This window comes from Acinetobacter sp. ANC 4805 (genome assembly GCF_022549495.1).
Lineage (GTDB): Bacteria > Pseudomonadota > Gammaproteobacteria > Pseudomonadales > Moraxellaceae > Acinetobacter.
In genome coordinates this window covers 1-57,671 of sequence record NZ_JAKZGD010000009.1, presented here as the reverse complement: position 1 = coordinate 57,671, position 57,671 = coordinate 1, and the positions used below count along the sequence as shown (strand labels likewise).

Annotated in this window: 56 protein-coding genes and 7 pseudogenes (1 of these 63 running past the window's edge); 23 read left to right on the top strand and 40 right to left on the bottom strand. The window is 37.6% G+C overall.

Going from position 1 to position 57,671, the window contains the following annotated elements; genetic code table 11:
• Positions 1 to 1,036, top strand: the 3' portion of a protein-coding gene (locus MMP60_RS12680) for a TonB-dependent siderophore receptor (protein WP_241336679.1). The gene continues 1,049 nt to the left of window position 1, outside the view; the window shows 1,036 of its 2,085 coding nt (coding positions 1,050–2,085); the start codon falls outside the window, past its left edge; it ends in the stop codon at positions 1,034 to 1,036.
• A gap of 104 nt (positions 1,037 to 1,140) precedes the next feature.
• Here the strand turns inward: MMP60_RS12680 and MMP60_RS12675 are convergent, their stop codons facing one another.
• From MMP60_RS12675 to MMP60_RS12665, 3 genes are all read right to left on the bottom strand, one after another.
• Positions 1,141 to 2,772, bottom strand: coding sequence for an iron ABC transporter permease (locus MMP60_RS12675; RefSeq protein ID WP_241336678.1), 1,632 nt, complete (start codon positions 2,770 to 2,772; stop codon positions 1,141 to 1,143).
• Positions 2,773 to 2,859: 87 nt separating this feature from the next.
• The gene (locus MMP60_RS12670) at positions 2,860 to 3,876 is read right to left on the bottom strand and encodes an extracellular solute-binding protein (protein ID WP_151769156.1); all 1,017 of its coding nucleotides are present in this window, start codon (positions 3,874 to 3,876) and stop codon (positions 2,860 to 2,862) included.
• A 42-nt stretch (positions 3,877 to 3,918) separates the two neighbouring features.
• Positions 3,919 to 5,019, bottom strand: coding sequence for an ABC transporter ATP-binding protein (locus MMP60_RS12665; RefSeq protein ID WP_241336677.1), 1,101 nt, complete (start codon positions 5,017 to 5,019; stop codon positions 3,919 to 3,921).
• Positions 5,020 to 5,187: 168 nt separating this feature from the next.
• Between MMP60_RS12665 and MMP60_RS12660 the strand changes: the two are divergent.
• A pseudogene (locus tag MMP60_RS12660) lies at positions 5,188 to 5,286 on the top strand (IS5/IS1182 family transposase); the annotation flags it as partial.
• Positions 5,287 to 5,386: 100 nt separating this feature from the next.
• Here MMP60_RS12660 and MMP60_RS12655 read toward each other — a convergent pair.
• From MMP60_RS12655 to MMP60_RS12645, 3 genes and pseudogenes are all read right to left on the bottom strand, one after another.
• Positions 5,387 to 6,100, bottom strand: a complete 714-nt coding sequence (locus MMP60_RS12655) for an oxidoreductase C-terminal domain-containing protein (RefSeq protein ID WP_241336676.1) — start codon at positions 6,098 to 6,100, stop codon at positions 5,387 to 5,389.
• Between the two features lie 140 nt (positions 6,101 to 6,240).
• Positions 6,241 to 6,561: pseudogene (locus MMP60_RS12650) on the bottom strand (transposase); the annotation flags it as partial.
• Positions 6,562 to 6,616: 55 nt separating this feature from the next.
• Complete coding sequence (locus MMP60_RS12645; RefSeq protein ID WP_241336675.1) at positions 6,617 to 7,150, bottom strand: peroxiredoxin-like family protein; 534 nt, start codon at positions 7,148 to 7,150, stop codon at positions 6,617 to 6,619.
• Between the two features lie 214 nt (positions 7,151 to 7,364).
• Here MMP60_RS12645 and MMP60_RS12640 point away from each other — a divergent pair, with 214 nt between their 5' ends.
• Positions 7,365 to 7,778 (top strand): thioredoxin family protein, encoded by a 414-nt coding sequence (locus MMP60_RS12640; protein WP_241336673.1) that lies wholly within the window; start codon positions 7,365 to 7,367, stop codon positions 7,776 to 7,778.
• A 1-nt stretch (position 7,779) separates the two neighbouring features.
• Positions 7,780 to 8,490, top strand: coding sequence for a cytochrome c biogenesis protein CcdA (locus MMP60_RS12635; protein WP_241336672.1), 711 nt, complete (start codon positions 7,780 to 7,782; stop codon positions 8,488 to 8,490).
• A gap of 265 nt (positions 8,491 to 8,755) precedes the next feature.
• Here the strand turns inward: MMP60_RS12635 and MMP60_RS12630 are convergent, their stop codons facing one another.
• The 11 genes and pseudogenes from MMP60_RS12630 to MMP60_RS12580 all read right to left on the bottom strand — a co-directional run.
• Entirely contained in the window at positions 8,756 to 9,358 is a 603-nt protein-coding gene (locus MMP60_RS12630; protein WP_241336670.1) for an RNA polymerase factor sigma-70, read from the bottom strand.
• A 216-nt stretch (positions 9,359 to 9,574) separates the two neighbouring features.
• Positions 9,575 to 10,141: a carboxymuconolactone decarboxylase family protein gene (locus MMP60_RS12625; RefSeq protein WP_241336668.1), complete on the bottom strand. Its 567-nt coding sequence runs from the start codon at positions 10,139 to 10,141 to the stop codon at positions 9,575 to 9,577.
• An 83-nt stretch (positions 10,142 to 10,224) separates the two neighbouring features.
• Positions 10,225 to 11,064: an AraC family transcriptional regulator gene (locus tag MMP60_RS12620; protein ID WP_241336667.1), complete on the bottom strand. Its 840-nt coding sequence runs from the start codon at positions 11,062 to 11,064 to the stop codon at positions 10,225 to 10,227.
• Between the two features lie 72 nt (positions 11,065 to 11,136).
• Positions 11,137 to 11,826, bottom strand: coding sequence for a DUF3379 family protein (locus tag MMP60_RS12615; protein ID WP_241336665.1), 690 nt, complete (start codon positions 11,824 to 11,826; stop codon positions 11,137 to 11,139).
• The gene (locus MMP60_RS12610; protein WP_241336663.1) at positions 11,823 to 12,326 is read right to left on the bottom strand and encodes a sigma-70 family RNA polymerase sigma factor; all 504 of its coding nucleotides are present in this window, start codon (positions 12,324 to 12,326) and stop codon (positions 11,823 to 11,825) included. Before MMP60_RS12610 ends, MMP60_RS12615 begins: the two co-directional genes overlap by 4 nt.
• Positions 12,323 to 12,772, bottom strand: a complete 450-nt coding sequence (locus MMP60_RS12605; RefSeq protein ID WP_241336661.1) for a DoxX family protein — start codon at positions 12,770 to 12,772, stop codon at positions 12,323 to 12,325. Before MMP60_RS12605 ends, MMP60_RS12610 begins: the two co-directional genes overlap by 4 nt.
• Complete coding sequence (locus MMP60_RS12600; protein WP_241336659.1) at positions 12,769 to 13,533, bottom strand: DNA-binding domain-containing protein; 765 nt, start codon at positions 13,531 to 13,533, stop codon at positions 12,769 to 12,771. The genes MMP60_RS12605 and MMP60_RS12600 overlap by 4 nt, the downstream gene beginning before the upstream one ends.
• Complete coding sequence (locus MMP60_RS12595; protein WP_241336656.1) at positions 13,520 to 14,365, bottom strand: DUF692 domain-containing protein; 846 nt, start codon at positions 14,363 to 14,365, stop codon at positions 13,520 to 13,522. Before MMP60_RS12595 ends, MMP60_RS12600 begins: the two co-directional genes overlap by 14 nt.
• A 48-nt stretch (positions 14,366 to 14,413) precedes the next feature.
• On the bottom strand, positions 14,414 to 14,674 hold the full coding sequence (locus MMP60_RS12590; RefSeq protein ID WP_241336655.1) for a DUF2282 domain-containing protein: 261 nt from the start codon (positions 14,672 to 14,674) through the stop codon (positions 14,414 to 14,416).
• A gap of 91 nt (positions 14,675 to 14,765) precedes the next feature.
• Complete coding sequence (locus MMP60_RS12585; RefSeq protein WP_241336654.1) at positions 14,766 to 15,140, bottom strand: hypothetical protein; 375 nt, start codon at positions 15,138 to 15,140, stop codon at positions 14,766 to 14,768.
• Positions 15,141 to 15,342: 202 nt separating this feature from the next.
• A pseudogene (locus MMP60_RS12580) lies at positions 15,343 to 15,762 on the bottom strand (transposase); the annotation flags it as partial.
• An 893-nt stretch (positions 15,763 to 16,655) separates the two neighbouring features.
• On the opposite strand from MMP60_RS12580, the pseudogene MMP60_RS12575 reads away from it, so the two are divergent.
• A pseudogene (locus MMP60_RS12575) lies at positions 16,656 to 17,308 on the top strand (IS1595 family transposase).
• Positions 17,309 to 17,348: 40 nt separating this feature from the next.
• Here MMP60_RS12575 and MMP60_RS12570 read toward each other — a convergent pair.
• The 3 genes from MMP60_RS12570 to MMP60_RS12560 all read right to left on the bottom strand — a co-directional run bounded on the left by MMP60_RS12570 (position 17,349) and on the right by MMP60_RS12560 (position 20,479).
• Complete coding sequence (locus MMP60_RS12570) at positions 17,349 to 18,584, bottom strand: FAD/NAD(P)-binding oxidoreductase (RefSeq protein ID WP_241336652.1); 1,236 nt, start codon at positions 18,582 to 18,584, stop codon at positions 17,349 to 17,351.
• 71 nt (positions 18,585 to 18,655) lie between these two features.
• Positions 18,656 to 20,113, bottom strand: a complete 1,458-nt coding sequence (locus tag MMP60_RS12565; protein ID WP_241336650.1) for a cytochrome P450 — start codon at positions 20,111 to 20,113, stop codon at positions 18,656 to 18,658.
• Positions 20,114 to 20,158: 45 nt separating this feature from the next.
• Positions 20,159 to 20,479 carry a 2Fe-2S iron-sulfur cluster-binding protein gene (locus MMP60_RS12560; RefSeq protein ID WP_241336648.1) on the bottom strand — a complete coding sequence of 107 codons (321 nt, stop codon included), beginning with the start codon at positions 20,477 to 20,479 and terminating at the stop codon, positions 20,159 to 20,161.
• A 192-nt stretch (positions 20,480 to 20,671) separates the two neighbouring features.
• Between MMP60_RS12560 and MMP60_RS12555 the strand changes: the two genes are divergently transcribed.
• Entirely contained in the window at positions 20,672 to 21,718 is a 1,047-nt protein-coding gene (locus MMP60_RS12555; protein ID WP_241336645.1) for an AraC family transcriptional regulator, read from the top strand.
• A 169-nt stretch (positions 21,719 to 21,887) separates the two neighbouring features.
• On the opposite strand, the gene tatC is transcribed toward MMP60_RS12555, so the two are convergent.
• The 5 genes and pseudogenes from tatC to MMP60_RS12530 all read right to left on the bottom strand — a co-directional run.
• Positions 21,888 to 22,625 (bottom strand): twin-arginine translocase subunit TatC, encoded by a 738-nt coding sequence (gene tatC / locus MMP60_RS12550; RefSeq protein ID WP_241336643.1) that lies wholly within the window; start codon positions 22,623 to 22,625, stop codon positions 21,888 to 21,890.
• Complete coding sequence (tatB, locus tag MMP60_RS12545; protein ID WP_241336640.1) at positions 22,622 to 23,074, bottom strand: Sec-independent protein translocase protein TatB; 453 nt, start codon at positions 23,072 to 23,074, stop codon at positions 22,622 to 22,624. The genes tatC and tatB overlap by 4 nt, the downstream gene beginning before the upstream one ends.
• Before the next feature lie 12 nt (positions 23,075 to 23,086).
• Positions 23,087 to 23,296: a Sec-independent protein translocase subunit TatA gene (locus tag MMP60_RS12540; protein ID WP_241336634.1), complete on the bottom strand. Its 210-nt coding sequence runs from the start codon at positions 23,294 to 23,296 to the stop codon at positions 23,087 to 23,089.
• Positions 23,297 to 23,553: 257 nt separating this feature from the next.
• Positions 23,554 to 24,702: an agmatine deiminase family protein gene (locus tag MMP60_RS12535; RefSeq protein WP_241336632.1), complete on the bottom strand. Its 1,149-nt coding sequence runs from the start codon at positions 24,700 to 24,702 to the stop codon at positions 23,554 to 23,556.
• Between the two features lie 271 nt (positions 24,703 to 24,973).
• A pseudogene (locus MMP60_RS12530) lies at positions 24,974 to 25,372 on the bottom strand (diguanylate cyclase); the annotation flags it as partial.
• 161 nt (positions 25,373 to 25,533) lie between these two features.
• Between MMP60_RS12530 and MMP60_RS12525 the strand changes: the two are divergent.
• Positions 25,534 to 25,854, top strand: a complete 321-nt coding sequence (locus MMP60_RS12525; protein ID WP_241336631.1) for a hypothetical protein — start codon at positions 25,534 to 25,536, stop codon at positions 25,852 to 25,854.
• Positions 25,855 to 26,254: 400 nt separating this feature from the next.
• On the opposite strand, the pseudogene MMP60_RS12520 reads toward MMP60_RS12525, so the two are convergent.
• The 7 genes and pseudogenes from MMP60_RS12520 to MMP60_RS12490 all read right to left on the bottom strand — a co-directional run.
• Positions 26,255 to 26,350, bottom strand: a pseudogene (locus tag MMP60_RS12520) (gamma carbonic anhydrase family protein); the annotation flags it as partial.
• A gap of 43 nt (positions 26,351 to 26,393) precedes the next feature.
• The gene (locus MMP60_RS12515; protein WP_241336629.1) at positions 26,394 to 27,164 is read right to left on the bottom strand and encodes a DUF4262 domain-containing protein; all 771 of its coding nucleotides are present in this window, start codon (positions 27,162 to 27,164) and stop codon (positions 26,394 to 26,396) included.
• A gap of 49 nt (positions 27,165 to 27,213) precedes the next feature.
• Complete coding sequence (locus MMP60_RS12510; RefSeq protein WP_241336626.1) at positions 27,214 to 27,525, bottom strand: 3-hydroxybutyryl-CoA dehydrogenase; 312 nt, start codon at positions 27,523 to 27,525, stop codon at positions 27,214 to 27,216.
• A 78-nt stretch (positions 27,526 to 27,603) separates the two neighbouring features.
• Positions 27,604 to 28,149 (bottom strand): gamma carbonic anhydrase family protein, encoded by a 546-nt coding sequence (locus tag MMP60_RS12505; RefSeq protein WP_241336624.1) that lies wholly within the window; start codon positions 28,147 to 28,149, stop codon positions 27,604 to 27,606.
• A 90-nt stretch (positions 28,150 to 28,239) separates the two neighbouring features.
• The gene (dacC, locus tag MMP60_RS12500; protein ID WP_241336622.1) at positions 28,240 to 29,388 is read right to left on the bottom strand and encodes a D-alanyl-D-alanine carboxypeptidase PBP5/6; all 1,149 of its coding nucleotides are present in this window, start codon (positions 29,386 to 29,388) and stop codon (positions 28,240 to 28,242) included.
• Between the two features lie 114 nt (positions 29,389 to 29,502).
• A complete protein-coding gene (locus MMP60_RS12495; RefSeq protein ID WP_241336615.1) occupies positions 29,503 to 29,904 on the bottom strand; it encodes a hypothetical protein in 402 nt (133 codons plus the stop codon).
• Positions 29,905 to 30,051: 147 nt separating this feature from the next.
• Positions 30,052 to 30,426, bottom strand: coding sequence for a hypothetical protein (locus MMP60_RS12490; RefSeq protein ID WP_241336613.1), 375 nt, complete (start codon positions 30,424 to 30,426; stop codon positions 30,052 to 30,054).
• A 103-nt stretch (positions 30,427 to 30,529) separates the two neighbouring features.
• On the opposite strand from MMP60_RS12490, the gene surE reads away from it, so the two are divergent.
• From surE to MMP60_RS12475, 3 genes are all read left to right on the top strand, one after another.
• Complete coding sequence (gene surE, locus MMP60_RS12485; protein ID WP_241336611.1) at positions 30,530 to 31,300, top strand: 5'/3'-nucleotidase SurE; 771 nt, start codon at positions 30,530 to 30,532, stop codon at positions 31,298 to 31,300.
• Between the two features lie 110 nt (positions 31,301 to 31,410).
• Entirely contained in the window at positions 31,411 to 32,241 is an 831-nt protein-coding gene (locus MMP60_RS12480; RefSeq protein ID WP_241336607.1) for a peptidoglycan DD-metalloendopeptidase family protein, read from the top strand.
• Between the two features lie 128 nt (positions 32,242 to 32,369).
• Positions 32,370 to 33,299, top strand: coding sequence for a LysR family transcriptional regulator (locus tag MMP60_RS12475; RefSeq protein ID WP_241336605.1), 930 nt, complete (start codon positions 32,370 to 32,372; stop codon positions 33,297 to 33,299).
• 39 nt (positions 33,300 to 33,338) lie between these two features.
• On the opposite strand, the gene MMP60_RS12470 is transcribed toward MMP60_RS12475, so the two are convergent.
• Positions 33,339 to 35,969: an AAA family ATPase gene (locus MMP60_RS12470; protein WP_241336604.1), complete on the bottom strand. Its 2,631-nt coding sequence runs from the start codon at positions 35,967 to 35,969 to the stop codon at positions 33,339 to 33,341.
• 185 nt (positions 35,970 to 36,154) lie between these two features.
• On the opposite strand from MMP60_RS12470, the gene MMP60_RS12465 reads away from it, so the two are divergent.
• The 3 genes from MMP60_RS12465 to MMP60_RS12455 all read left to right on the top strand — a co-directional run bounded on the left by MMP60_RS12465 (position 36,155) and on the right by MMP60_RS12455 (position 39,832).
• Positions 36,155 to 38,329: an MFS transporter gene (locus MMP60_RS12465; protein WP_241336602.1), complete on the top strand. Its 2,175-nt coding sequence runs from the start codon at positions 36,155 to 36,157 to the stop codon at positions 38,327 to 38,329.
• A 2-nt stretch (positions 38,330 to 38,331) separates the two neighbouring features.
• Complete coding sequence (gloA, locus tag MMP60_RS12460) at positions 38,332 to 38,733, top strand: lactoylglutathione lyase (protein WP_241336600.1); 402 nt, start codon at positions 38,332 to 38,334, stop codon at positions 38,731 to 38,733.
• 136 nt (positions 38,734 to 38,869) lie between these two features.
• On the top strand, positions 38,870 to 39,832 hold the full coding sequence (locus MMP60_RS12455; RefSeq protein WP_241336599.1) for a bile acid:sodium symporter family protein: 963 nt from the start codon (positions 38,870 to 38,872) through the stop codon (positions 39,830 to 39,832).
• A gap of 68 nt (positions 39,833 to 39,900) precedes the next feature.
• Here the strand turns inward: MMP60_RS12455 and MMP60_RS12450 are convergent, their stop codons facing one another.
• Complete coding sequence (locus MMP60_RS12450) at positions 39,901 to 41,199, bottom strand: sigma-54 dependent transcriptional regulator (protein WP_241336598.1); 1,299 nt, start codon at positions 41,197 to 41,199, stop codon at positions 39,901 to 39,903.
• Between the two features lie 192 nt (positions 41,200 to 41,391).
• Here MMP60_RS12450 and MMP60_RS12445 point away from each other — a divergent pair, with 192 nt between their 5' ends.
• From MMP60_RS12445 to MMP60_RS12400, 10 genes are all read left to right on the top strand, one after another.
• Complete coding sequence (locus tag MMP60_RS12445; RefSeq protein ID WP_241336596.1) at positions 41,392 to 42,075, top strand: MBL fold metallo-hydrolase; 684 nt, start codon at positions 41,392 to 41,394, stop codon at positions 42,073 to 42,075.
• Positions 42,076 to 42,085: 10 nt separating this feature from the next.
• On the top strand, positions 42,086 to 43,744 hold the full coding sequence (locus MMP60_RS12440; protein ID WP_241336595.1) for a bifunctional protein tyrosine phosphatase family protein/NAD(P)/FAD-dependent oxidoreductase: 1,659 nt from the start codon (positions 42,086 to 42,088) through the stop codon (positions 43,742 to 43,744).
• A gap of 106 nt (positions 43,745 to 43,850) precedes the next feature.
• Positions 43,851 to 44,654, top strand: a complete 804-nt coding sequence (locus MMP60_RS12435; RefSeq protein ID WP_241336594.1) for a sulfite exporter TauE/SafE family protein — start codon at positions 43,851 to 43,853, stop codon at positions 44,652 to 44,654.
• Positions 44,655 to 44,880: 226 nt separating this feature from the next.
• The gene (locus MMP60_RS12430) at positions 44,881 to 45,867 is read left to right on the top strand and encodes an acyl-CoA desaturase (protein WP_241336593.1); all 987 of its coding nucleotides are present in this window, start codon (positions 44,881 to 44,883) and stop codon (positions 45,865 to 45,867) included.
• Positions 45,867 to 47,144: an NAD(P)-binding protein gene (locus tag MMP60_RS12425; protein ID WP_241336591.1), complete on the top strand. Its 1,278-nt coding sequence runs from the start codon at positions 45,867 to 45,869 to the stop codon at positions 47,142 to 47,144. Before MMP60_RS12430 ends, MMP60_RS12425 begins: the two co-directional genes overlap by 1 nt.
• 13 nt (positions 47,145 to 47,157) lie before the next feature.
• Positions 47,158 to 47,946, top strand: coding sequence for a DUF1365 domain-containing protein (locus MMP60_RS12420; protein ID WP_241336590.1), 789 nt, complete (start codon positions 47,158 to 47,160; stop codon positions 47,944 to 47,946).
• 1 nt (position 47,947) lies between these two features.
• The gene (locus MMP60_RS12415) at positions 47,948 to 49,147 is read left to right on the top strand and encodes a cyclopropane-fatty-acyl-phospholipid synthase family protein (RefSeq protein WP_241336589.1); all 1,200 of its coding nucleotides are present in this window, start codon (positions 47,948 to 47,950) and stop codon (positions 49,145 to 49,147) included.
• Between the two features lie 34 nt (positions 49,148 to 49,181).
• A complete protein-coding gene (locus MMP60_RS12410) occupies positions 49,182 to 49,961 on the top strand; it encodes a DUF1295 domain-containing protein (protein ID WP_241336587.1) in 780 nt (259 codons plus the stop codon).
• Positions 49,962 to 49,969: 8 nt separating this feature from the next.
• Entirely contained in the window at positions 49,970 to 51,019 is a 1,050-nt protein-coding gene (locus MMP60_RS12405; protein WP_241336583.1) for a cyclopropane-fatty-acyl-phospholipid synthase family protein, read from the top strand.
• A 30-nt stretch (positions 51,020 to 51,049) separates the two neighbouring features.
• Positions 51,050 to 52,378, top strand: coding sequence for a HAMP domain-containing sensor histidine kinase (locus tag MMP60_RS12400; RefSeq protein ID WP_241336582.1), 1,329 nt, complete (start codon positions 51,050 to 51,052; stop codon positions 52,376 to 52,378).
• Here MMP60_RS12400 and MMP60_RS12395 read toward each other — a convergent pair.
• The 6 genes and pseudogenes from MMP60_RS12395 to MMP60_RS12370 form a co-directional block, all read right to left on the bottom strand.
• Positions 52,375 to 53,070 (bottom strand): response regulator transcription factor, encoded by a 696-nt coding sequence (locus MMP60_RS12395; RefSeq protein WP_241336581.1) that lies wholly within the window; start codon positions 53,068 to 53,070, stop codon positions 52,375 to 52,377. The genes MMP60_RS12400 and MMP60_RS12395 overlap by 4 nt on opposite strands.
• Before the next feature lie 15 nt (positions 53,071 to 53,085).
• Positions 53,086 to 53,586 (bottom strand): chalcone isomerase family protein, encoded by a 501-nt coding sequence (locus MMP60_RS12390; RefSeq protein WP_241336580.1) that lies wholly within the window; start codon positions 53,584 to 53,586, stop codon positions 53,086 to 53,088.
• Positions 53,587 to 53,645: 59 nt separating this feature from the next.
• Complete coding sequence (locus tag MMP60_RS12385) at positions 53,646 to 54,014, bottom strand: roadblock/LC7 domain-containing protein (protein WP_241336578.1); 369 nt, start codon at positions 54,012 to 54,014, stop codon at positions 53,646 to 53,648.
• A 35-nt stretch (positions 54,015 to 54,049) separates the two neighbouring features.
• Entirely contained in the window at positions 54,050 to 54,616 is a 567-nt protein-coding gene (locus tag MMP60_RS12380) for a nuclear transport factor 2 family protein (RefSeq protein WP_241336577.1), read from the bottom strand.
• Between the two features lie 142 nt (positions 54,617 to 54,758).
• On the bottom strand, positions 54,759 to 56,360 hold the full coding sequence (locus MMP60_RS12375; protein WP_241336576.1) for a bifunctional aspartate transaminase/aspartate 4-decarboxylase: 1,602 nt from the start codon (positions 56,358 to 56,360) through the stop codon (positions 54,759 to 54,761).
• Positions 56,361 to 56,416: 56 nt separating this feature from the next.
• Positions 56,417 to 57,577 (bottom strand): annotated as a pseudogene (locus MMP60_RS12370) (TrkA C-terminal domain-containing protein); the annotation flags it as partial.
• Positions 57,578 to 57,671: the final 94 nt, after the last annotated feature.

Sequence of the window (57,671 nt, the reverse complement as noted above, 5' to 3'; positions counted from 1 at the left end):
TACTATTTTTAATATTCCTGGTGAAGCTGAGATTGGCTTGCGCTTGATGAATGAGAAAATGGATGACGTTACGATTAATGCGAAACGTGCTACACCTCGTTCAGGTACGACAGCAAAAGATACCAAAGATTCCGCGAAGAGTGTTGCTTTGTATGCTCAAAACCGTTTCGATATTTCAGATCAATTGTCTGTAACACCTGGTGTTCGGGTTGAACGCTATGAACAACAACGTGATGATAAACAAAAGAATGAAACAGTTAAAACTTCAAATACTGAAGTAATGCCTGGATTAGGTGTTACCTACCAATTCATTCCAGCTGTTCAGCTTTACGCTAGTGTCTACAAGGCATTCTCACCAGCACTAAATGGTGACTCACTCAGTGGAATGAAAGATCAAAAACTAGATGCAGAAACTGCGGTAAGTTGGGAGTTGGGTTTAAGAGGTCAGCAAGATGCAGTTCGTTACGAGTTAACTGCTTTCCGTATGGACTTTGACAATCAAATTATTCCAGCCAACAGTAACTCAGATTTCCAAACGACCAATGGAGGTAAAACTTACAACCAGGGGCTTGAAGGTGCTGTAAGTTTAGAATTTGAGAATGGTTTTGATGTGTTTGCTAATCTTACATGGATTGCAAATGCTGAGTTCAAAGGCGATCGTTACAACAAAAATGGTTCACTAAAATCAAAAGATGGTGACCGTGTACCATATACACCTGAATGGGTAGCAAATCTTGGGGTAGGTTATACCTATGCAGGTCTACGTAGTCAGTTGAGTGCAAACTATACAGGTTCTCAGTTTACTGATGAATTAAATACCAAACCGATTGTAGAGAATACTTCAGGATTCTTTACTGGAAAAATCGATGCTTACACGACTGTCGATTTGACAACACGCTATACCTTGAATGATCAAGTTGAGTTTTATGGTGCAGTTAAAAACTTAGAGGACAAGCGCTATATCGCAAGTCTACGTCAAGGGATTTATGTTGGTCCTGAGCGTTCATTTGAAGCTGGTGTTCGTTATCGTTTCTAATCGATGATTCGGTTGACATAGAAAAATGGGTTGTATTGATTAAATACAACCCTTTCTTATTTGGGGACTATATAGCAGAATTCGCTATATCGCTAAAATCTTATTTATTTGTTTAGCACTTTACTCATACGAGCAAGCAGAATGACAGGGATCAAACCCACTAAAACAATTAATAATGCTGCAATTGCTCCATCTTCATATGTTCCTCTTGAGGCTTCTGCATATAACTGAGTTGCGAGGGTTTCCATATTCAAAGGTCGAAGTAACAAGGTGGCTGGCAATTCTTTCATGCAATCTACGAAAATAAGCAATGCCGCAGAGATGATTGCAGGGCGGAGTAGTGGAAGATGAACTTCTTTTAATATTAGAAATTGATTTCGGCCTAAATTTTGAGCCGCATCATCAAATACGCCATGGATACGATTATATCCAGACTCTATTCCACCAATTGCGATTGCAAGAAAGCGTACACTGTAGGCATAAATAAGGGTAAAAGTTGTTCCTAAAAAGAGCAAGCCTGTGTGAATTCCTAATTTAAATTCAAGAAAATCAGCTACCGCATGATCAATTTTACCAAGTGATAACATAAGACCAATAGCCAACACAGTCCCAGGTATTGCATAACCTAAACTAGCAATTCGGCTAAACCATGTAATTTGGCTAAAGCGTGCCGCACTGACAATAAAGAATCCGATTGCAATCGTGATCACTGTAGCAACTGTAGCTAAAAATAAAGTGTTGATTGATGCTTGTAATAAATAGTTTGAAAAACCTGCATACTTGAAACGCTTATAAGATTCCACCAATAAATGCATGAATGGAATGAGGAAACCAATGGTGATAGGGATTAATCCAAGTATTAAACATAAACCAGCTTTTGTGCCACTGAGTTGTTGTGCTGGCATCAATCGACTACGTTGAGCAGAGTTCATATAGCGTTGTTTGCGTCTACCCAGTCTTTCAATAACAACCAATAAAGTAATAATGATCAACATGAAAATCGCGATTTGTGCAGCACTAGCGAGATCGGATTGATTTGTCCATGTTGAATAGATCGATAAAGTTAGAGTTTTTACGCCTAAAAACTCGGTTGCGCCGATGTCATTGATGGTTTCCATCAAAGCTAAACTAGCCCCCACAGCGATTGCTGGACGAGCTAAAGGAATCGCGACTCGAAAAAAAACTTGGTTTGGGTTGAGCCCTAAACTGCGTGCAACTTCAATCAAGCTAGCTGATTGCATGAGAAACATCGCACGTGTACTTAAATAGACATAGGGATATAAGACAAAACTTAATAGAAAAATACAGCCCCAAACAGAGCGAATATTCGGAAACCAAGCAGGTTGAGATTCCAAACCAAAGTTAGCGGTTAGAAAGCTTTGTACTGGGCCGATAGGATGCAAAATATCGATATAGCTATAAGCGATGATATATGTTGGTATTGCAAGGGGAAGCAGTAGAGCCCAATCTAAAAAAGCTCGACCTCTAAACTGATATGCGGTTACTAACCATGCGCTACCAGTTCCGATTAAAATCGTGAGTAGCCCAACACCAAATAATAAAATACTGGTATCAACCAAAGTAGGTGGCAGAACATACTGAATCAGATGCCCAAAAATATCACTATTACCCTGAATTGCTGTTACAACCAATGCAATAACAGGCAAGCAGGCAAGTAAGGTCAATACCCCACTGAGCGATGTGAATAAATTAAAGTGATGCTTATTTTTGGTCATTAGAGATTAAGAAACTATTGAAGAGCAGGTTTAAGAAGTTTGATTGGACAGGTCAAAACAAAATGGATGACCTGTCCATAAAATCACTTAATGATTAAATTGAACTTTATCGACTAACAGATTTGCTGCTTTACGATATTTTGCAATTTCACTCAGACGGACGTTATCAATATTTAACTTTCCGAAACTTGCGATAATTGGATCAATCTTCACACCAGGTTTTACTGGATACTCATAACCACTTTGTGCATAGATTGCTTGTGCATGGTCTGAAGATAAAAATTCCAATAATTGAATTGCTTCTTTACGGTTTGGTGCATATTTTGCTACAGCTGCACCTGATACATTGATATGCGTTCCACCATTTTTAAAGCGAGGTAATACAACATTAATTGCATTGCCCCAACGTTGTTGCTCAGCATCACCATTACGCATTGTTCCTACGTAGTATGTATTTGCAACACCGATATCACAAATTTTACCGAGAATATCACGTGCAACATCACGATCACCACCACTCGCTGGGCGAGCTAAATTTGCTTTGATACCACGTAACCATTGCTCAGTTGCTTTTTCGCCGTGATGAGCAATATAGGATGCAATTAACCATGTGTTATAAGGATGGCTGCCAGAGCGGATACAAATCTTGCCTTTCCATTTTGGATTTGCGAGATCTTCATAACTGATGGCTTTTAGTGGTGTACGTTCTTTAGAAACATATACTGCACGAGCACGCATAGATAGCGCATACCAATGACCATTGGCTGCACGTAAGTTACCTGGAATCGCGGTATTTAAAACTTTAGAGTTCACTCGTTGAGTTAAACCATTTTCAACCAAATCAACCAAATTACCGAAATCAACTGTCAGCATGACGTCTGCAGGTGAGCGGCGACCTTCAGTTTTAACACGTTCCAGCATTCCATCTTTGATAAAAACAGTGTTTACTTTAATACCTGTTTTTTGATTGAACTCTTCTAAGAGTGGTTGAATTAACACAGGTTCGCGAGTGGTATAGAGATTGACCTCAGCGGCATTTACCCAACCACTGCTGAGTGCGACAAGACTAACTGAAAGCGCATGAAGTTTTATTCGTTGGTTCATTTTTGATCCCTAAAAAGAAGAAACTTGAATAATAAATACCAGTTAAGTGGATGATTGATGGATTTCGATTGAATCATTAGATTCATAAAAGAAACACTGAGATAAATCTAACGATAGGTAGACGGTGTCTGCTTGGTCGTAATGTTGAGAATATTCAACATAAGCACTTAACACTTTATCTTCTGCTTCGATTTTTAATTTGAGTAGTTGTGAATAGCCTAAGAAGTTCGACGAAATAATTTTAGCAGCTAGACTATTTTCAGTTTTTATCCGATTAACACGTAATTGATGTGGTCTAAAATAGCAACGAATCTCGTTACTACTCGTCAAATGTTTTGGAATCGCAATATTTCCAAAAAACGTATGCAATTGTTGATCTTGTATTTGAGTTTTTATTTCATTCAAATCGGAAAAATAACGTGCTGCAAAAAGTGTTTTCGGTTGGAAGTAAAGCTGCTTGGGTGTACCACTTTGAATGATTTTACCCTGATGCATCAAAATAATCTGATCAGCAATTTGAAGTGCTTCTTCAGGATCATGAGTCACAATGATAGTTGTGGTTGAAGTCTGTTTTAAAATCTCAATAGTACTTTGTCGAATTTGATCACGTAAACGATGATCCAAATTCGAAAATGGTTCATCCATAAGCAAGACATGGGGTTTAGGTGCGAGTGCACGAGCTAAAGCGACACGCTGTTGCTCACCACCAGATAAAGTATGTGGATAGCTATGAATATGATGCGACATAGAGACATGCTTTAACGCATTTTCAGCAATAGATTGACGCTCGTGCTTCGGGATTTTTTTCAATCCAAACATCACATTTTCCAACACGCTTAAATGTGGAAAGAGAGCATAGTCTTGAAATACAAAACCGATATTGCGTTCTTCAGCTTGAACTTGTTGATATGGGTCCCATAGAACTTTTCTTTCTAGCTGAATAGAACCCTCAGTAGGAGTCTCTAGACCTGCGATCAGACGTAGCATGGTTGTCTTACCGCAACCTGAATGTCCCAATAGGCAAATAATCTGACCACTTTGAGCAGACCATGATGCTTGATTTACAGCAAAACGCTCACCGAATTTTTTGCTAAGCTTTTGAATCGTTAAGACATTGGCCAACGTTACGGTATGAGCATTCATGGTCAATTCACAGGAATAATTCTTGCCCAAATAATAACTGATAATTCTTCTCAAGTGGAGTTTTTTTGAAGGAATGGGAGTGTGTTTATTGGGTCTATTTTAATAAACTCAAAGGTAAAGTGATTTAACTCGAATAAGTAATTATTAATTAAATATTAGGGGGCTTAAATTAAAATCGGTATAGATGCTAAAGCTTTTCAAATACCTGCTGTTAAACTGACAACCAACACTTTGAGTGATTCACACGTGCTTGGTGATTTGCTTGATCACACTGATGGTAATTAGTGCTATCGTCAGGTGGATGTTTGTTTGTAAGCTGAAGCAGCCACTCTTAAAAAAGTGTCTTGTAATTCAAGTAGATATTATTTTATGACCCCTTATTATTCGCATTGATCAAATCATTGATAGATATATTTTCATCAGTAAGTATCACTGGGTCTATGATGATTCCAGAAGATATAACTCGTTTACTTAACATAAATTCTTGCGGTCGATTGATGCAATCAGCGGCGATCATACGGTTTTGCTTATAGTAAAAAATTGCTAGGCTACGACCTAAAGCTAGATTCCCTCGAACATACACTTGATCATAACCGTTATTCAAACCCGCAATTTGTAGCTTCAGATCATATTGATCTGACCAAAACCAAGGTAGGCTATCAAATGTTTTTGTATCTCCACATAAGGTTGAGGCAGCGATCTTAGCTTGATCATTGGCATTTGGGATTGACTCGACTCTTACAGAGCGTTGATAGTGCTGACTAAAGTATTGGACACAATCGCCAGCAGCTACAATACGTTGATCACTAGTTTGACCATAAGCATCAATACAAATCCCTTGTTCGACTTTTAAGCCTGCTTGTTGCGCTAACTCAATGTTGGGCAGTACTCCGATCCCTACAATTACCAAATCTGTATCAAAAATAGTTCCATCCTGACAAATAACCTGTTTCACTGCGCCATTTGTACCAACAAGTTTTTCAACACTTTTATGGACATGAATACAAACGCCTTCTTCATAATGAATACGAGTATAAAACTCAGATAACTCTGGTGCTGTGCCCAGTACCAATAATAACAATTGAATTTTTCATCATCTACCCATCAATTAATTGAGAAAGTTTTCAAACCAAACATTATTGATTTGTCTTAAGATCAGCCTTTTCTGTTATTTTTTTTTAGTCTTTAGACGTACCATCATTTTGGCGTATTCGGCGCATATATCGCAATATCAATATGTTTTTGTCGTCTACATAGGGTGGAGTAATCTGGTGCTGTCCAATTCAAACCACAGAGTTTAATCAGGCTTTGAGCAAAACCTGTGACCATACGTAAAGAAAGACGGAATAGAGATTTGATCATTAAACAGCATTGAATCGCTGTATCGGAATAAGTTTGATTTCGTCCATGCTTGCCTTGTGGCTGTGCATACCATTGGGTCTTGGGATCAAACCAGATTGAAATATTTCCTCGCTTGATTAAAGCTTGGTTATACGAGGACCAATTGATTGTACGGTAGATTTTAAGGACAGGCTTCTTCATCTGGAAATTATATTGCTGAAGAAGCCTTCAAGAATAGCTTTGTGCAACAATGCCTTTATTTATGAATAAAATTTTCAATAATATCAAATGGAATATAGTCACCTTCATCTTGTCCATAGTAACTGACTTGTATGACGCCATCTTCGTCAATTAGAAAGCTTGCAGGCATTGTATCCTTTTTGCCACTCATTGATTTCGGTACATAGCCTTTGGCAAGAGCTTTGATCATTGTTGGGAAGCGGCATATTGACCCTTTCAAAACACCCAACCAAGAGTATTCAACTCCATAATCTTGATAAGCAGTATTCTTTTCATCTGCTAGAACAGGGAATGGTGGTTTATGTTCATTTGCATGCTGTTGCAAGTTTTCTAAAGTAGAATCAAAGATGACAAGCACAGCTAAATCTTCCTGCCATTGAGGAAAGCGAGTAATCATTTGATGCAGTCTTAAGTTGCAAAATGGGCAACCTGCAAAGCGTTGAAACGAAACTAAGATTTTTTGTCCCTTGTATTCATCTAAATTTACTTGAATGCCTGTGATATCAGTTAGTTCGAAGTTTGGCGCCTTATTTCCTTGTTCCAGTCTCATGATCTATTTCTCTTTTACAAAATAGTTTAGACATAGTTGTACCTCTAATTATTACAACAATTAAGTATTTAATTTCATTAATTCTGACATACGTGAAAATTACAATTGTTTACACTTGAAGTGTAAGGAATGTATAGCCTCGGTCGTCAAAAAATAGTTAATGCTAGGTGTAGATCAAGCATAGCAATTCTAAATTTTTTGTGAGGTAATTTTTATGTTAATGGCCAATGTCTTAAAAAAATCTGTTGCAATTGCAACTTTATCTTTGATGGGATCCGTAAGCTCTGTTTATGCATTATCATTTGAACCTTTTACTGAAGCAAAGTTTAATACGCTTAAAAAAAGTAATAGTGCTTTTCTGATTGATGTAAGAGCAGATTGGTGTCCAACATGTAAAAAACAACATGAGATATTAAAAGACTATCAAACATTAAATCCTAACAGTGGAATTACAGTATTAGAGGTTGATTTTGATACACAAAAGCAATGGGTGAAATATTTTAAAGCACCCCGTCAGTCGACTTTCGCACTCTATAAAGGAAATAAGCAAATCTGGTTTGCTGTAGCAGAAACTAAATCTGAAGCCATTTTTAAACAACTTGATGCAGTCAAGTTGGTAGGTAAATAAAATGGCTTTAGAATTAGCTGCAATTCCTTTAGCATTCATTGCAGGCGTTTTAGGTGTTCTTTCACCCTGCGTTTGGCCATTGATTCCCATAGTGATGGGTTCCGCAGCAGGTAAAAGTAAATTTGGACCTTATGCGCTTGCTTTAGGTTTAAGTATTTCATTTGCGGTAGCAGGAACATTACTCAGTTTTATTTTAGTTAATACTGGTCTAGATCCAGAGTTATTTCGTTATTTTGCGGCTATCCTACTGATCTTTACTGCAATATTACTAATTTATCATCGTTTTGGTGAATGGGTGAGTGTAAAGTTATCTATGTTTACTTCCCGTTTTAGCCCTCAAGATAATGGACAGGTTGGTTGGCTAGGACAATTCAATCTGGGTTTATTGTTGGGATTGGTTTGGTTACCTTGTGTTGGACCAACTCTAGGAGCTGCAATCGCTTTAGCCTCTATGGGGCAACAAATGTCATTAGCTTTTATGATAATGTTGAGTTTTGGCATGGGTACAGCTTTAGTCCTCCTAGTTGCTGGTATGTTATCAGCTAAAGTACTAAAAAAAGTTAAGCCTGATTCATTGCAAAATGCTGTTAAAGTGAAAAAATTCTTAGGTTGGATCATTCTCACACTAGGCTTACTTGTTTTAACAGGGTTGGATAAGCAACTAGAGATCATGGCATTAGGTTTATTGCCTGATTGGGCAATTATGATCTGATAATTTAAAAAGCCTCAGCCCTAAATCAAATGACTCAATTTATATTTTTGGGTCGTTTGATTTTATTATCTATTTTCCTTTTCGCCATTGTCTTTGAGGTCCTGTTTCATATAATTTCTAGATATGTTTCGGATTTCATCCATTTGATTTCCAAAATTACGACATGCTGAACACATAGAAGTATGTAAGAATAACGACATGTTTTCTTTTATATTCAGTGGTCTATCCATTTTTTCAGAGAGCAGTTGAGTAGCTTGATGACAATTTAGCATTCACATTCTCCTTCCATTACCCATTTGTTTTCAAAACATTCTCTAAGTTTTAGACGAGCACGATAGATTAGTACATTCAAATTGCTAACGGTCATTGTTAACTGATTACAGATTTCAACTGATTCTAATTCTAAAAACTCTCTCATCATAAAGACTTGTGCTTGCTTGGCTGGTAGATGTTCTAAACATGCTTCAAATATCTTCCAGAAATCCTGATCTTCAATACTTTCATCGGGTAGTTTCCAAGAGACAGGTCTTTGGTTGACGTGCCAAAAACCTTTCTGATTAAATAGCTTATCTAAAAAAAGTTGTTCTGATTCATCATCTTCACATAAGCTTGTAATAGAGGTAGTTCTTTTACGCTTCCGAAGTAGATCAATAATTTTATTTTTAAGAATTGCAAAAACCCATGTTCTATATGCGGATCGACCTGAAAAAGAATCAGCATATTCATAAGCACTGATGAGTGCATCTTGTACAGCATCTTCAGCAAGATGGAAGTCTGAAAGTTGTAAAGTCGCAAAATGAAGCATCTGAGATCGTAAATGAGCAATAAATTTAGGATCGTCAAAGACCGATGTGTTTTGAAAAGTCATGATCTTTATTCCATTTTCACTCAGTATTGATTTTTAAATAGGGCCTTAGGCAGTTGGTCGTGTTATGGGGTAGTTAATTTTAAATGTTATATTCATCCAATTGATGAATATAACATTTATATTTAATGCTCTTACAGTTGATAATGTATTTGCTAAATCTACAATGTTTGACCATTTCATGCGAACAGTTAAACTTTTGTGTCAAACCAAAAATGATCAATCGACACGGTATTTAGAAAATTGTGTATCTATCTCAGTTCCAAAGGCATGGTTAGTATAGTTGCTGAGCACTTTCACTGAAGTGGCTAAGATAATATTAAGTAACTGTAATTCAGAGTAACCAATATCAAAAAAAGTTTTAACTTTATCGTATGAGGGCTGCCCATGACGAATGATAATATCTTGGGTGAGCTCGAATAACGCTCTCAATTTTTCATCATTAATCGGTTGAGCAGTTCTAATTGAATTTAACACATCTTTTGGCACACCAGATACTTTATCCGCTAGCGTACTGTGGGCTGCTATACAATAATTACAATCATTCACTTGGCTAATAGCTAGAAAAATGATTTCTTGCTCGGTTGGGCTAAAACCAGAGTATTTTCTAAATGCGCTATAACCGTGTAGATAGGTACTTAGAATAGCAGGAACATTGACCATATTCGAATACATATTTGGAATAAAGCCTACTTGATTTAGAGCAGTATCTAATAATTCTCTTTGTGGATTTTGAGCTGAGTCATAGTCGATAGCTTTAAGGGATTTTATGTATGGTGAAAACATTATAATTTCTCTATTTAAAAATGGTAAAGAAATTTTAGTCCGACTTAACCTCAAAAAGTATACATCTAGTATCTAATTCAATACTAATCGTATTGCATATCTTGTGTTGTCGATTTTAGCCACTGAATTGGAGATGTGCCAAGCTGTTTAGAAAAGGCCCGAGACAATGCACTTGCATTTGAATATCCAACTTTTGAAGAAATTTGTTCAAGTGATAAGCCTTGACAAAGAAGTTCTTGTACTAAAAGCATTCTCCATGATGTTAAATAATCAAGTGGGGTAGTACCTAGAACATGGTGAAATAGATTAGCAAAGCGCGCACGTGATAAGTTGGCTTCATAAGCCAAGCTCTCAACAGTCCATAATTTTTCAGGGTTAGAATGAATAGCATGCAAAGCTCTTGCAATTCTTACTTCGCTAAAACCTGCCAACGTACCGCCTGATGATAACTTATGTTCAGAACAATACCCTAATAACTTTATGATTAGGATTTCACATAAACGGTTCTGAATTGCGCTTGTACCATTCTTTTTTAAAATAGATTCTCTTAGTATAAGGTCAATAAAGTTTTCTATACCATCTATCTTACTTAGTTCAACAATCAGTAGGTCTGGTAAAGACGTAGTAATCGGATTTTGAATATTTACGCCTAGTTTAAGTGTTCCACAAATCACAGTTGCATTAGTATTGTCCTTTACAATTAACTTATGATTGTAAGGTCGTGGTAGGAAAATAATACTAGGTTTATCGATTAATACATTTTTACCATCAACCTCACTAATTTTAACTACTCCTTCCTTGATCAGATGAATATGACTTTCTTTATCATCTTTTCTGAAGTCGAGTGTTCCACATATATCGCCAGCATAGTAAATACTTGCTTTGACTCTTATGTTTGAGAGAACTTTTTCAAAATAATCCATGTATTTAATTTCTTAATTGTTCAGCATTTAACATTTAAATAGATTTCTTAATTCGCTTAGTATGTTTAAAGATTAAACCATATATAAATTTCTATTCAACCATTGATCTAATTGCTCTAGCTTATCAGGGTGCTCAGTGACAACCCCGATAGTTACTTTATCAACATGCACTAATTTTGCTATGAAACCTTCGCGTTGAGTATAGCCAGTATCAATATGCGCCCCCTTAGGTGGTAGGATAAGAGTAACTTGCCCTAGTTCTACCGTATCAATAACGACATGTAAACCTTTACCCCCAGGCATTTCGCAAGGCTCAAGAAAGCGTATTCGCCCTATATTACTTTTAGCATTTAAATTAAAGTGTACTAATGCTGCTGAAAGTTGATCTGGAGAAATCTGATCGTCATTCTTTAATGAGGCTCGCTCATTAAGGACATGAGATAATATAACCTCACTCCATGTGGTTGTTCTTTGTTGTTGCAAATAATTATTACCGACACCTAAAAATACCATAAATATGATTGATGCAGCGAATGCATAAGGTTGCCATCGTGGCTTACGCAGAATCGTGTTTAATAGTATACGTTCGGCTAACTTAGGTGGAGTATCTATTTCAAGAGCATCTTTTAAAAGCAGTTCTTGTTTTCTTAATTGGTTTGCAAAATTTTGACAGTTACAACATTCCTGTAAATGTTTAAGTAAAGTTGGATCATCATTGGCTGGATTTTCTAGAAGAAGTCTATGGGCTGTTATACAATTCATCTTTGTGATTCCTTACCAATAGATACTGGATTTAAAAAGTTACGAAACCATTGTCTCGCACGTGTAAGCCGAGTCATCACAGCACCAGGTGTGGTATTTTCGATTTGAGCAATTTCTTCACAACTAAAACCACCTAAGACTTGTAATAGAAACGGATCACGCAGACTAACGGGAGCCTGTTGAATTGCTTGGCGTAATGCTAAAATATCATCTTCAGCTACACCAATAGCTGGTAACTCTAGATGTTCATCTAGTGAACTAAATTCAGGTCTTTCCTTTTCAAAACGTCGTAAGAATTCATGTCGTAGAATGGCAAATAACCATTGTTTAACTGCTTTTTCATTTTTTAAAGTGTGCCAACTACGCCATGCTCGCTGGAAACAGTCTTGTACTAGATCTTCTGCATCACTTGGATGTTTTGTAAGCCAATAAGCATATCGATATAGTTCATTTGAGTAAGCATGTACAGATAGCTCAAACTCTCGCACTGGTGCACTCATTTACGCAACCTTGAAGAATGTACAATTAATTTATCCAACGAAAATAAGCCTGCACCTTGTAAAAAAACCCAAAGTAGTACTAATCCCCAAAGCTGATGATCTTTCAAACCCGCAGCAGACATATCAGGGTATGAAATAGCTGCTATTATATTAAACAGGAAAAGTATGAATGCGACAGTTCGGCTCATTAATCCTAGAGCTAGTAAAGGTGGTAATAATAATTCAATAGATGTAGCCATTAGGGCTGCAATTAATGATGGGAGAAGAGGAACTGCATATTCGTAGGAAAACAACTCTACGGTTACATCCCAGCTTTGAAGTTTAATGAGCCCTGATTTGAAAAATACCCAAGCTACCCAAAGTCGAAAGGCAAGTAAAAATACACTTTGTGTACTGAATAAAAAATCGTGTATTTGTGTATTCCAGCGTGTCCAAGTAGTCATCATGATTGGATCCATAGTTCGCCATTTATTGTGAGCGTATTTAAGTTAGCAAAAAGGTCAGCAATATTTATATCGGTAAAGGAAGTCATGACTGCTGTTAAACTTTCTTCGAGTGTGTGCTGTTGCCAATATTCGAGTAAAAAAGCTGTTGGTGGTTTTAATTTATAAAACAAGATTTCATTATCGGGACGGCCTACTAAAATAGTTTCACTTCCAGAATTTATATCTACTGTACCGATGTCTGTTTGGAGTAAATTCCAAATACTGTGAATTGGATAATCTGAACGTATAATTTTAATAGATGAATCAAGTCTAAGTCGTGATTTATGTTGCTGTTCGACTGACCAGTTAAGTAAAACATTTAGATTTAGTGCGGGAGTACGGGGAGCGAGCATTATTTGCCAACAAGCCCAGTCTAGTTGAGCAATATCTTTAAGGTAAGGCATACTATTACCATTAGGTAATAGTGGTAAATGTTGGACTAAAAAGTCAGAGAAGTTTTCACCATAATCATTCAAGTCCCCGCTATAACTAGGATAAATTGAAAGATAGCGAATCGCTAGATTTCGAAAATAATCGTGCCCTACTAATTTAACAATAGATTTGTATGTTAAGCACAAGGCTTGACTATGGTTCTCTTGATAGTTTCGACGATAAATAGCTTCACAATCTGCTAAGGATATATTTTTAGTTCCCAAAATAGGAGCTGTGCTGCCATTCAAGATTGAAAAAAACTGAATTTGAAGTTGTTCAAGCGACAACATAATTGATCCCCTGAAGATAAAAATTCGCCTTCTGAGCTTCAATAAGTAAATGTTCAAAGGGGGGGAGATTGCTATCCCATTCAATCAATGTTCGAGCCGAAGAGGGTAAATTTCTTAATGATTCAATATATAGATCCCATACGGGCTCTTGTATAGGACGGCCATGCGTATCAACTAGAATGGTTCCTTCTTCTTCAAAACCAGCAAGATGAATCTCTGCTACTTTTGCCCAAGGAATATTGCTTAAATATTCTTGTGCTGAAAACCCATGATTTTGAGCATTTACATAGACATTATTGATATCGAGTAATAAACCGCAGTTAGCTTTTTCAACTATATTTTGGATAAATTCCCATTCAGGCATCGTAGACTCGTTAAAAGAACAATAACTACTGATGTTTTCAATTAAAATGGTTCTACCAATGACTTGTTGAACTTGATCAATATGTTTGACCAATAATTCTATTGCTTGTTGGTTAAATGGTAAGGGAAGAAGATCATTACTGTGTTTACCTGAAATGCTCCCCCAACTTAAGTGTTCTGAAATAAGAATAGGCTGTGTTCGTTCGATCAACTTGGTAAGTTTACTCAAATGATGATGATTTAATCCATCAGCAGAACCCAGTGATAACCCAACACCATGTAGGCTGAGAGGATATTTCTCACAAATCTCTTGTAGACGTTCGGCAATAGGTCCTTGATCGCACATCCAGTTTTCGCTGTGCACCTCTACCCATCCAATATTAGGTTGAGTACACAGTAAATCTTGAATATGCGGTGAACGTAAACCTATACCTATACGATGATCACAGATTATAGCTTGGTTAGTCATTGTAAACTCCAGTAAAGAGACCTCCAGCTAAAAGCTGGAGGTAAATGTTTACTTCTTAGCAGCAACGACTTTACCGCCGACAATTTTATCGCAGGTTCCAGTTGGTACATATACCCATTCTTCAGCATCACTTGATTTTGTGGCTTGACCTGCACAAGAATGCTTGCTTGTACCACAATCATTTTTTCCAGCTTTCACGATTCCCGCACATTTCTCCATACCTGGTTTGGCAGCAGATGCCGCTGAACTCGCTGTAATTCCAAGTACTGCTAAAGCTATAAGCGAAGAATGTAAGATTGGTTTTTTCATTGTTTATATCTCCATATTCAGAGTGAAATTACTCTGATATAGATAAAGACCAAGAGTTTTGAAAATCCTTACATATTGGTTGAAATTAAATTTAATCTGGGGTTATATTTTTGATAAGTGCTTCAACAAGAACTGTTAACATTCTAAGTTGGGTATCTTCAATCTGTTCAGGAGAGCAGGTTTGATGTTCAGAAAATAAATCTTGTTTGCACGTTTTTTGTTGTGAGATACGTTCCTCTTGTATTTGATTTAATAGATCAATGCCTTGTTGCAAGGCAATTTGTTTACGTTGAATGAATGTTTCGCGTGATTGATTATTCTTAATCTTAGACTCTTGGTTTAGTGCGATTATAGTCGTGATTTGCTTATTTAATTGTGTTTGATTCGATGGCTTTTGTATGCTTGTGCAAGCAGGAAGTATTGAAGCCATTCCTATGGCAACTAAACATTTCAAAATTGTAGTCATTAGTGTCGTCTCTATTCTTGGGTAGTAGCATTATGCTTACCTCATCAAATATGACCCTTTATATGATCAGATACTTACACTCTATTAAAAAATAAAAAACCAGTAGGTTCAATATTTTATCAGGAGTACCTAGTAGTGTTTGTTTAGCAAGGCTTTTTTACACAAAGATTTATAATATGAAGCATCCCCAACTCACTCAAATTTAAGTCACAACTCGGGTATGTGGCCGGCCTAATACCGTAAATTTATTCAGAATTGCAATTCTTACATGTACCTGAATTGAAAAATGCCTAGCTGATAACTTATCGCCCAATAATTTGATGCAATGCATTTTGGTTTCGACCAAACTTCGCAGATGATAGCCTGGCTATTTTTTTCATAGTGTTCTACCTAATTGTTTAACTGTTCGAAGTAATTCATTTCGCTCTCGCGAACTAGTCTTTGTATTTTTCCAGGGCTTTGTATTTTTTCTTTGCGGAATCACCGCATTCGCTTATCGATCTGTAATGACCTGACGGTATTGTGTTGTGTCATAAGCTCCATTTGTATAGACTGAATCAATCTGCTTATTGATCGGGATTTGATCAAGTAAACACCCTAGGACTTGCGAATCACTCACATTTGGTTATTCAACCTATCGCGGAAACTAGAATATCAAAGTGTTGAACACATATTTATTCTTCTCTCGTATAATGAATTAACTAGCGTTGAATGTCCATTCTATGCTAGCTGTACGACATCTAGTCTTGATTTACATACCTTCTACGCAATGCAATACTGGAAAAGAAAGCTAGCATGTTCATTCTACATATTAGGCTAATTTTCCTAATTTGAAAGATTTTGGAAGTAATGGTAACAAATGATCATCGTTGGTCTGAACTATGTTGCTCCATATATGATAGGACCTCTAATTTAGTATGTGTAGATTATCTGCAACGAAGAATATAAGACAAAGTGCAAGTTAATGAAAAAAATTGGATGAGTTGTTTGAGGCTTGTCTGCACCAACAGCCAGTGGTGCTGAATTGCAGCATCAACATTGAGTGTGAAAGTAGATGAGGCTGTACTTTAAAGGCAAAGCAGAAGGTAGTACGATATATATTTGGGCGCCTACGATTTTAGGTTCAATAAATTCTATCGTAACTTATGGTTACATAAAAAATACAAAACCAATTTGACACAAATTTGTTTTAAATTATTGATTATTAATTAAAAAATATACATTGACATCGTAGAGGTCAGCAGTTCGAGTCTGCTTATACCTACCAAGATATATCAAAGACTTATAAGCTAATCAGCAGCTTATAGGTCTTTTTTTATGCCTATTGTCAAAAATACCATGATGAAATTGGATGTAAGAAAAGAATATTACATCGAATAACAAAAGAAACATTTATTGATAACTTTCAGCTTAGGTTTAAGCTAGTACACACATTCTATTTATTTCTATTTTTAAAACTAAAAGAATTTAAAAATTTGGGGCTGTAGTAGATTAGCCTTGTGATAATCTACTTTTATGAAGATAACTAGATGTAAATTAAATAGAAAAATTAAAATAAGGTTATTAGAGTTTTTCATTGCCGAAGTTACCGCTAGAACTGCTGCTAATTTATTGGGAATTCAACCTAATTCCGCAGCATTGTTCTATAGGAAAATTCGTCAAATCATTATGTTTCACCTTGACCAAGATGCCATTGAAGTGTTTCAAGGACAGATCGAATTGGATGAAAGCTATTTTGGTGGAGTGCGTAAAGGAAAGCGTGGTAGAGGTGCTGCTGGTAAAGTGATTGTTTTTGGTTTACTCAAGCGCAATGGTAAAGTCTATACGGTCATTGTACCTGATCTAAATCGAGCACCCTAATGCCTGTAATATCAAATAAAATCACTCCTGATAGCGTTGTTTATACAGATCATTGGCATAGTTATAATGCTTTGGATGTTGCAGGATTTAGTCACTATAGAATCAATCATTCAAGCAATTTTGCTGATGGTCAAAATCATATCAATGGAATTGAAAACTTTTGGAATCAGGCAAAAAGAGTGCTTCGAAAATACAATGGTATTGACCGAAATGCCTTTTCATTGTTTATTAAAGAATGTGAGTTTCGATTTAATTATGGCAGCCCAAAGCAACAGTTGAAAACACTATTAAATTGGACTGATATTTAACCTAATCTACTACAGCCCCTAAAATTTTATTAATTATTGATTAGATACAGCTTTCTAATAAAGTATTTATCTGTATAGTATCATCAGTGAGTTTTATAGGGTCTAGATTGATTCCAGAAGATATAACTCGTTTACTTAACATAAATTCTTGCGGTCGATTGATGCAATCAGCGGCGATCATACGGTTTTGCTTATAGTAAAAAATCGCTAGGCTACGACCTAAAGCTAGATTCCCTCGAACATACACTTGATCATAGCCGTTATTCAAACCCGCAATTTGTAGCTTAAGATCATATTGATCTGACCAAAACCAAGGTAGGCTATCAAATGTTTTTGTATCTCCACATAAGGTTGAGGCGGCGATCTTAGCTTGATCATTGGCATTTGGAATTGACTCTACTCTTACAGAGCGTTGATAGTGCTGACTAAAGTATTGGACACAATCGCCAGCAGCTACAATACGTTGATCACTAGTTTGACCATAAGCATCAATACAAATCCCTTGTTCGACTTCCAAGCCTGCTTGTTGTGCCAACTCAATATTGGGCAGTACTCCAATCCCCACAATGACTAGATCTGTATCAAAAATAGTTCCATCCTGACAAACAACCTGTTTCACTGCGCCATTTGTACCAACAAGTTTTTCAACACTTTTATGGACATGAATACAAACGCCTTCTTCATAATGAATGCGAGTATAAAACTCAGATAACTCTGGTGCTGTGACTCGTTTTAAAATTCGTTCTTCTGCTTCGAGTACGGTAACAGCCAAACCATGATGCTTCAATACTGCTGCTGCCTCTAAGCCAATATACCCACCTCCAATTACTACTGCACGTTGTGCAGTGCACATATGCTTTTTAAGATGAATGACATCATCAATTGTTTTAATATAGAACACGCCTCTTAGTTGATGGCCTTCAACACTGAGTTTTCTCACCCTAGCGCCAGTACAAATCGCCAACTGATCGTAAGTTATTTGTTGACCATCATCGAGTTTTACAGTTTGCTGTACACGATCAATCTGAACCACATTTCGATGACACATAATGTTGATTTGATGCTTATGATAAAATTCGGGTGTTCTAATCATCAATTCATCAATCGTTTTTTCATTCGACAAAAATGCTTTTGACAAAGGCGGACGATGATAGGGTAGATATGGTTCATTACCAATCATGGTAATCTCACCCTGAAATTTCTGTTGTCTTAAACTCACTGCCAACTGCGCTGCGGCATGCCCAGTACCAATAATAACAATTGAATTTTTCATCATCTACCCATCCATTAATTGAGAAAGTTTTCAAACCAAACATTATTGATTTGTCTTAAGATCAGCCTTTTCTGTTATTTTTTAGTCTTTAGACGTACCATCATTTTGGCGTAACCTCTGACAAAATTGGATTGCACAATCTCTGGTTCGCTCAATACTTCAATATGCTCAAAACGTACTAATAATTCTTCCCACAGGATTCGTAATTGCATTTCTGCCAAACGATTGCCCATGCAACGGTGAACACCGAAACCAAAAGACAAATGGTTACGAGCTCCTTTGCGATCAATAATTAACTCATCAGGTCGTTCAATTACACGTTCGTCACGATTACCAGACACATACCACATGACTACTTTGTCGCCTTTTTTAATGGTTTGACCATTCAGTTCTACATCTTGCTTAGCTATTCGGCGCATATACGCTAGAGGGGTTTGCCAACGAATAATTTCGGAAACCATATTTGGAATCAAACTTGGATTGTCTTTAAGTTTTGTAAACTCTTGGGGAAATAGGCTTAGTGCATACACACCGCCTGTCATTGAGTTGCGCGTGGTATCATTACCACCCACAATAAGGAGTGCCAAATTCCCCATAAACTCCATTGGACGGCGAATTAAATCTTGCGTTGCCTCATTTGATTGCATCAAACTAATCAAATCATAGCCTATCGGCGCTCCAGCCGCTTTTAGTGCGGCTTTACGATGCCATAAACTAGAAAACTGTTTGGCCATATCTGCTGCACCCAAAAACATTTCATTCATATCGTCACTAGTTCCGCCCGTCGACTCTACGCTGCCTGCGATCAAATCTGACCAGTAAACTAACTGATGACGTTGGTCATAAGGAAAATCGAGTAGTGTTGCGAGCATTCTTGCAGTCAGCTCAATAGATACATTTTCAACCCAATCAAAGGGTTGATCGACGGGTAATTGATCTAAGACTTCTTGTACACGTGAACGAATCAATCCTTCTAACTCTTTAAGGTTTTGAGGTGCGACTACATTTTGTACAGCTTGACGTTGTAGATCATGCTTGGGCGGATCCATCGCAATAAACATTTCAACATTGAGTCCGGCAGGGGCATTACCGATTGCAATCACAGGTTCTGCTGAAAATAACTCATGGTTTTTATCGACAAACACAATATCTTCATATCGTGTCACTGACCAAAATGCCCCAAATGGGCTTTGGGCCTGATAATGTACAGGAGCTTCATCGCGCAGCCGTTTAAAATACGACTGCCATTTTTTTTGCTTATATAAAAATGGATTACTGACATCTATTTCTGCAAGTTCTAATGTAGACACATCGACAATTGGCTGTTCCACAAATGCTGGAAATTCCTGATTAAAGACACGATTCTTAAGTTTTTGCAGTAAATGCAAGCCTCTAACCTGTGTATGTAGTGGGACAAATCGGGTCATTTGACCATGTAAGAACTGTTTGCTGCTTTGAACTTGTGGATGAGTATTGACTTTGTTGCCTACCGTCGTTGTGACTTTTTCCACAATGGATGTGACCAACGTCATGTTTGATCTCCTGCTGCGTCAATATGTAAAAACACCAATGTCCAATTACATCTGAAATTCAGGCAGATGCACCGCCATGCCATCCATTGCATCCGTGATCTGTACACGGCATGACAATCGTGATGTGGCTGAACGTTCTGGTGTCATATCAAGCATTTGTAATTCATCAGCTTCGGCTTTGTTTGCAACACTGAACCATTTTTGTTGCAGCATGACATGACAAGTTCCGCAAGCGCACTCGCCACCACAGTCGGCATCAATTCCTGGAATATCATTGTCCACCGCTAACTGCATAAGGGTCTGACCTGCAATTAAATTCACGATATGCTCTTGGCCATCATGCTCAACAAATACAATATGTCCCATATGATTATTCCTAGTCTTATAAATAGATTCATTCTTAAATTAAACGTAAGTTAGCAAACCAAACAGGTCATTTATTGACATATGGGGGGCATTTAAAGACACTAGCTGTAATAGATGTAATTATTAAAACTCTTAGACCTAGGTTTATGCTAAAAGAAATTAAATTTCTATTAAATACGAGATGGGATTGTCATGAGTGATTTTGGCTATTTATTCTTTTCTGAGGAAAAAGCAACAATTCCAATCTCTTATTCCCGCATAATTGGACGGATATTGGGACTACAAATACGTGATCTCCCACAATTGTTAAAATTTACGGTGATTTCTGTTGATACTTTTCTACATGATGACATTTACATCACGCAGCAAGCACAAGTTCAAATATTAAGAAATGCATCTATGCTTTCCAATGATTCCTATTTGGGATTAAAGATAGGGAGAGCTTTATCTTCATCTACACATGGTGCAATGGGCTTTTTAATAAATAGCAGTCCGAACTTGATGGCTGCATTAGAAGCAGCGCAACATTTTATGCCGACCCGTATGAGTTTGATTGATCTTAAAATTCACAAAAGCTCGTCTTTTGTTGAATGTCTAATTAATTTTGACTCTTGTGTTGAATCAGATTTAAGCGTTATGTTATCTGAGATTATTACTGGAATTTTCTTTGAGCATGCTGAATTTCTGACAGGTAAAATGCTAGAAGAGGTGGAAATCAACTTTCAACATCCTAAGCCAAACTATCCATACCATGATTATCTTGCTGGACATCATCAATTTTCTCAATCCAATTTCAATATCAGAATTCCACAATATATTTGTCAAATTCCTAATTCTTGTGCAAGTCATCAAAGCTATTTACTTGCCAACCATGAATGTGAAAAATTATTAAATCAGCTCAATTCGCATAAAACTTCTACTACATATCAGGTTCAAAAATTATTACTTTCAGAACGATTAGGTGATATGAATGAAAAGGATATTGCATCATCGCTTTTTATTAGTAAAAGAACATTACATCGACAGTTACAAAAGGAAAATACGAGTTTCAAAGAAATACGAAAGAATCTGTTATCCAAACAAGCGGCCATGTATTTAAGTAATAGTAATATTTCAATTGACGCAATTGCAGCATTATTGGGATACCACGATGCATCTAATTTTAGGCGCGCATTTCGAAGTTGGTTCAATACAACACCACATGATTATCGTAAGAATTCCAATTCAGGATCTAATTAACTTTCATGCTATACAGTTTTGTATAAGAGCTTTGATGTGTGCTTAGAAAAAAGGGGGGAGTTCAACTCACCACAACTAATCTGATTGACATTCGGTGATGCACTTCAAAAATTCTACAAAGGGAATAGTTTTTAACTTTTAAAAATTTGTACAACAAAGCCCTTTCCAATTATGACTTTGTTTTTTCGATTAACTGACCGCAGAACAAACCAAGCTCAAAAAGCAACCACATCGGAATTGCTAACATAATCATTGATAATGCATCTGGTGGAGTAATAAACATTGCAATAAAAAAACAGCCAACAATAATGAAACGACGTTTTTCTGCTAGGCTTTGTGTGCTTACTACACCAATTAAAATTAATAACAGTGTAATAATTGGAATTTCAAAAGTGAAACCGAACACGAGGAATAATTTTAGACAGAAGCTTAGATAGCTATTGATATCCGTCATTGGAGCGACAGTTTCGGGAGATACGCTAATAAAAAAGTGTAGAATTGCAGGTAGAGTAATGAAATATGCAAAGGCAACACCAAGATAAAATAAAACAATACTGCTTAACAGTAGAGGAATTGCTAAATGACGCTCTTTTGCATATAGAGCAGGTTTAATGAATGACCAAATTTGATAAATTATATATGGCATCACTAGCATAAATGATACAAATAAATTGAGTTTAAATGGCGCCATAAATGTCGCTGTGACATCTGTTGCAATCATCGTTGAGGCGGTTGGTAATCGCTGCCGTAATGGTTCTGAAAGCCATTGGTATGTTTGGTTTCGAAAAGGTAATAGGCAGAAAAAAAGAAAAAGAGTCACACCAACAATTTTAAATAGATATTGTCGTAAAACAGTTAAATGCTGCATGAAGGGCATTTGTTCAAGCGTTTCATTATTTTGATTCATACGGCAATTTTTAATCCTGAGCTAGACTTCACAAATGCTTGAGATGACTCTTGACCGTTTGCTAACAATGTTTGGTATTGGATGCTAAAAGGAATTTTAGTATGTGCTGAAAATGGGATGTATTTTGTTGGGGCTTGAAGAGATAGGGCTGTAGTTTGATCCACTTCAAGTGCTTGTGACATGACCTGTGCTGTTTTAATCTCATCCAACTGTTTTTGTATTCTGAGTTCAAATTCAGTCATTTTATCAATTTCTTTTTGCATTTCTGCTTTGAATTCAGAAAGGCGTAATTCTTGATCAATTTCATTCTGAACATTATTAATAAATTTCTTTATTTTTCCATACCACCTTGCGGCGAAACGAGCCGCCTCAGGTAATTTATCTGGACCGAGTACAAGCAATGCAATAATTGCAAAGCAAAATACCTCGGTCATTCCCAAATTTAGCATGATTAAACCCGCTTAGCTTTTCATTGACGTCTCATCATTTTTGACTTGAGCATCAATATTGCGAGGTTGATTAGATGGTATATCATCGTCTTGAATCGATTTTTTAAAATCTTTCACTGCACCGCCAACATCTTTGCCTAAATTTTTAAGCTTTGATGTACCGAATAATAAAATAACGACAATTGCAAAAATAAGCACATGCCAAATAGATAGACCAGCCATAGTTTTATTCCTTCAAATCAAGAATATTGCTTAATTATGCCTTAACAAAGTTTGCTTATTAAGAGTCAATAACAACCGATAATTCACTAATTTTATCTGCGAAAAATGGCTATATATTTTACGTTATTGCCTTATACACCTTAAAAACTTAGCAAATAGCTTTATGCATCATGTAGTAGATAGAACTCAGCTAAAATTTGGCTATCAAATATATGAGAACAATAGATTCGACCAAATTTTAGCTAAAAGGTATAGCGTTAAGCTGGTTGTTGCTGTGTCGTACAATGAATTCCACCACCAGCTGCTGCAATATAATCGATATTAATTTGGACTATCGTTCTATTAGGGAAAGCTGCTTGTAACTTCTGTTTTGCAGCAGCATCTGCGCTTGGATCACCAAATTCAGGTATAATAACCGCATTATTACAGACGTAATAATTAATGTAACCAGCGGCAAAGTCTTCACTTGGATTTTTTACTCGAAGCGTAGTTGGAGCTTGTAACTCAATGATTTTTAATTTATTATCTTTTACATCGGTTGCCGTTTTCAAAATTTCAAGATGTTGTTTTGTTACTGCATGATCATAGGAATTTGGATCACTATCGAAAGCAGCTACGACAACGCCTTCGCTCACAAAACGGGCATAAAAATCAGTATGTCCATCTGTAATATCTTTGCCTTTAATACCCGGTAACCAGATTACTTTGCTAATACCAAGACAGCGTTTTAGCTCGGCTTCACAAGCAGCTTTAGAAATACCAGGATTCCGATTGTCATTAAGTACACAACTTTCAGTAATAATTGCTGTGCCAAGCCCATCGACCTCTATGCCGCCGCCCTCAAGAGTAAGAGATGATACTTTTCTTTCGATGTTAATATTATTCAGTATTTGGGTAGCAACTGTTTTATCATTATTGTGAGTTTGTTTTTTACCCCAACCATTAAAGTTAAAGTCAACGCCAATTAATTTATTTTGTGCATTTTTAATAAATACGGCACCAGTATCGCGTGTCCAAAAATCATCCATTGAGCCTGTTACAAAAGAGATGTTTGGATGGTTCATCTTCGTTTTTGCAATATCTAGCTCATTTGCTCGAACTAATATAGAAACAGGTTCATAGGCTGCGATACTTAAGGCTATTCTTGCTAAATCATCCCGTAAACCATTTATATTTTGTGGTTCATGAATTTGATCTGAAGCACCAAAAGCCATCCATGTCCGAGTATGTGGCTCTGCCTCATCTGGCATTTTTCCAATTGCGGTTGTTTCGGTGTTATTACCTCCTGTACTTCCATTTCCTGTAGTTGGGGGAACTTCCTCATCATTACTACCACATCCTGTAATTACTAAAGCAGTAACTGCTGCCGATAACCCTAGAAATTTTCTGCGTGTCATAGCCGTCATAACAATATCCTTACTGACTTATTAATAGAATCCACAATAAATAATAATTACTTTACTTTTACACTATTATTAATAAAAACTTAATTTAATAGCGTTAAGTTATTACGATAGTTTAAAGGTTTACTAACCAATAATATCGATAAAGATATGGTTGTAACTAGAATTTTTGTGTATTTTTTGCGAATAGAGTTATTTTATAGATCCATTATTATTTAGAATAGCTAATTAATGTGTGTGATTCTTAAATCTAAATGAAAGTTGCTATTGAACGTTAGTTAGGTCTAAAAATTGACCGTAGTTCAAAAGTAGATGCCTTAATAGCCATGCTATTTTGAAGAGCGATTTCATCACGAGAAACAGCAACACGGTATTGATTTTGACCATTACTCTTTGCAATATATGGTGCGTGATCGGTTTGAGCTATAAACTCTAAAAAACAGCCATGCAAATGAGGAATCGTAGTTGCAACACAAACACTCACGGTCATATGCTTGGAGACACTGCTTCGTGGATGAATAATTTCAATATTTCGTACCAATTCCATCAAGTGCTGTACTTGTATCAAGGTTTGTTCTTGACTTGTCATAGTGAATAACAGTAAAAATTCTTCGCCCCCATAACGAGCTGCAAGATCATCACTTCGTGAGGCAAGAGGGTATCCCCCTATGATAAAATCGAAATAACTGGACTATATAATAGAAGTCTAGATTTGTTTGAGTTGTACTGTTTGTCTATTGATGACACTATTACAGCGAAAATATTTATAAATCTACTTAACTAGCAAAGCTATTATAATTTCTTATATAGTTGTTTCTATTAGAGGCTCAACATATGAACTTTACAGGTGATATCAAAGATTTCCGTCAACCTATGATTACTTCGTTAGGAATTATGATGGGTTTTATTCTTAACTTTTTGGCAGGATGGGCAGTTGAAGGAACATCTGAGCATCCAGCAATCCAAAGTATGTCTGATTGGGTTATTGTTCTAACACTTTTATTGTCTTTAATTTTTATGTTGGTTGTTGTGTATCGGTTACTCAGTAATAAATATTATGATGATGCCCAGATTAGATATTTCATTACATTAAAGTTATATATGTTTAGTATTTGCGTTGCTTTTATAGGTATCATTTTCGCATTGTTTATATAAAATAATAGCTTATCAATATACATCAAATACCTACAAGGGAGACAGTCATAAGCTGCTCAGCACCTTGTTCTTTAGCAAAACTTATCGCTTTTTTAAGTATTTCAATTGCGATTGGTGATGAAATTGCTTGATTTGGAAGAGATAGAGGGTTAGTAAAATTTACTGCGAAAAATCTGGATAACTCTCAAATTTTGAGTGAGTTAGGGATTGGTGTTTCATTAAGAAGTTGAGTAAATATTGAACTGAGTCAGTATGGCTATGTAGTCAGTAATAGCCTCGTACTGTCTAGGATCAATCTGATAAGTGTGTTTTTAGAGGGGGCAGATATTATCTGTTGTAAGAGGCAATGATATTTATGTCTCATTCCACCGTTGTACGGTAAAACGCCAAACGGGTTGGTATGATCCTTCACTTTCACATAATGACGTGCCGAATAAGGCAAAAATTCCATTTCCCTTTCAGTCAGTGTACGAACTTGTCGTACTGGGCTAAAGATAATCGCTTTTGGCTACGGTAAGATTTCTAGGTATCGTGCTGTGTTATATTTCTTCATCATCAATATTTAGTTTTGTCCATGAGTCACCGATGAAATCTCTTTCAGCAGCTGCTTCACCGTAATCTAGATCAAAAACCTCATTTAGGCTTTGGTCTCTTAATATCATTTGTTCTAAACCAACTAAGCGAATATCATTGGGCTCTTGATCACCGGTTAAAAACTGCCAATCTCCATCAATATCGTGAACAACACGTAAGATTGGTTGATCATACTCTAGCCATTGGCGAGTGGTAAAAATACCTAGGTTTTTAGCTTCTCTAAACTTAAAATAAGCATTTCGGTCTAAGAGTGGTTGATCATAAATAAATTTTTCCTCAAAACCATCTTCCCAAGGAAATTTATCATTACGGTCAGTCCAAACTAATTGTAAAGCCGAGAAGTTATTGTGTTGATAGTAATTTAAAGCAACATAAAAATAATCTTTAATATTTTTAGGATTTACAGGTAAAAACTGTGCACTGCTTTCTTTAAAGATTTTGTCGTAATACTCTTGATAGGGCACAATCCTGTCACCATTTTTAATTAGATCAGCCACATCATTGATAATTACATGAGCCAAGTTGGTTGGCAATCCGAAACAAATAATCTCGGGATGTTGGTGGCTCTCATATAGACCAACACTATAACTAAAAGAAGGCGAGTAGTCTGTCGCGCTAACTCCCATAACTTGCAGTCCATACTTTTCAATATTGAACTTAGTTGTATTCATTAATTTATCTGGAGTGGGACAATCATATATATGATCGGTATTCATTAAAGTTCTCTAAAATTTATACTTATTAATGGAATGGAATTTAACACAGTTAATGAATGTTATTTTCTAAACAGTATTTCTTCCATTTATTTTTAAAATTTTCTATAGCCTTTTCAGCTTCTTTTTCATCTGTATAAATAGGAGAGTTCTTCACCTCATCAACTATTCTGTTAAATATCTCGCCTTCTTCTTTAAATAATTGAGCATAAATTCCTTTTGCTTTTTCGACATCAGACCCCATCTGATGAAATGTCATTAATGTATCAGCTGCATATTCTATACCTGCACATTTTTCTAATTCTGTAGCATGAGTAGATGTAATTAATAAAACTGTGAATAATCCTATAATTATTTTTCTCATAAAAGACCTTAATACAAAAAGAAGAATAAAGAATATGTACCTTTTATTCCAATATATGAAATTTGTAGTTTTAAAAAACTACAGATCAATTTGATCTAAATAATTATCCTTCACTTTCACATAATGACGTGCTGAGTAAGGTAAAAATTCCATTTCTTTTTCAGTCAGTGCACGAACTTGTTGTACTGGACTACCGACATAGAGATAACCACTTTTTAAAACTTTACGTGGTGGTACTAAGCTCCCAGCACCAATCATCACATCATCTTCAATGATGACATCATCTAAAATTACAGTATTAATTCCGATCAGAACACGATTGCCAATGGTACAACCATGTAAAGTTACATGATGTCCAACTGTGACATCTTCACCAATCACGAGCGGAGAACCATTCGGTTTAGCTTGATTTTTATGACTGACATGTAACATACAATGATCTTGTACATTACTGTTTTTGCCAATTTGAATCGAATTCACATCACCACGAATCACGGCAAAGGGCCAAACAGAAACATTTTCAGCTAATTTGACATCGCCGATAATGACAGACATATCATCTACATAACAGCTTGAGTCAATATTAGGTTCTTGGTTGAGATAGGGTCGAATGTTCTTAGTCATTAGAATTTTCAAAACAAAATATGATGGAATTATAAAATAAAAAAGCATTCATGCCCAAGAGCATGAATGCTTAATTAGTCTATTCTAAAATTAGAATAAGTTACTGAAGAACATTTTGATATGGTCAATCATACGAGCAAAGAAGCTTGCTTCTTCAACAGCTTTTAATGCAACCAGTGGTTTCTCTGCAATTACTTTACCATCAAGGCTTGCAACTAATTTACCTACAACTTGACCTTGGGCTAAAGGTGCATTGAGTTTAGGTTGAACTACAAGCTGAGTTTTGATTTTATCAGCTTGACCTTTAGGCATCGTTACATTGAAGTTTTCAGCTAGACCAATTTGAACATTATCTTCTTTACCAAACCATACTTTGGCTTTGGCAAGCACTTGTTTAGCAGGCTGTACATTTGCTGTTTCAAAGTTCGCAAAGCCCCATGCTAACAATGTGCGAGTTTGACTAGCACGTTCATTCATGCTTGGTGTGCCAAAGATCACTGAGATCAAACGCATTGGTCCACGTTTACTTGAAGTGGTTAGGCAATAACCCGCTTCATCAGTGTGACCCGTTTTTAAACCATCAACACTTGGATCTGTATAAAGCAAAGCATTACGGTTGCCTTGTTTAATGCCATTAAACGTAAATTCTTTTTCTGAATAGATCGGGTAGTATTTAGAGCTATCTTTAATAATATGTTGCGCTAGTACAGCCATATCTTTAGCGGTTGAGTAATGACCTTCAGCTGGCATACCTGTTGAGTTGATGAAATGAGTATTCTTCATATCGATACGTTTGGCTTCTTGGTTCATCATGTGGGCAAATGTACCTTCATTGCCCGCAATGTGTTCAGCCATTGCTTTAGACGCATCATTGCCTGATTGAATAATAATACCGCGTAACATCTCTAATACAGTTGCTGTACCATTTAATGGCACATACATACATGATTCAGCACTGGTGCCACGGCACCATGCCGATTCATTCATGCGGACTTGTTCGTTGTCGGTTAACTCACCCTTTAAAAGTTTTTGTTCTATGATGTAGCTTGTCATCATTTTAGTCATAGACGCAGGTGCAAGTTTTTCATTTTCGTTTTTTGCAGCAAGGATTTGTCCTGTCTCGTAATCCATCAATACATAGGATTTATTATTTAATTCTGGTGGAGACGGTAGGACAGTCGCTGCATATGAAAGGCTTGGCAAAAGTAATAATGCAGCAAGAGCGCTTTTTTGAGTCATTCTAGGTGGTTCCAATATCTTGTATGAAGCAGATGAGCCTAGCATTTTAGGACAAAGCAAAGCCGACTTCTACGGTAGAAGTCGGCTTTTTCATGCAGTATTGTAACTAATCAGTTACTTGGAATAATAATTCCGAACATCATCACAAATTTGGCGATTATCATCTTCGGATGCAGCCTTGGCATCTTTACGTGCTTCAGCCAAAGGTGCTTGGAACTCTTTAGTTGTGGCACGCTTATTTAGAATATCTACAGCGTTTGCGTCATTGGATAAATAAGATTTGACCAAGTTGTCATATGCTTTATTAAATTTTAAATCTCGACCGATTAAATCTGGGCAGATTTCAGATAAAACATAAATTGCAGCGAGTTCTTGTGGGGTAACACCCTCTGAGGTTGGGGTGACTTCAATTTTTTCAGTTTCAGACTTTTTTTCTGCTGCAAATGCTGTTGTTGTGAAAATACTAGAGGCAGTGAGCAAGGATATGCCTAGTGTTTTGAAAATATTTTTCTTCATAAGAATTCAAACTCAGAAACAAGACTTAAAGAATTTGAATAGCTTATAGCATAAAAATATGAATAAATTGTATGTTTGCTGTAGGGAAAGTGGAGGTGTGTGGTTCTAAATATTAAAATTTAAAACCACAAATTTGGGGTTTAGTCATTAGCCTTCAAAATTCAATACATCTTCACATACTGACTTTTGTTCAGCTTTCTCAACTTCCTTTGCTGCTTCACGAGCATCTTTTAATAAAGATTGGAATTCTCCATCCTTTTGTAGACTCTCAAGAGAAGCTGATTTATCAGAATAAGTGCTGAAATAAGAACCCACCATCTTTTTGATGTTTTCGTCAAATTTAGCATTTTTCCCAATTAAGCTTGGACACATTTCAATGAGAACTTGCGCATTGGCAATATCATCTTTGATGAGTGCATCTGCTTCTTTAGCTGAAACCGTTGTATTCGCAAAAATTGCGGGTGCTGTTAGAAGTGAAAAACTTACCCCTAAAACACGGATAAAAGTAGATAAATGTCTCATGGCGGCATAAATTTCTAATACTATGAAGTTACAAATATATATAATTCACTGAATAATTCAATTGAAAAAACTACGTAGTAACATTTGAAGAGATAGGATCAAAGTGAATATTTTAATAGCAAATGATGATGGTGTTTTTGCACCAGGCTTACAGGCTCTAGCACAAGCGTTAAAGCCTTTGGGTCGAGTGGTCGTGGTTGCACCTGAAAGTGAGCGTAGTGGTTACTCAAGTGCTTTAACTTTAGATCGTCCTTTACGACCTATTCCAATTGCAGAAGATGTTTGGGCTGTGAATGGAACACCCGCAGATTGTGTTTATTTATCAATGAATGGTCTATTCGATTTTGAATTTGATCTTGTTGTCAGTGGTATTAATAGTGGTGCAAACTTGGGTGATGATGTGTTGTATTCTGGGACTGTCGGCGCTGCTTTTGAAGGACGTTTAATGAAGCAGCCAGCCATTGCAGTCTCATTAGCAGGTTCAAATGTACGTTCATATGAGCATCCTCAACATTATGCCAAAGCTGCACAATGGGTACACGATTTTATCGCAAAGGGTCTACCAATATTACCGCCACGTCATATCTTTAATATTAATATTCCTGATGTTGAGCAAATTCAAGGAACACAAATCACTTATCAAGGACGTAGAGCACAGTCCAAACCAATTAGTAGTCATGTCGATCCACGTGGTCGTCAAGTCTATTGGATTGGTTTAGCGGGGGAAGCTGTCACAGAACCTCAATCTGTTTCAAGTAATATCCAATCGGATTTTTTCGCGGTTGCGAATGGTTTTGTGAGTATCACACCCATTCAAATGGATGCAACCAATTATGCTGTACTCGACAATTTACATCTTCATGTAAATGGTTAACGGTTGCTATGTTATAACTTTGTGAATATAGAAAGTGGGAGCTCGTTTTTTCTCACTTTTTTGATACTCTTAGGCGCAAATAGATCAAGGTTTTTTCGATGAGGGCAAAGATGCATTTAAACCATGTCTCGATTTTTCTATCACGAAAAATGATTAAAACCATTGTGTTGTCTATGGCAGTAACAAGCATTGTTGTCGTTACAGGTTGTGCATCAAAACCACAAGCAAAAGGTGGTAATCGTTATGTACAGCAAGCACCAAATTATTACACCGTACGTTCTGGCGATACGTTGAGTGCGATTGCAAATCGTTATGGTTTAAATTATTTAGATGTTGCTGCTTTGAATGATATTGCGTCGCCTTATCGAATTTATGTCAATCAATCATTACGTTTAAAAGGCTCTGTTGCACAGCGAACAACATCTACACAAGCAGTCGCACAGACAACGCCAATTCAACGCCAAAGTATTAATTTGCCGCCCCAACAGCAACCCGTTGTTCCAAAAACACAACCTGTTGTTCCTAAAGTTGCTCCAATCAATCCTGTAACGCCTACATCAACAACTCTGGCTTCGAGTTTGCGTTGGGTAAAACCATCAAATGGGGCAGTTATTCAAGGTTTTAATTTGGCGAATAATGTCAAAGGAACGCGTTATGGTGGCAATGAAGGTGATCCTGTTTTTGCTGCTGCAAATGGACAAGTCGTTTATGCTGCTGATGGTTTAAAAGAATATGGAAATCTCGTACTGATTAAGCATATTGATGGTTATATCACCGCATATGCGCATAACAGTAAAATGTCAGTGAAGAGTGGTGATAATGTGACAGCAGGGCAAAAAATTGCAGAGATGGGGTCTTCAGGTGCATCTCGTGTAATGCTTGAATTTCAGGTCCGCTTAGATGGCAAACCTGTGAACCCTATAACAGTTTTGCCAAATTAAGTTAATTTATTAACATTGATTAAACAAATTATTAATAACTTCTAGTGAAAAAATAGACTTCCCTGTATACTTATTCAGTTTGCTTTCATTACAACAATAAGCATATTAATAAATTAAGAGGGAAGTCTATGTTAGATCAATTGCGTGCAATGGGGGTCTTCGCTTGCGTTGTTGAAAAAAGTTCTTTTAGTGGCGCAGCGCGAGAATTAGGAATTACAACAAGTGCAGTCAGTCAGCAAATTCGTTCTTTAGAACATGAAATGGATGTCACCTTACTTCATCGTTCAACTCGAAAACTCAGTCTTACAGAAGCTGGACAAGCTTTTTTTCTCAGTTGCCAAGAAATGCTGGCAGCCGCTGAACGTGGCAAAATCCGTATTAATGAACTACGTGACGATCTTGTTGGAGATTTACGTATTGCGACGACACCTGAATTAGGTGCTTTGCATGTCATTCCAGCACTATCTCATTGGATGTCAGCACATAAAGGTCTAGCGATTCATTTTGAAGCAGACCATCGTTATATTGATTTAATTGAAGAGCGAATTGATATAGCGATACGGATGAGCCTACGTGTTGATGATCATCAGCTAACCGCAGTACCTTTAGCGAGAGTCGATCAGGTTTTAGTTGCATCACCAAGCTATCTGAATCAATCATCACCGATTACACGCCCAGAAGATTTGCGTCATCACGAGTTATTACCTGTCACATTGATGCAAAACTATCAACATTTTTCATTCCGCCATGGTTTGAGTAATGAAGTTGTCAATGTCGATATGAAAACACGTCTAAGTACCAATAATGTTTTTGTCGCAAAATCATTGTGTCAACAAGGGCATGGTATCGCGCGTATTCTCTATATGGATATTCAAAAAGAGTTGATTAATGGGTCTTTAGTTGAAGTTCTACCTGATTGGCAACTTCCTGCTTATACGCTACATGCTTTAACTTCGAAGCGTGAACAATATCCAATGAAAGTACATCGTTGTATTGACGCACTGAAGCAATATTTTGCTCAATTGCCAGGTGGGCGATCTTTACAAGGCGTTGCCTAAGCAAGAAAGCCATGTTCTCTAAAGAACATGGCTTTTTCTTTATGACCTATTTTTTTTACTGAGCATTTTTAAGCTTTTTGCTTCAACTGTAGAATCTTCTGAAGTTTTCGCATCAGCATCATCTTTCTTGGTTTTCTTGCGCTTTCTCTTTTTTTTTGGCTCATCGTCTTCAACAGCTTCACCATCTTCAATCGCTTGCCAATACTCTAATTGTTGCATGACAGCCGCATAAATTGAGTTTTTACTATATCGACCTTTCTTGTCGAGTGTTCCAACAGGGCGAGCCATTAAAATTTCTAAAGCTTGATCAATGGTATCAATGGCATGTACATGGAATTGACCAGCCTGTACAGCTTCAATCACATCTTGGCGTAGCATCAAATGTTGCATGTTTTGACGTGGAATAATCACGCCTTGTTTGCCTGTTAGACCCTGAAGTTTACAGGCATCATAGAAACCTTCGATTTTGGAATTGACCCCACCAATTGGTTGAACTTGACCGAGTTGATTCATTGAGCCTGTAATTGCCCATGACTGATCAATTGGAATTTGACAGATGGCAGAGATTAAAGCTGATAGTTCTGCAACAGTGGCACTATCGCCATCCACTTGCCCATAGCTTTGTTCAAAAGCCAAAGCCGCAGAGAAGTGTAGAATCTGTGCACGACCAAAATGAGCTTTTAAGAAACTCGACATCAGTAACACGCCTTTGGCATGTAGTGAACCACCCAATTCAACGCTGCGTTCAATATCGAGGATATCACCGCCACCTTGATAGACGGATGCGGTGAGACGAGAGGGTAAACCGAACTCAACATCTGCATAGTGAATTACAGACAAGGCATTGATTTGACCTAGGCGATGCCCTGTAGTTTCAATGAGCTGCGTACCACGCGAGAGATCTTGCCAGTAAAGCTCTCTTAAATAGCCTAAGCGATATTGGCGATGGTGCAAGGCTTGATTAACGTGCTGATCAGTGACGATTTTGTCATCGGCTTTAAAGGCATGATGATGTGCTTCACGAATTAAATCACCCAGTGTAGAGGCATGTAGTGAGAGTGAACTTTGATCTTCTGCTTGACGGCTAGAATCAGTGAGTAAAGCTGCAAGTGCGGAACGATCAAATGGAAGTAATTTATCTGCTTGAACATAGTCTGCAATCAGTTGCATATAAGCTTGTTCATTGCTGTTATTACGTTGCAAGGTATCGGTAAAGTCAGCGCGAATTTTAAAGACACTGCCTAGCTCAGGTTCGACTTCTAAAATTTCATAATAAATTTCAGGTTCTGCTAATAGAACAACTTTAAGATCGAGGGGAACAGAAGCAGGTTCAATCGAAATACTGCCTGTTAAGGTGAGCATGTGTTCCAAAGATGAAAGTTTGAGCTGTCCTGATTTTAATGCACGTTTTAAACCTTGCCATGCATAAGGTTGTTCAAGCAATTGCTCTGCTTCAAGGATTAAAAAGCCGCCGTTGGCTTGATGTAATGAACCTGGACGAATTAAGGTGAAATCGGTGGTAATCGTACCATTGTGTGTAAGCTGTTCAACATGACCCAATAAGTTGTAGTGTGTTGGAAAATCTTCGAAAATAACAGGTGCACCGCTATTTGGTTTATTGGCAACGATCACATTGGCTTGATAGCGTGAAGGAACACGGTTGAATAAAGCAGGTGTAAAGTCATCTTCTTCTTGCTCTAAAATTAGCTCGACATTATCAATAATGTCCTCAGCATAATGTTTTAGATATATGTCGAGACCTTTGACTTCTTTATTTTTATTTAAAATCGATTCCATACGTGGTGTAACTACTTGGGTAGCAATATCACGGTTTAAACTCGATACTTGATCACGCGCATCATCTTCTAAATCGCCAAGGTGTAAGCCTAAACGCTCTAGCTTTTTCTCCATATAACGCATGTTGGATGTGATTTCAGCACGGTCTTTGCTGCTCAGAGCATCAAGATCATTTTTTGTTAATTCTTGATATTCATTCTCTCTGAGTTGCATTGGAATAAAGACGTGTTTGTCATCACGAGAAATCAATTTTAAATCGAGCTCTTGTCCCTCTTTTGTGAGTTCTATCAACGCTTGCTGTTGTACATCACCCGTGTCTTGACGAATACGCTCAATACGATTGTGATAACTTTCTGCGCTAAAACGGCGCTCTAACTGCTTTAGAATGATCTGCCATGCTTGTTGTAATGCATTTTGAAATTTTGTGCCTTGTCCTGCGGGGAAACGCAATGCAATTGGTTGTCTTGGGTTTTTGAAGTTATTGACATAGACCCAGTCATTTGGCGTTGGCATGGTTTTAGCGTGCTGCTGAAGCAAACGCTTAATCATGGTTCGTTTGCCCAGGCCTGCTGTGCCAACTGCAAAAATATTATAGCCTGAGTATGGTAAGGAAATACCCGCTTCAACTGAAGCACGTGCGCGATCTTGCCCAAGAAAGTTATTAAGGGGTTTGATACGTTTCGTTGAACTTGGAATCTCAGCTAGATTGAGAATGTGGGTGAGTTGCTCTGGGCTAAGTGCTGTTTTCGTGAGAGTTGCTTGAATATCCGTCTGCTCAAAGGCGCTTGGTAATGAATTGATCTTCGCTGTAATCGTGTTTGTTGGTGTTAAAGATAAAGTTGTTGCAGTCATTTGATCAAGTTTTTGGGTCACTGTTGCTATCCAACAAATAAACGAAAGTTAAGTAATTAAAGGTATACAGTTTTAGGTCTAAAGATCAAGCGAACTTGTGTTTTTTATCGGCAAAACAAAACAATAGTTGCATAAAGCAACTTGCAAGCGAGTGCAAGAAACGATTGAATAAGCACATTCACGCTGTTCATGGAAAATAATAACCAATGACAACTCAAGCCACTGGCTGGGCATCCGCATTTAAAGCTTTTTGGGATCGCCGCGCACTGATCATGCTATTTCTTGGTTTCTCCGCAGGGATACCCATTCTATTGATTTTTTCTAGCTTGTCTTTATGGCTAGGTGAGGCAGGAATTGATAAAAGTGCTGTGACATTTTTTAGTTGGGCTGCATTGGGCTACTCTTTTAAATTTGTTTGGGCACCTTTGATTGATGAATTGCCTGTTCCATTTTTAACGAAAAGTTTAGGTCGCCGCCGTGCTTGGTTATTGATTGCACAAACTTTAATTATATGTGCAATTTGCATTATGGCATTTTCTGACCCAGCACTTGGACAAAGCTATTTAATTCAAATGGCAGTTGGTGCAGTCTTACTAGGATTCTCCGCAGCGACCCAAGATATTGTAATTGATGCTTATCGTATCGAGCTTGCTGAAAGTGAGATGCAAACGGTTTTAGCTTCAACTTACAACGCAGGTTATCGTATTGGGATGATCGTTGCGGGTGCAGGGGCTTTATTTCTTGCTGCTTATTTGGGAACTGCCAAAGGCAATTATATCTATGAAGCTTGGAAATATACCTATTTGACTATGGCAGCAGTCATGGCGGTGGGTATCATCACCACTTTATGTATTCGCGAACCACAAGTAAATCGTGTTTATAAACATTATAAAACCACGGATTATTATCGCTTGGTCTTTGTGTTTTTTATCGCGGTTATCACCTTTGTCGTGAGCTATATTTATTCAGGCAATCTAACAGATGCTATCGTTAAAGCAGTAACAATTAAAGACACCGCAGCTTTATTTGGTTTAGAGGCTCTACGCTTTTTAACAGCTACAGCCACAGCTTTATTGATTGGTTTTGCTCTGGTTAAAATGGGAGTTGTCAATCAGCAGATGGCTAAAGAAACTTGGGTTGCACCCATTCTAGATTTCTTTAAACGTTATGGTGTCAAACTTGCTTTAGTGCTTTTGCTATTGATTGGGTTTTTCCGTATCTCTGACATTATTGCTGGGGTGATTTCTAATGTGTTCTATCAAGATTTAAATTTCAGTAAAGAGCAGATTGCCGAAGCAGTTAAAATTTACGGTGTGTTGTTTAGCTTGGTCGGAGGTTTTCTAGGTGGTTTACTGGCACAACGCATGAACATTATGAAATTGATGTTTGTCGGTGCAGTGTTGGCAAGCTCAACCAATTTGATTTTTATTGGCTTGGTCAAATCAGGTAAACCACTGGATCAGGTGGACGTTCAAATCGGTGATCAACATTATCAAGTCGCAACGGATGAAGTTGGTTATTGGAAGCTGCAAGTACCCAATGCCACATTATCAAAAGCAAATGAAGTGAAGTTAAGCACTCAATACCAAAATCAAGCAGATTCTAAAATTCAATTAACCGTCCCTTATTTAGTGAGTTCTCAGCAAGCTCAGATTCAATTATTACCCATCAGTAGTGATGACCATTTAACACCAAAAGAGTTAAAACAAAGCTTGGTGGTTAAAGGGCAACTGGCTGGGATTAAAGCTGAAGATTTAAATGAGGAGAAGCCTGTTGTTCTTCAATTAGATGGTCAAGAATTTGTGACTAAGGTAGATGAAAATGGCGTATTTACAGGTGCAGTGGATGGAAAGTTGTTACAAGCTTCTCCGACTAAAACCATTACAGCCTTAGTTCATTTAAAAAATAATACTGGAAATGAATTATTTGCAACACGGCAGTATCATATTGATACAGCGTCTCATGCTGAGATGGCTTTAAATGTAGAGATTCAGCCAATTGCTGTGATTGATCCGAGTCAGTCAGGGACAATCGAACTTTCTGGTAAGGTGATCAAAAGCTATAGTTCTTTGTGGCTGTACTTTGCCATTATTATCGATAATTTGGCTTCAGGTTTAGCAGGTGCGGCTTTTATTGCCTTTTTATCGAGCTTAACCAGTGTGTCATTTACTGCGGTTCAATATGCGATTTTCAGTTCATTAATGACCTTAACCCCCAAATTATTGGGTGGTTACTCAGGAACAATAGTCAGCAATATCGGTTATCCGAATTTCTTTTTAATGACGACATTAATTGGTATTCCAATTTTAATCCTCGTGGTTTGGGTTGCGAAACTATTACGTGACCATGAGAACCACATCACACAGCAGAAAGGTGAATAACGATGCGCATGTTACATACGATGCTACGAGTAGGTAATTTAGAACAATCTTTAAAGTTCTACACTGAGGTACTTGGTATGACCTTGCTACGCCAGCGTGATTATGAAGAAGGGCGTTTTACCTTGGCTTTTGTCGGTTATGGCGATGAAAAAAATAACACTGTACTTGAGTTGACACATAATTGGGATACGCCTAGCTATGACTTAGGCAATGCTTATGGTCATATTGCGATTGGTGTAGAAGATGCTTATGAAGCATGTGAACAAATCAAAGCACGTGGCGGTAAGGTCGTCCGTGAAGCTGGGCCAATGAAAGGTGGCATCACGGTGATTGCTTTTGTTGAAGATCCTGATGGTTATAAAATCGAGCTGATTCAGCAAGATCAAAACGCACGTAATAATTGATTTTAGGCTTTTGGGTCTAAGATTTTTGATTTAAAGTCTTCGCTTTATTGATACAGCTCAGTATGATGTTTTGATCAAATGATCAACAATGTCATATTGGGCTTTATTGTTATTGGTGAATGAATAGGGATAGGTTATGTTGAAATTATTGGCATTGGATCGCTTTACAATATTATTAATTGCTATGGTGATACTGGCGACATTCTTGCCTGTTGCAGGACAGATGGCGCATTATTTTAATATGCTGACAACGGTTGCTATCGCCATACTTTTCTTTTTGCATGGTGCAAAATTATCACGTGAAGCTGTGCTTGAAGGTATGCTGCATTGGAAAATGCATGCTTTAGTTTTTGCTTTTACTTTTGTGATTTTCCCTGTGATTGGATTACTTGCTAAACCCGTATTAGAACCAATTTTAGGGCAGCAATTGTATTGGGGCTTTCTGTTTATGTGCTTCTTGCCATCTACAGTACAATCTTCAATTGCATTTACGTCCATGGCAAAGGGCAATGTTGCAGGGGCTGTTTGTAGCGCTTCTTTCTCCAATATTATTGGAATGTTTATTACGCCAGTCTTGGTAAGCTATTTTATTTTAGGTCAAAGCCAGCATGATTTTGATCCAACAAAATCTATTATCCAGATTACGCTGTTATTGTTGGTGCCCTTTATTTTAGGGCAGTTATTACGTCCTTATGTATTTCCTTATATGCTCAAATTACCAAGTTTGGTCAAGGCTTTCGATCAAGGCTCGATCTTAATGGTGGTCTATGGTGCGTTTAGTAGTGCTGTAGTTGCAGGCTTATGGCATCAAGTGAGTGGTTTGACACTATTCTATTTAACCTTGGCATGCTCTGTGTTATTGACGCTTGTGATGTTACTCGCTTTATATTTACCTAAATGGTTAGGCTTTAATCAAGCAGATCAGGTCACAATTTTCTTTTGTAGTTCTAAGAAAACGTTGGCAAGTGGTGTACCAATGGCGCAGATTCTCTTTATTGGGCAACCTTTGGGAATGATTGTGTTGCCAATTATGATTTTTCATCAAATCCAATTAATGGTTTGTGGTGTGATTGCAAATCATTGGGCGAAAAGGCATTAAGCCTATGAGCTAAGAGAGGGATGGGTTTATTCAGTAACACAGCCCTCAGATGAACAAGTCTGTAGCAGCTATAACCCAAATTTTTTACGATAACGCCAAAGCGTGGTTCGACTCATACCCAGTGCTTTCGCTGCCAGTGAAAGATCATTTTGGTATTGGATCAATGCTTTTCGGATGGTCTCTTTATTTATCTTGTCCGAAAGCAGCAGTGGGTCTGCTTCTATTACTAAGTTTGAAGGGATTGAATGTTGATTATCAATGATTTCATCAGGCAAATCGCAAACATCAATCTCAGATTTTTCATTTGCCATCGTCAGTGCATAGAGTAGAGTATTTTTCAGTTCACGAACATTGCCTGGCCAATCATAATCGATCAGCCTCTGTAAGGCTGCATCAGAGAGTTTTGGAGAAGCTCCAAAAACATTTTGTTGTTCAGTTAAAATATAATTGGCAATCAAAGGAATATCTTCTTTGCGATCACGGAGTGGTGGAACAAAAATTGGAATCACACGGAGTCGATATAATAAATCCTGACGGAAGCGTCCAAGACGAGCTTCTTCTCGTAAAGCACGGTGAGTCGCCGTGATAATGCGGACATTGGCTTTAATTGATTTTTCGCCGCCTAGTGGCGTAAATTCACCAGTCTCAAGGACTCGTAATAACTTTGCTTGAAGTTCTAAAGGAATTTCAGCGATTTCATCTAAAAAGAGCGTTCCCCCCGCAGCACGTTCAAAGACACCTTTATGTTCTCGAATCGCCCCTGTAAATGCACCTTTGACGTGACCAAATAACTCACTTTCAAGGATATTCGCATTTAATGCTGCACAGTTAATTGCAATAAAGACGTCATTTTTTCGCTGACTATGATCATGAATAGCCTGTGCAACCAGTTCTTTTCCACTGCCAGACTCGCCTCGAACTAAAACAGGAAATTCTGTAATTGCAACACGTTGAATGATTGAAAACATGCGTTGCATTTCAGCAGATTGGCTATGAAAGGTTTGTTCCAAACTGACAATGTTTTGGTCTTGTTTTAATCTTTGTAAGGGCTGAGGGGAGAGTAATAGATAGAGTGTTCCCTCAAAGTTTTGATCAGTAATGTGGATGCTGTGACTATGGCATAGCAGTTCAATCGATTTGCTTGCATCTTTTATAATGTGTCGTCCAATTGTAAGCTCATTTGCCTGTACTTTTTGTTTAAGTGTTTGAAATAAGGTGTGATTAAAATTCTGCGCTTTAAATTCATATACAAAATGCGGCTGAGCTTGATCTAAGATAAGGATAGAACTTCCTGCTATTAGTGTTTGTAGTTTAAACAAGAAGTTTTCTAAATCAGCTTGAGTATAAAAATCAATCGCTTGGCGCATGAAGTTTCATCTTGTGTTTTGTTTATGAAACAATTGAAACATAAAACGAAACATTATTGAAATGATTGTTTTGCTCAAAACGAAATATTATTAATTAATATATTGTTTTATTTGAATATAATTTATTTTGCATAAAGTTGGCACTTAGTTTGCAAAATAAGAATATAACCAAGCATATCGAGACCAATTCAAATGATACTTCATCAGTTTTTTGAAAAAGAAAGTTCAACTTACACATATTTGGTTGCATCTGAACAAACACGTGAAGCGGTACTCATCGATCCTGTTGCATCTGAAATTGAAAGCTATGCACACATGTTGAAACAGCTCAATCTCAAGTTAGTTTACAGCTTAGATACGCATGTTCATGCAGATCACGTTACGGCTGCAAATTTACTCAGAGCACGTTTTGGCTGTAAAACAGTTTTACATCGTAACTCGGGTGTGGACTGTGGCGATATTTTTATCACTGATCGCAGTGCGATACGTGTTGGTGAATTCTTAATAGAAGCACGTTATACCCCTGGACATACCAATGCCTGCACAAGTTACGTTATTGACAATATGGTGTTTACAGGCGATGCATTACTGATAGATGGTTGTGGTCGTACTGATTTCCAAGAAGGAAATGCTGAAACCTTATATGACAGTATCCATCAACAGATTTTCACTTTACCTGATGAGACGATTGTTTACCCGGGACATGATTATAAAGGTCGTTTGTCTTCAACTGTAGGGCATGAACGTGAATCGAACTCTCGTTTAGGTCATGGGCGTAGCAAACAAGATTTTGTAGGAATTATGAAAAACCTTGATCTTCCATATCCTAAAAAGATTGATATAGCCCTGCCTGCCAATAAAGCGTGTGGGAAATAAGGGGAAAATTGTGAGTGACTTAAAACAAGTTAACCCTGAATTTTGGGTATCTGCTCAGATCAATCAATCTGATTTGGTTGAAATTGCAGCGAAAGGAATCAAAACGATTATCTGCAATCGTCCTGATGGTGAAGGTGTCGATCAGCCGAATATTATTGAGATTCAAGAAGCGGCAATACGACATGGAATCCAATTGGAATATTTGCCTGTTGTGAGTGGGCGTGTGACGGATGAGCAAGCGATTGAGTTCAAATCACTCTATCAAAAATCACAGAAGCCTGTACTGGCATTTTGCCGTTCAGGAACTCGCTCAATCACCTTATGGGTATTGTCTCAAGTGGCTGAAATTACCATTGACCAGATGTTATTGCAGTCAAAATCATTGGGCTATGATTTACAGGGTCTAGTGCCTCGAATTTTGAAGCAAAACCCAACGCAGTTAAATAATATTCCGACTTTCTCTGTGGTGATTGTGGGTGGTGGTGCGGCAGGTATTTCCGTGGCATCGAGTTTGTTGTCTCGTCAGCCCAATTTAGATATTGCAGTCATTGATCCTGCTGAAATTCATTACTATCAACCAGGGTGGACGATGGTAGGCGGTGGCATTTTTGCACCTGAAAAAACTGTAAGAACAATGGCGAGTCTGATTCCTAAACAAGTTCATTGGATTAAGGCGGCTGTTGCTGCATTTGATCCTGATAATAAACAAGTTTTATTAGAAGGATGTAAACCAATTAACTATGAAGCATTGGTGGTATGCCCAGGCTTAAAACTAAATTGGCATGGAATTGAAGGCTTAGTGGAAACACTGGGTAAAAATGGTGTGACTTCAAACTATCGTTATGACCTTGCGCCCTATACATGGGACTTGGTTCGTAATATGAAACAGGGTAAAGCTGTTTTCACACAGCCACCTATGCCAATTAAATGTGCTGGTGCTCCGCAAAAAGCAATGTATTTGTCAGCTGATTATTGGCAAAAACAAGGTGTATTAAAAGATATTGAAATTGATTTCTATAATACAGGTGCGGTGTTATTTGGTGTACAAGCTTATGTTCCTGCACTGATGGAATATATCAAACGTTACAATGCCAATTTAAACTTTAATCATCAACTGGTCAAAGTAGATGGGGCTCAAAAACGTGCTTGGTTTAAAGTCACTGAAGGGGAAAATACGTCAGTCATTGAAACTGATTTTGACATGATCCATGTTGTTCCTCCGCAGCAAGCACCTGATTTTATCCGAGCGAGTAACTTGGTGGATGCGGCAGGTTGGGTGAGTGTCGATCAGCATACCTTACAACATAGCAAGTACCCTTACATCTTTGCTTTGGGTGATGTCACTAATGCACCAAATGCGAAAACGGCAGCAGCAGCGCGGAAACAAGCCCCTATTGTTGCAGTCAATGTATTGCAGTACTTAAAAGGCAATCAGAATTTTGCACAATATGATGGTTATGGATCTTGTCCGCTTACTGTTGAGCGTGGAAAGATTGTGTTGGCAGAATTTGGTTATGGTGGAAAATTATTGCCTAGTTTTCCTAAGTGGTTGCTCGATGGGCAAAAACCTTCACAACTTGCATGGTTGTTAAAAGAGCAAATTTTACCACCGATGTATTGGGATGGTATGTTGAAAGGGCGTGAATGGTTGGTTAAACCAAGTCTCTAATTTATTCAGCTTAAATAAATCAAATATTTAGTCCTAATTCAGAGCTGAGTTAGGACAGTATTTACTCCAAAAATGGGTTCATCCTTGTACGAGGACATTGCATATCATGTGGTTATTAGTCTTAGAAGGTCTTGCGATCGGATGTTTACTTGGATTAACAGGTGCTGGTGGCGGTATTTTGGCTGTACCTGCATTGATGGCGAGTCAAGGATGGACAGTGTCTCAAGCTGCACCAGTAGGTTTGTTGGCAGTAACACTTTCTGCATTTGTTGGTATGGTTCAAGGCTTATTCAAGAAAATCGTACGTTATCGTGCCGCGATATGGATCGCTTTAATCAGCTTGCCATCAGCACGTTACGGGATTCATCTTGCGAGTATTATTTCTCCAGTTTGGTTAAGCCTTGGTTTTAGTATCGTGATGATGATTGTGGCTTATCGTATTTTCTTCAATAAGGTGAATGATTTTGAAGATCCGCCGTGTAAGGTGAATCAATCAACAGGGCAACTGATTTGGAATGTTAAAACTGCTTCAGTGTTGGGTATTATCGGTGTAATTGCAGGTCTATTAACTGGATTATTGGGGGTTGGTGGCGGTTTTGTGATTGTGCCAGCTTTACGTAAAGTCACTGATCTAGATATGCGTAGTATCGTTGCAACGTCATTGATGATCATTTTCTTAATTGGTGGTGTAAGTATTTCAATACACATTATAGATGGCTTTCAGTATCCAATCGCTGTAACCACTAGCTTTGTCGTGGCTTGTATTATCGGGATGTTAATTGGTAGACGATTAATCAATCTGATTGATATCAAAACGGTACAAAAGGTATTTGCTGTGGTGGTGATTTGTGTTGCCATTTACTTGGTGATTACAAGCTTGATGAAAATTTTACCTATGCTTTCTCTTTAATTTGAATACATATTAATTCGATAAAGATGTTTTTTAAATGTGCTTAGGCTTAAGCCAACTGGTTCTGAGTCTAAGCTAAAAAATAATATAAATTCATGTTTAGTGTGTCTTTTCATATTATGATGTGAGGCATGCTCTGGTGCGTACGATGCCAAGCTTCACATAAACTTCATATGATTTCTATTAAGATTATAAATATAAAAAGAGATTGGGTCAGGAAGAATCAATGTTTAAATTTTTTCTGCGATGGGTCGATAGTTGGTCACTGACTGATACTTTAGATAAACAGCAGCCTCAGCTTGAAGCAAGCACAAAAGATACTAATATTCAGTGGTTTAGGATTTTACCATTCATTTTGCTGCATATTGCTTGTTTTGCAGTGTTTTGGGTTGGGGTATCTTGGTTTGCTATCGCATTCATGCTGTTTTTTTATTTTGTGAGAATGTTTGCCATCACGGCATTCTTTCATCGTTATCTTTCGCATAAAACCTTTCAAACATCACGCCCAGTACAATTCTTTTTTGTTTTGATTGGAACAATGAGCGCACAGCGGGGGCCTCTATGGTGGGCAGCGCATCATCGTTATCATCATCGTTTTACCGATACCGAACATGATCCACATTCATCGACACATGGTTTTTGGTATAGCCATGTGGGTTGGTTCTTGAATGAGCAGAATTTTTTGATACGCAAAGAAGTCGTTAAAGATTGGCTAAAATTTCCTGAAATTGTTTGGTTAGATCGTTTTAGTTTACCTGTGGTCTTGTTCACTGCTTTTGCAATTTATTGTTTAGGTGAGTGGTTGGCTATTGCTTATCCGAGTTTAGGTACGTCAGGTTTACAGCTATTGGTCTGGGGTTTTGTCATTTCGACAGTTTTATTGATTCATGCAACGTTGTGTATCAATTCGCTTGCGCATCTGTATGGAAGTCGGGACTTTGAGACCAAAGACAACAGTCGAAATAATTTCTTTTTATCCATGATTACATTAGGTGAGGGTTGGCATAACAATCATCATTATTATGCAGGTAGCACTCGGCAAGGTTTCTTTTGGTGGCAAATCGACATCACCTATTACATTTTAAAAGTCATGTCTTTTTTTGGGCTGATTTGGGCAATCAAACCTGTACCACAACGTATTTATGATATGCATAGACGCCATCAATTAAATCTTAAAATGAACACCCATAAAATTCAAAGTGAGGAGTCTTGATGAAAATTGCAATCGTAGGCTCTGGTATTTCGGGTATGTATGCAGCGTGGAAATTATCCAAGCAGTATCAAGTCACTATTTTTGAAAAAGAGCATTATTTTGGTGGTCATACGGATACGCATGAATTATTGATTGATCAACATTATCTTGCTGTAGACAGTGGTTTTATTGTTTTTAATGCGTATAACTATCCGCTCTTTAGCGCAATGATTGCTGAATTAGGTGTAGAGGCACAAAATAGCGATATGAGCTTCTCTGTCAATAATCAGGTAACAGGGCTTCAGTACAATCCATCAAAAAAATGGTCGTTATTAACGCGACCACAAAACTTTCTAAAGAAGAATTTTCGGGTGATGTTGTCTGATCTAATTCGGTTTTATCAAGCCAATAAAGACGTTTCTGTCGAGGCATGTGATTTTGAATTAACCATTGATGATTATTTGAATCAAAATGATTATTCACAAGTGTTTAGAGATGAACATTTATATCCGATGTGTGGCGCGCTATGGTCAAGTCCTGTCGAACAGGTGGGGCAGATTCCATATAAGTTTGTCGTGAGTTTTTTTCAGCATCATCGTATGTTGCAATTAAAAGACCGTCCACAGTGGCAGACGGTGAAAGGTGGTTCAGCATCTTATATTCAAGCGCTTCAAGTAGGTTGTCCTTCGATACAATGGAAACAAGCCCATGTTCAAGAGGTAATACGAACGGAACACGCCGTCAGGATTGTTACAGATCAAGATCAAGAACAATTTGATTGGGTGGTTTTTGCGAGTCATGCTGATGACACATTGGGGTTGATAAAAGATGCTTCAGAAAAGGAGCGAGAAATCTTAGGTAGTTTTGATTATCAAGATAATTTGATGGTGGTACACAGTGATACATCGATTATGCCAAAGCGTAAATCGCAATGGGCAAGTTGGCATGTACATGTCACTGCTGAGAAAATGGGTACACAAAAGCGATTAGATTCAAGCAATACTCATTATGGGTTCACTTATTGGATGAACACGCTACAAAATTTGCCCTGTAAGACGCAGGTCTTTTCAACCTTAAATCCAAATTTTCCGATTGCAAAAAAATCCATCTGGGTCGAACGTCATTATCGACATCCTGTATTTGATCAAAAAGCGATTGCGGCACAATCCCGTTGGCAAGAAATTAATGGAAACAATCGTAGTTCATTTTGTGGTGCGTATTGGGGATGGGGCTTTCATGAAGATGGGGCACGTAGCGCAGCGCGTGTCGTTGATCAATTTGCATCTCTGAGCAACTGATGGAGGTGGTGTTATGTTGAATACGGCACTTGCGATTGCATCCGCAACAATCCATCATCGACGCTATGTACCTAAAGTGCATCAGTTTGAGTCAAATTTAACTTACTTATGGTTTGACCCCGATCAATTGGATTCATTTGTAAAAAAATCGTATTTATGGTCAGCAACAGGTTGGAACTTTTTAACCATTGATCCCAATGATTTTTTAAAAGGTTATCAGGGAAGTTTACGAGAAAGAATTAAAAAGATTTTATTGCAGCAAGCAGATACGATTTTATCGGCTCAATTAAATATTCGTATATTAGCGTTGCCGCGAACTTTAGGTTTTAGATTTAATTCGGTGGTTTTTTATTTCATTTTGGATGCTGAACAGCAGCCTATCTTCATATTAAGCGAGATTACCAACACGCCGTGGAATGAACGAAAAGTTTATGTTCACGATTGTCGAGGGAAAGTGCAAAACCAAGGTCATTATCGAAGTTTTGAGTTTAATTTTGAAAAATCATTTCATGTTTCCCCATTTATGCCGATGGAGATTGAATATAAATGGAAATTCAATTTTTCTGATGCCAAGCATGTAATTTACATGCAGCTTTATCAAAATCAACAGTTCATATTTGATGTCAGTATGCGTTTTCAACTTGAAAGCATCACACTTCCTTCACAACAACATCGTTATGCTATTCATCATATCTTTGAACCTTTCAAGATGTTCGCTTCAATTTATATTCAAGCTTTTCATCTATGGCGAAAGAAAGTTCCATTTTATCGGCACCCTAAAAAAGATAAGGATTTAAAATAAAATGATGAAAACGCTTATTTTCGGTGAACAAGATTCACTGCCTTTGGTTTTGCGAAGTCTATTGAAACTTCGTCATGGTCAAATTCATTTTCGTGGAGAATGGAACGGTACTGTAGGTGAGGTTTCTGATTTAGCAGCAACCATCGATATTCATAACAAAGCATTAATTGATCTTATTTTTAAAAATGGTGTGCTTGGTGCAGCTGAAGGCTATATTCGTGGTTATTGGAGCAGTGAACATCTGGTCGAGGTGATTCAGATTTTGGCTAGAAACCGCCATGTTCTGGATAAAATCAATCAGAATTTCATTTCACAAGCCAGTCAGTTGGTTTTAAAAACTTGGTATAAAACCCGTAAAAATTCATTATCAGGCAGCCGTAAAAATATTGCAGAGCATTACGACCTGAGTAATGATTTTTTTAAACTATTTCTTGATTCTTCCATGATGTATTCCAGTGCGGTGTATAAGCACAAAGATATGACTTTAGAAGAAGCATCGGATTATAAGAAAGAATTGATTTGTCAAAAGTTACAACTCAAACCGATGGATCATTTGGTCGAAATCGGCAGTGGTTGGGGCGGATTTGCGATTTATGCTGCACAGCACTATGGTTGCAAAGTCACCACGATTACCATTTCACAAGCGCAATATGATGAAGCCACCAAACGTATTGCAGATGCAGGGCTAAGCCATCGTGTCAATGTTCAACTCAAGGATTACCGATTACTAGAAGGAAAATTCGATAAGTTGGTTTCGATTGAAATGATCGAAGCTGTGGGTGAGCAATATTTATCGACTTATTTTAATAAATGTCGTGCTTTATTAAAACCAAATGGTTTGGGATTGATTCAAGCCATCACCATCGAAGATGCGCGTTATAAAAAAGCCTTGAACACAGTGGATTATATTAAACGCTATATTTTCCCCGGTAGTTTTATTCCATGTATCAGTGTATTGACCCAAGCTGCATCGGAACAACAGTTACGTTTAAAACATCTTGAAGATATTGGCTTGAGCTATGCGGAAACGATTCATCAATGGCGTGAACGATTTTTAAATGCCAACGCACAAGTCTTGGCTTTGGGATTTGATGAAAACTTTATTCGGATGTGGGATTTCTATCTGTGTTATTGCGAGGGTGGTTTCAAAGAAGGGGTGATCAGTGACGTACACCTTTTATTTGAAGCAAGTGCTTATTAATCATCAACCGATCTGAGGTAGCAGGGAGGCAGTGATGTGGTGGCAGTTATTTTTACTTGATGCCGTGGTCATGGCGATGTGTTGGTTATGGGCAACTTATAATCATCGTGCAGGTATTGTCGATGTGGCATGGAGTTTTTGTATTGCTCTGAATATTGTTATTACAGCATTATTTGTTGATGTCGCACCGTTAAATGTCAGGCTGTTTATTGGAATATTGAGTTCAATTTGGTTTTTACGCTTAAGTTTTCATTTATTTCGCCGTTATCTCGCCGAACATGAAGAAGATAGACGATATGCCAATATGCGTAGCGCAATGGGAAAATATCAACACTTCGGTTTTTTCATTTTCTTTATGTTTCAAGCTGGATTAGTCATTTTATTTAGTATCCCGATGTGGAGTTTAATGCATGTTCCAAGTTCTGTATGGGGGATTGAAACCAACGATTATTTGATTATCGCAGGTATGATCATGGTGATTGCATTTATAGGTGAAGTGATTGCTGATCAGCAATTGTATCGTTTCAAACAGAAGATGAATCATCATGGCAAAACTATGGATCAAGGTCTGTGGAAATATTCGCGACATCCAAATTATTTTTTTGAATGGATTCATTGGTTCGCCTATCCAATTTTAGGGCTCGCAGCAGGATTGTATAGTTTATGGATTTATCCCGTGTTGATGTGGTTGTTTTTGTACTACATCACAGGGATTCCATTTAGTGAACAACAAGCATTAAAAAATCGAGGTCAAAATTATCTCGATTATCAAAACCGGACTTCTATGTTTATTCCGTGGAAACCCAAAGAGTAGGTACGCACATGGACTTTATTATTCAAAAATCTTTAAAACTCGTCGAAAGCGGTTTAGTTCCTGATCAAGCGATTCGTGCAGCCATTCGTGCATTGAGTAAAAAGCGTTTGATTCAAGAAGGGCGCTACGATCCTGAACAGGGTGCGCAACGTTATATGGATGTGCTTCACATGTTAAAGCACAGTGAAATCGCGATTGAAACAGACAAAGCCAATGAGCAACATTATGAATTGCCTACCGCTTTTTTTCAGGCGGTTTTAGGAAAACGTCTTAAATATAGTGCCTGTTTTTTTCCGCATGATCGAACTTCATTAGATGAAGCTGAAGAATTTGCACTACAAATTTATAGTGATCGCGCTCAATTAAATGATGGTCAACATATTTTGGAACTGGGTTGTGGTTGGGGATCATTTACATTATGGATGGCGGAACGTTATCCGAATGCAAAAATTACTGGAGTTTCAAATTCAGCAACGCAACGTCAATATATTTTGGCAGAAGCTGAACAGCATGGTTTAAATAATGTCGAAATCATAACATGTGATGTCAATGTACTCGAATTAAAACAGGGTTCATTTGATCGTGTAGTTTCGGTGGAAATGTTCGAACATGTCCGAAATTATCAAAAATTGTTTGAGAAAATTCAATCTTGGCTCAAGGTCGATGGGCTGTTGTGGTGTCATATTTTTTGTCACCGTTTCTTACATTACCCATTTGAAATCCAAAGTGAATATGATTGGATGTCGAGATACTTTTTTACAGGTGGTTTGATGCCTGCAAGTTCAACATTTCTGCATTTTCAAGAACATTTAGAATTATCAAAGCATTGGCAATGGTCAGGTACACATTATGAAAAAACGGCGAATGCTTGGCTGGAAAATATGGATCGCAACGCTGAGCAACTAAAACCACTGTTTGAACAGGTTTATATGCAAGATGCTGATGCATGGTGGCAACGTTGGCGAATTTTCTTTATGGCATGTGCAGAATTATTTGGATTTGAGCAAGGACAAGAATGGGTCGTGGGTCACTTCTTGTTCAAAAAGAAAGTCGTATAATCAAATATGATTCTGTAAGTAGATCAGCCTATGTTTAGATCAAAAAAAAATGATGGAACTAATCATCCATTGAGTGAGATATTTAATCGCTACTATTGGTTACAAATTGGGCTGATCGCGCTTTCGATTATTATCGGTATTGCCTGTAGTGCGTGGGTGATCAAAGGATCACTGCTCAAAACTGCACTTGAACAAGAAATGGAACATTATTGGATTCGTGTCGAACGCAATCCGAATGCGGATCTTCCTGATACTAAGAATTTATATGGTTATCGTTGGTCGTCGAATATGCCACCGCAACCTTTTCGTGATATGACCTTGCAACAGGGCGTACATCGTATCTATGTAGATGGTAAAGATCGCATGACGGTGTATGGCGAACGAGATGGTCAGCATGTGTTGTTGGTGTTTGGCGAAAGCAATGTCAACAAGATTGTCTGGATGTTTGGCCTAGCGCCGTTAATGTTTAGCTTAATTATCTTGTATAGCATTTTATGGTGGTCAAACCGTCGAGCACGTCGTTATTTCTCACCGATTACCCGTTTGGCCAATGCCTTAGAACAGATAGATTGGGCACATCAAAATAAGGAAGCCTCACCATTTCAAGATATTAGTACCAATGGCAATATGGAAGCGGAGTATTTAAAACAGGCGTTAGAGCAGTATCATCAAGTGCTGACTGAATTTATTCATCGTGAACGCGAGTTTACGGGGGATGTCAGTCATGAATTACGCACACCTTTGACCATTTTGAAAGGCAATGTCCAAATTTGCCAAGCACGGTATGGCAATGATAAATCATTGAATCGTATTGCAAATACGATTGAGGATATGCAATTGTTGGTAGATACGCTACTCGCAATTGCAAGAAATACCACCAATACCTTGACTGCTGAGCAGATGCAATTATCTACTATTATTACTGATTTGGTTCATGATTTAGATACGGTCAGTCAAAGCAAAGGGATTGATATTCTTGTTCAATATGACGATTCAGAATTGACTCGCTTACTTTATCCATCCATGACCAAAATGGTTCTCAGCAATATTTTGCGTAATGCTTTAAATTATTCTCAAGGTTCAAATATTCATATTATTCAACGCAAAAATAGCATTATTATCGCTGATAATGGCATTGGCGTGAGTCTTCCAAACGAATCTAAAGTTCAAGAGTTAAGTCGTTCACAACTCAAACTCAATCCTAAAGGGCATGGTATTGGTTTACAGCTTGTGCAAAAACTATGCACACAATTGGGTTGGAGAGTTGAACTATTTGATCGACAATATTATTTGAATACACATATTGAGTTAGCGTTGCAAAACACAACAGGTTTAATTGTTGTGGTGTATATGAATTAAGCATTGGTATCTTCAAGTGCAATTTTTAAACCGACACCTGAGATGGTATGAATAAGTTTTTGTGTAAAAGGTTTATCGACCATTTTGCGTAAGTTATAAATATGACTGCGTAACGCATCACTCTCAGGTTCTTCATCGCCCCATAACTCAATCATAATTTCTTGCTTGGTAATCACTCGAGGTGAATTTCTCATTAAAATTTTAAGCAATTTAAATTGAATTCGAGGCAATTCAATATGTTGACCTGCCCGAATAATGGTTTGGGTCGAACTGTCTAAGATTAAGTCATGAATCTGAATTTTACTCTTTGAAACTTCACCCAATGAACGTTTAATTAATGCACGAATACGCATCACCAATTCATTAAAATCAAAGGGTTTAACTAGATAATCATCAGTGCCAGCAACAAAACCTTTTAATTTGTCATCCAATGTATCGCGGGCAGTGAGCATGAGCACAGGAATATTCATCCCTTGGTCTAATCGTAGCCATTCACAGAGTTCATAGCCAGAGCCATCGGGTAAATTTATGTCTAATAAAAGCAGATGATAGGCTTGTGTCTTCAGAAAATTACGCGCTGCATCTAGATTGCGGGCATGATCAATGACGAAGCCATGTTCTTCTAAAAATTCGCAGACGGTTGCGGCGAGCTCATAATGATCCTCGACCATAAGAATAAATTGATTGTTCATAATGAGATGATCAAGTTATTGATGGAGTAATTGTTGCTTCAATTTAGCATTAAATGGAACACTGCCAAACCAAATTTTAAAATACTGATTTGCGCTGTGATCCGTAATAGAACCTAAACTTTTCTGATTTAAAAACAAGGTGAGTGTTTTGGTATTTTGTTTATAGTTGAGGCTATATAGATCACCTTTTTTTACAGGTCGATATAATTCAGTAATGCTATTGAGTGGCGAGCGATCAGAGAAGTTTGCAATATTTTTTTCAAGATAATGCGTTGCAGCACGTTTAAATGCCCATTCAGGAATATCATGGTGATATGCAAAATCTAATCTTATATCCTGTGTTTCCCAATTTTCTTGACAATCATGGGCTGAGTAGGTAACAGATCCCACGGTTTTTGCCATGACGATGAGTGGGGCATTGTGGCAGCTTTGGAGTGCCGCATTTACGAGGTGTACACTTGTGATGAGGTTGATGGTGCAAAATAAAAATATTTTTCTCTTCCAATTGCTATGCATGGTTAGCTCCATTTGGGCGATAAGCTTTTATTTGAAAAGCGGATCAACTTAGAAATATTTTAATAAGCATAAAAGTTGAGATGACGTTCAAGTCGTTGTATTTCATGATGTGCATACGCTAGATTGCTATGGTTACGATCTAAAATCACATATAGAAAAAGACTGTGATTACTTTCGAGTGGATGAATAATGTGATATTGGTTTTTCATGCTGATTAAAATCCCCTCAACATAATCTGTTTTATTGAGTTGTTTGATTAACTTTTTCTGATGTTTGAATATTGCTGCACCCTCTAGTGCGAGCATATCAATATTCAAATCATCATCACCGATAGAGCCTAAAACAGAGCCATCGTAGCAATCCACTAAAGCCAGTACAATTAAACCCTCTATATGGTTGAATTGTTTTAAGAAAATATGATCATTCATAATCTATTCTATATATTGAGTGGCTGAATTTTAGACTATCTTTTGAAGGGTAGAATCAAAGAATAGGCTTTCCCGAGATAGGGTAAAGAACGATATAACCCATTGGCAGGGTCCCAATAATCTTGTTGGAAAATAATTTGGTTTGATGCATTAATTTTGATTTCGCTGATACCGTATGACGCCATGGTTTTGCGATGACCAAACATTTTAAAGTCATACGCCATATACCAATGAATATATGCAGAATCATTGTGGTAGGTTGCATTGATCAACTTCACATTGACATGACTAACATGCTCATTCATTCCTGAAAAATGTTTGACTAAGTCTTGTTTGTTTGAAAATTGAGATAGGGTATCGTTGATGTATAAGTCATCAGCATAAAGTTGGCTTGCATTTTGGATAAAACTTGCAGTTCCTAGTGTATTAAATGCCGTAGTGAAACGCACACCAATTGCTGTGGCTTGTTCTTGAGTCAGGGGGATTCCTGATACTGCTTTATTCGCTTTAGCATAGTCCGATGAATAGCTGGGGATACTTTTACAAGAGGCTAGAGAAAATAAAGCCAATGTTGAAACGGCTAAAGTTCTGAGAAATGCCATATCTATAAACTCATTTCATTTTATCAATAGCTTAAAATGAGTGGTGTGAATCCGATGTGAACTCGCTGATTTAATCATCAAAAGTAAAGCCACGATCATGTGGCTTTATGTAGAGCAGAAGGATTGCTTGGAGCAGAGGTTCTTACTTTTTCGATTTTTTGGATTTCAGATATTCTTGGTAAGCATCATCAGCAAAACGTCTTAAAGAATCACCAATTGCAGCATATTGAAATTCATTTAAATTGGCTAACGATGCACGTGCAGAGGGATGTTGTACACCAAAACCAGAGCCAGGCAGCAGTACTACACCTGTTTCATCCGCGACACGGAAGAGTAATTCAGTTGGGTTTTTATTTTTCATGACCCAATCTGCAAACTCATCACCATAGAGTGTGCGTGAGGTATTTTCTAAGTCTACCAATGTATAGTAATCCACCGCGTTTGGATCTTGAGGCACATCAACACCCAGTTGTCGATAGAGTGCGGCATCACGATCACGAACCACAGATTTAACGGCTTTCTTATAGCTTTGACGTGAATCCATTAGATTGAATAATGCAAATAACACCATCTGAACTTGTTGTGGTGTAGATAGACCTGCTGTGTGATTTAATGCGACATTACGACTGTCAGCCACCAAACGATCAATAAATTTAATATTCGTTGGGTCAGTTGTTAATGAAGAATAACGTTCCTCAAGCTCTTTCTTATCTTTTTTAGAGAGTGCGGCCAGTTTCTTATCTAAGATATTATTGTTGCTTAGCGCAATCACGCCGAGTCGCCAACCTGTTGCACCGAAATATTTTGAGAATGAATATACAAGAATCGTATTATCAGGGCAGATTGCAAACAATGATTTAAAGTTATCAGCAAAAGTTCCGTATACATCATCAGTCAGAATAATCAAATCAGGGCGTTTTTTAACAATATCTGCCAAAATCGCTAAACCCTCATCGCTCAGTTTAACTGAAGGAGGGTTACTTGGATTGACAAGAAAGAAAGCTTTAATCGATGGGTCTTCTAATTTACGTAGTTCAGATTCAGGATATTGCCACCAAAGATTCGGGTCAGCCTCAATCAAGACTTCTTCAAGTTGGTAATCATTCAGTTTTGGAATTTCGAGGTAAGGTGTAAAGATGGGGGTGCCGATCGCAATTCGATCGCCATTGGCAATTATTTTATTTTCTTTAAGTGAGTTAAATATATAGGCCATTGCAGCAGTTCCGCCTTCTACTGCAAATAAATCTAACCCTTCTTTAGGCATACCTTGTACACCCATTTCGCGTAACACATATTCTTTAATGATGGTTTCACTTAACCGTAACATGCGATCTGGAACGGGATAATTACAACCTAAAATACCTTCGACCATTTCAAGTAAGAATGCATCGGGATCTAAGCCCAACTGATCTCTAACATAAGAAATGGCTTTTCCTAAGAATACCACGCCTGGTTTATCTTGATTTTGCATCACAAAATTATCAAAGCGCGATTGCAAACCGACAGGACGTGGAAAACCACCTAAACCTTCAGGCATAAAAGAAAAGGAAAACTCAGATTCTGTGGCTGAAAATAAACCTAATTGGAAAAATGCTCGACGAGGAAGCGTTGCTAAAAAGTTAGGATTGCCTCGACCAGCATTGAGCATCAGCCGATCTGTTCTACTTTGTGCTAATTCAATAAGATTATCTTTCAATTCAAATGGGCTAAGTTTTGCATATTTAGAGTAATCAATATTCCCCATGGGGAGTCTCCTTATTTATAGTCAGGCTGATGATTTATTGTTCATCATCAATTTATTTAAGCTAAACCCACGATCAGTGGGCCTAGCAAGGTAAGAAAAACATTTGCCAATGCATAGGTAATTGCAAATGGAACAGTCGGAATGGAGTTACCTGCTTTATCTAAAACGCCACCAAATGCAGGATTGGCACTACGTGAACCAGACAAAGCACCAGCCATGACTGCGACATTGTCATAACGAAGGACATAACGAGCGAAAAGCATTGAAAGAATAAGTGGGACCAGCGTCACCACCACACCAATCATAAACAGAGATAGACCACTTTCTTTAATGGTTTGAATGGCTTGTAAACCTGATTGCAAGCCGACAGCAGCGACAAATCCAGCAAGCCCTAAATCTTTAAGCAGTTGTGATGCAGCCAATGGCATATTGCCATGGACTTGATTTCGACTTCGTAACCAGCCAAATAGAAGACCAGACAGTAGGGCACCACCACCTGCGCCTAGTGTTAGAGGAACATCACCAATACGGATCACGAATAAACCAATCAGTAGACCAACGACCAAGCCTGCGCCGTGAAAAATCCAGTCGGTTTTTAAGCTTTCAGGTAAGGCTTTACCTGCTTCTTTAACTAAACGTTCAAGATCACTTTTCGTCCCATAAACGGTTACGACATCGCCTTGGCGCAAGATGGTGTCATCACTTAATGTTTGTATTTCATCGTTGTGTTTAATTCCAAGTACATAAATGCCATGTTTTAGATAATCGGGTGTATTGGTTTTGATATCGCCCAGTGTACGATTGATATATTTAGAGTTTCTGAGAATGACATCCGTGGTATCCATGATCATTTCCATTCCTTGAGAGGATTGGAGTTCTGAACCGATCTGCTCAGCAATTGAAACGACACTGGCTCTACGACCAACAATAAGAACGACATCATCCGTTTGTAGAGTAATTTCAGGAGATACATCTATAAACTGATCTTTACGTTTAAGTCGCTCAATGGTAATACCGGATTTCTGTGTTTCTAATTCTGCAATCGTTTGACCTGATGCTTGTTGAACTTTATAAATCCGCCCTACGATCTCAGGCATTGCCAGTTCTTGACCAGGCGCGAGTTCAAATGCACCTTTTAAACGTTCGGATTGAGCTTTTAATGCATCATCATGAATTTCTCGCCCCATGAATTTCGGTAAGATATTCACACAAATAATAGATCTCTTGCGAAAGTAAGAAATGTTTTATACTGATCAGATGAGATATGAAAATTTAACACGATTTAATGATAAGGAATTCAAACGATTAGTT

Bases quoted from the DNA above. Each gene is read 5' to 3' on its own strand.
- MMP60_RS12675 (WP_241336678.1), bottom strand. From the start codon at position 2,772: ATGACCAAAAATAAGCATCACTTTAATTTATTCACATCGCTCAGTGGG.
- MMP60_RS12670 (WP_151769156.1), bottom strand. From the start codon at position 3,876: ATGAACCAACGAATAAAACTTCATGCGCTTTCAGTTAGTCTTGTCGCA.
- MMP60_RS12665 (WP_241336677.1), bottom strand. From the start codon at position 5,019: ATGAATGCTCATACCGTAACGTTGGCCAATGTCTTAACGATTCAAAAG.
- MMP60_RS12645 (WP_241336675.1), bottom strand. From the start codon at position 7,150: ATGAGACTGGAACAAGGAAATAAGGCGCCAAACTTCGAACTAACTGAT.
- MMP60_RS12640 (WP_241336673.1), top strand. From the start codon at position 7,365: ATGTTAATGGCCAATGTCTTAAAAAAATCTGTTGCAATTGCAACTTTA.
- MMP60_RS12635 (WP_241336672.1), top strand. From the start codon at position 7,780: ATGGCTTTAGAATTAGCTGCAATTCCTTTAGCATTCATTGCAGGCGTT.
- MMP60_RS12630 (WP_241336670.1), bottom strand. From the start codon at position 9,358: ATGACTTTTCAAAACACATCGGTCTTTGACGATCCTAAATTTATTGCT.
- MMP60_RS12625 (WP_241336668.1), bottom strand. From the start codon at position 10,141: ATGTTTTCACCATACATAAAATCCCTTAAAGCTATCGACTATGACTCA.
- MMP60_RS12620 (WP_241336667.1), bottom strand. From the start codon at position 11,064: ATGGATTATTTTGAAAAAGTTCTCTCAAACATAAGAGTCAAAGCAAGT.
- MMP60_RS12615 (WP_241336665.1), bottom strand. From the start codon at position 11,826: ATGAATTGTATAACAGCCCATAGACTTCTTCTAGAAAATCCAGCCAAT.
- MMP60_RS12610 (WP_241336663.1), bottom strand. From the start codon at position 12,326: ATGAGTGCACCAGTGCGAGAGTTTGAGCTATCTGTACATGCTTACTCA.
- MMP60_RS12605 (WP_241336661.1), bottom strand. From the start codon at position 12,772: ATGATGACTACTTGGACACGCTGGAATACACAAATACACGATTTTTTA.
- MMP60_RS12600 (WP_241336659.1), bottom strand. From the start codon at position 13,533: ATGTTGTCGCTTGAACAACTTCAAATTCAGTTTTTTTCAATCTTGAAT.
- MMP60_RS12595 (WP_241336656.1), bottom strand. From the start codon at position 14,365: ATGACTAACCAAGCTATAATCTGTGATCATCGTATAGGTATAGGTTTA.
- MMP60_RS12590 (WP_241336655.1), bottom strand. From the start codon at position 14,674: ATGAAAAAACCAATCTTACATTCTTCGCTTATAGCTTTAGCAGTACTT.
- MMP60_RS12585 (WP_241336654.1), bottom strand. From the start codon at position 15,140: ATGACTACAATTTTGAAATGTTTAGTTGCCATAGGAATGGCTTCAATA.
- MMP60_RS12570 (WP_241336652.1), bottom strand. From the start codon at position 18,584: ATGATGAAAAATTCAATTGTTATTATTGGTACTGGGCATGCCGCAGCG.
- MMP60_RS12565 (WP_241336650.1), bottom strand. From the start codon at position 20,113: ATGACGTTGGTCACATCCATTGTGGAAAAAGTCACAACGACGGTAGGC.
- MMP60_RS12560 (WP_241336648.1), bottom strand. From the start codon at position 20,479: ATGGGACATATTGTATTTGTTGAGCATGATGGCCAAGAGCATATCGTG.
- MMP60_RS12555 (WP_241336645.1), top strand. From the start codon at position 20,672: ATGAGTGATTTTGGCTATTTATTCTTTTCTGAGGAAAAAGCAACAATT.
- tatC (WP_241336643.1), bottom strand. From the start codon at position 22,625: ATGAATCAAAATAATGAAACGCTTGAACAAATGCCCTTCATGCAGCAT.
- tatB (WP_241336640.1), bottom strand. From the start codon at position 23,074: ATGCTAAATTTGGGAATGACCGAGGTATTTTGCTTTGCAATTATTGCA.
- MMP60_RS12540 (WP_241336634.1), bottom strand. From the start codon at position 23,296: ATGGCTGGTCTATCTATTTGGCATGTGCTTATTTTTGCAATTGTCGTT.
- MMP60_RS12535 (WP_241336632.1), bottom strand. From the start codon at position 24,702: ATGACGGCTATGACACGCAGAAAATTTCTAGGGTTATCGGCAGCAGTT.
- MMP60_RS12525 (WP_241336631.1), top strand. From the start codon at position 25,534: ATGAACTTTACAGGTGATATCAAAGATTTCCGTCAACCTATGATTACT.
- MMP60_RS12515 (WP_241336629.1), bottom strand. From the start codon at position 27,164: ATGAATACCGATCATATATATGATTGTCCCACTCCAGATAAATTAATG.
- MMP60_RS12510 (WP_241336626.1), bottom strand. From the start codon at position 27,525: ATGAGAAAAATAATTATAGGATTATTCACAGTTTTATTAATTACATCT.
- MMP60_RS12505 (WP_241336624.1), bottom strand. From the start codon at position 28,149: ATGACTAAGAACATTCGACCCTATCTCAACCAAGAACCTAATATTGAC.
- dacC (WP_241336622.1), bottom strand. From the start codon at position 29,388: ATGACTCAAAAAAGCGCTCTTGCTGCATTATTACTTTTGCCAAGCCTT.
- MMP60_RS12495 (WP_241336615.1), bottom strand. From the start codon at position 29,904: ATGAAGAAAAATATTTTCAAAACACTAGGCATATCCTTGCTCACTGCC.
- MMP60_RS12490 (WP_241336613.1), bottom strand. From the start codon at position 30,426: ATGAGACATTTATCTACTTTTATCCGTGTTTTAGGGGTAAGTTTTTCA.
- MMP60_RS12480 (WP_241336607.1), top strand. From the start codon at position 31,411: ATGCATTTAAACCATGTCTCGATTTTTCTATCACGAAAAATGATTAAA.
- MMP60_RS12475 (WP_241336605.1), top strand. From the start codon at position 32,370: ATGTTAGATCAATTGCGTGCAATGGGGGTCTTCGCTTGCGTTGTTGAA.
- MMP60_RS12465 (WP_241336602.1), top strand. From the start codon at position 36,155: ATGACAACTCAAGCCACTGGCTGGGCATCCGCATTTAAAGCTTTTTGG.
- gloA (WP_241336600.1), top strand. From the start codon at position 38,332: ATGCGCATGTTACATACGATGCTACGAGTAGGTAATTTAGAACAATCT.
- MMP60_RS12455 (WP_241336599.1), top strand. From the start codon at position 38,870: ATGTTGAAATTATTGGCATTGGATCGCTTTACAATATTATTAATTGCT.
- MMP60_RS12450 (WP_241336598.1), bottom strand. From the start codon at position 41,199: ATGCGCCAAGCGATTGATTTTTATACTCAAGCTGATTTAGAAAACTTC.
- MMP60_RS12445 (WP_241336596.1), top strand. From the start codon at position 41,392: ATGATACTTCATCAGTTTTTTGAAAAAGAAAGTTCAACTTACACATAT.
- MMP60_RS12435 (WP_241336594.1), top strand. From the start codon at position 43,851: ATGTGGTTATTAGTCTTAGAAGGTCTTGCGATCGGATGTTTACTTGGA.
- MMP60_RS12430 (WP_241336593.1), top strand. From the start codon at position 44,881: ATGTTTAAATTTTTTCTGCGATGGGTCGATAGTTGGTCACTGACTGAT.
- MMP60_RS12425 (WP_241336591.1), top strand. From the start codon at position 45,867: ATGAAAATTGCAATCGTAGGCTCTGGTATTTCGGGTATGTATGCAGCG.
- MMP60_RS12420 (WP_241336590.1), top strand. From the start codon at position 47,158: ATGTTGAATACGGCACTTGCGATTGCATCCGCAACAATCCATCATCGA.
- MMP60_RS12415 (WP_241336589.1), top strand. From the start codon at position 47,948: ATGATGAAAACGCTTATTTTCGGTGAACAAGATTCACTGCCTTTGGTT.
- MMP60_RS12410 (WP_241336587.1), top strand. From the start codon at position 49,182: ATGTGGTGGCAGTTATTTTTACTTGATGCCGTGGTCATGGCGATGTGT.
- MMP60_RS12405 (WP_241336583.1), top strand. From the start codon at position 49,970: ATGGACTTTATTATTCAAAAATCTTTAAAACTCGTCGAAAGCGGTTTA.
- MMP60_RS12400 (WP_241336582.1), top strand. From the start codon at position 51,050: ATGTTTAGATCAAAAAAAAATGATGGAACTAATCATCCATTGAGTGAG.
- MMP60_RS12395 (WP_241336581.1), bottom strand. From the start codon at position 53,070: ATGAACAATCAATTTATTCTTATGGTCGAGGATCATTATGAGCTCGCC.
- MMP60_RS12390 (WP_241336580.1), bottom strand. From the start codon at position 53,586: ATGCATAGCAATTGGAAGAGAAAAATATTTTTATTTTGCACCATCAAC.
- MMP60_RS12385 (WP_241336578.1), bottom strand. From the start codon at position 54,014: ATGAATGATCATATTTTCTTAAAACAATTCAACCATATAGAGGGTTTA.
- MMP60_RS12380 (WP_241336577.1), bottom strand. From the start codon at position 54,616: ATGGCATTTCTCAGAACTTTAGCCGTTTCAACATTGGCTTTATTTTCT.
- MMP60_RS12375 (WP_241336576.1), bottom strand. From the start codon at position 56,360: ATGGGGAATATTGATTACTCTAAATATGCAAAACTTAGCCCATTTGAA.